This is a genomic window from Delftia tsuruhatensis, assembly GCF_903815225.1.
Lineage (GTDB): Bacteria > Pseudomonadota > Gammaproteobacteria > Burkholderiales > Burkholderiaceae_C > Comamonas > Comamonas tsuruhatensis_A.
The window spans coordinates 3381863-3437255 of the sequence record NZ_LR813084.1 but is presented as its reverse complement, the minus strand read 5'-3'; the positions used below and the strand labels follow the sequence as shown (position 1 = coordinate 3437255).

The 55393-nt window shown below is 64.5% G+C and carries 55 protein-coding genes and 1 tRNA gene (2 of these 56 cut by a window edge); 30 read left to right on the top strand and 26 right to left on the bottom strand.

The features are described 5' to 3' along the window. The 5 genes in view from L1Z78_RS15540 to L1Z78_RS15520 are tightly spaced (each overlapping or abutting the next) and all read left to right on the top strand, a layout consistent with a single transcriptional unit that may run on beyond the window. On the top strand, positions 1-37 hold the 3' portion of the coding sequence (locus tag L1Z78_RS15540; RefSeq protein WP_234637300.1) for a hypothetical protein. 326 nt of this gene lie to the left of the window's left edge; the window shows 37 of its 363 coding nt (coding positions 327-363); the start codon falls outside the window, past its left edge; the stop codon is at positions 35-37. After that, positions 37-342, top strand: coding sequence for a hypothetical protein (locus L1Z78_RS15535; protein ID WP_234637299.1), 306 nt, complete (start codon positions 37-39; stop codon positions 340-342). Before L1Z78_RS15540 ends, L1Z78_RS15535 begins: the two co-directional genes overlap by 1 nt. Then, complete coding sequence (locus L1Z78_RS15530; protein ID WP_234637298.1) at positions 332-853, top strand: glycoside hydrolase family 108 protein; 522 nt, start codon at positions 332-334, stop codon at positions 851-853. Before L1Z78_RS15535 ends, L1Z78_RS15530 begins: the two co-directional genes overlap by 11 nt. Continuing rightward, positions 853-1233: a hypothetical protein gene (locus L1Z78_RS15525; RefSeq protein ID WP_234637297.1), complete on the top strand. Its 381-nt coding sequence runs from the start codon at positions 853-855 to the stop codon at positions 1231-1233. The genes L1Z78_RS15530 and L1Z78_RS15525 overlap by 1 nt, the downstream gene beginning before the upstream one ends. Continuing rightward, the gene (locus tag L1Z78_RS15520; protein WP_234637296.1) at positions 1230-1505 is read left to right on the top strand and encodes a hypothetical protein; all 276 of its coding nucleotides are present in this window, start codon (positions 1230-1232) and stop codon (positions 1503-1505) included. Before L1Z78_RS15525 ends, L1Z78_RS15520 begins: the two co-directional genes overlap by 4 nt. A 29-nt stretch (positions 1506-1534) precedes the next feature. Here the strand turns inward: L1Z78_RS15520 and L1Z78_RS15515 are convergent, their stop codons facing one another. The 3 genes from L1Z78_RS15515 to L1Z78_RS15505 form a co-directional block, all read right to left on the bottom strand. After that, positions 1535-2104 (bottom strand): hypothetical protein, encoded by a 570-nt coding sequence (locus L1Z78_RS15515; RefSeq protein WP_234637295.1) that lies wholly within the window; start codon positions 2102-2104, stop codon positions 1535-1537. Between the two features lie 245 nt (positions 2105-2349). Further along, positions 2350-2541, bottom strand: a complete 192-nt coding sequence (locus L1Z78_RS15510; protein WP_234637294.1) for a hypothetical protein — start codon at positions 2539-2541, stop codon at positions 2350-2352. 209 nt (positions 2542-2750) lie between these two features. Next, positions 2751-2891, bottom strand: coding sequence for a hypothetical protein (locus tag L1Z78_RS15505; protein WP_234637293.1), 141 nt, complete (start codon positions 2889-2891; stop codon positions 2751-2753). 460 nt (positions 2892-3351) lie between these two features. Here L1Z78_RS15505 and L1Z78_RS15500 point away from each other — a divergent pair, with 460 nt between their 5' ends. The 5 genes from L1Z78_RS15500 to L1Z78_RS15480 all read left to right on the top strand — a co-directional run bounded on the left by L1Z78_RS15500 (position 3352) and on the right by L1Z78_RS15480 (position 5671). Beyond that, positions 3352-3960: a hypothetical protein gene (locus L1Z78_RS15500; RefSeq protein WP_234637292.1), complete on the top strand. Its 609-nt coding sequence runs from the start codon at positions 3352-3354 to the stop codon at positions 3958-3960. Further along, positions 3960-4553 (top strand): cysteine hydrolase family protein, encoded by a 594-nt coding sequence (locus L1Z78_RS15495; protein ID WP_234637291.1) that lies wholly within the window; start codon positions 3960-3962, stop codon positions 4551-4553. The genes L1Z78_RS15500 and L1Z78_RS15495 overlap by 1 nt, the downstream gene beginning before the upstream one ends. 12 nt (positions 4554-4565) lie before the next feature. Next, positions 4566-5027, top strand: a complete 462-nt coding sequence (locus L1Z78_RS15490) for a DUF421 domain-containing protein (protein WP_234637290.1) — start codon at positions 4566-4568, stop codon at positions 5025-5027. Positions 5028-5126: 99 nt separating this feature from the next. Beyond that, positions 5127-5405 (top strand): hypothetical protein, encoded by a 279-nt coding sequence (locus L1Z78_RS15485; RefSeq protein ID WP_234637289.1) that lies wholly within the window; start codon positions 5127-5129, stop codon positions 5403-5405. Next, complete coding sequence (locus L1Z78_RS15480) at positions 5402-5671, top strand: hypothetical protein (RefSeq protein WP_234637288.1); 270 nt, start codon at positions 5402-5404, stop codon at positions 5669-5671. The genes L1Z78_RS15485 and L1Z78_RS15480 overlap by 4 nt, the downstream gene beginning before the upstream one ends. Here the strand turns inward: L1Z78_RS15480 and L1Z78_RS28085 are convergent. Further along, complete coding sequence (locus tag L1Z78_RS28085) at positions 5643-6416, bottom strand: GNAT family N-acetyltransferase (protein WP_326491946.1); 774 nt, start codon at positions 6414-6416, stop codon at positions 5643-5645. The two genes, L1Z78_RS15480 and L1Z78_RS28085, sit on opposite strands and share 29 nt — an antisense overlap. Before the next feature lie 253 nt (positions 6417-6669). Continuing rightward, complete coding sequence (locus L1Z78_RS15465) at positions 6670-7071, bottom strand: BLUF domain-containing protein (RefSeq protein ID WP_234637287.1); 402 nt, start codon at positions 7069-7071, stop codon at positions 6670-6672. A gap of 211 nt (positions 7072-7282) precedes the next feature. On the opposite strand from L1Z78_RS15465, the gene L1Z78_RS15460 reads away from it, so the two are divergent. After that, a complete protein-coding gene (locus tag L1Z78_RS15460) occupies positions 7283-7603 on the top strand; it encodes a hypothetical protein (RefSeq protein ID WP_234637286.1) in 321 nt (106 codons plus the stop codon). A gap of 56 nt (positions 7604-7659) precedes the next feature. Continuing rightward, positions 7660-7875 carry an integrase core domain-containing protein gene (locus tag L1Z78_RS15455; protein WP_418921627.1) on the top strand — a complete coding sequence of 72 codons (216 nt, stop codon included), beginning with the start codon at positions 7660-7662 and terminating at the stop codon, positions 7873-7875. Positions 7876-8278: 403 nt separating this feature from the next. Here the strand turns inward: L1Z78_RS15455 and L1Z78_RS15450 are convergent, their stop codons facing one another. After that, positions 8279-8485 carry a hypothetical protein gene (locus L1Z78_RS15450; RefSeq protein WP_234637285.1) on the bottom strand — a complete coding sequence of 69 codons (207 nt, stop codon included), beginning with the start codon at positions 8483-8485 and terminating at the stop codon, positions 8279-8281. 323 nt (positions 8486-8808) lie between these two features. Here L1Z78_RS15450 and L1Z78_RS15445 point away from each other — a divergent pair, with 323 nt between their 5' ends. Continuing rightward, entirely contained in the window at positions 8809-9111 is a 303-nt protein-coding gene (locus L1Z78_RS15445) for a cytochrome c (protein ID WP_234642186.1), read from the top strand. Positions 9112-9381: 270 nt separating this feature from the next. Further along, positions 9382-9666 (top strand): H-NS family nucleoid-associated regulatory protein, encoded by a 285-nt coding sequence (locus tag L1Z78_RS15440; protein ID WP_234637284.1) that lies wholly within the window; start codon positions 9382-9384, stop codon positions 9664-9666. Positions 9667-9856: 190 nt separating this feature from the next. Here L1Z78_RS15440 and L1Z78_RS15435 read toward each other — a convergent pair whose 3' ends face one another. From L1Z78_RS15435 to L1Z78_RS15420, 4 genes are all read right to left on the bottom strand, one after another. Further along, entirely contained in the window at positions 9857-10174 is a 318-nt protein-coding gene (locus L1Z78_RS15435; RefSeq protein WP_234637283.1) for a hypothetical protein, read from the bottom strand. A gap of 1282 nt (positions 10175-11456) precedes the next feature. After that, positions 11457-11639: a hypothetical protein gene (locus L1Z78_RS15430; RefSeq protein ID WP_234637282.1), complete on the bottom strand. Its 183-nt coding sequence runs from the start codon at positions 11637-11639 to the stop codon at positions 11457-11459. A gap of 156 nt (positions 11640-11795) precedes the next feature. After that, the gene (locus tag L1Z78_RS15425) at positions 11796-12830 is read right to left on the bottom strand and encodes a linear amide C-N hydrolase (RefSeq protein WP_234642185.1); all 1035 of its coding nucleotides are present in this window, start codon (positions 12828-12830) and stop codon (positions 11796-11798) included. Between the two features lie 282 nt (positions 12831-13112). Then, positions 13113-13298, bottom strand: coding sequence for a hypothetical protein (locus L1Z78_RS15420; protein WP_234637281.1), 186 nt, complete (start codon positions 13296-13298; stop codon positions 13113-13115). A 254-nt stretch (positions 13299-13552) separates the two neighbouring features. Between L1Z78_RS15420 and L1Z78_RS15415 the strand changes: the two genes are divergently transcribed. Next, the gene (locus L1Z78_RS15415) at positions 13553-14038 is read left to right on the top strand and encodes a GNAT family N-acetyltransferase (RefSeq protein WP_234637280.1); all 486 of its coding nucleotides are present in this window, start codon (positions 13553-13555) and stop codon (positions 14036-14038) included. A 120-nt stretch (positions 14039-14158) separates the two neighbouring features. Next, positions 14159-15460, top strand: a complete 1302-nt coding sequence (locus tag L1Z78_RS15410) for a UDP-N-acetylglucosamine 1-carboxyvinyltransferase (protein ID WP_234637279.1) — start codon at positions 14159-14161, stop codon at positions 15458-15460. A 261-nt stretch (positions 15461-15721) separates the two neighbouring features. Here L1Z78_RS15410 and L1Z78_RS15405 read toward each other — a convergent pair whose 3' ends face one another. After that, positions 15722-16903 carry a sensor domain-containing diguanylate cyclase gene (locus tag L1Z78_RS15405; RefSeq protein WP_234637278.1) on the bottom strand — a complete coding sequence of 394 codons (1182 nt, stop codon included), beginning with the start codon at positions 16901-16903 and terminating at the stop codon, positions 15722-15724. 344 nt (positions 16904-17247) lie between these two features. Here L1Z78_RS15405 and L1Z78_RS15400 point away from each other — a divergent pair, with 344 nt between their 5' ends. After that, complete coding sequence (locus tag L1Z78_RS15400) at positions 17248-18810, top strand: methyl-accepting chemotaxis protein (RefSeq protein WP_234637277.1); 1563 nt, start codon at positions 17248-17250, stop codon at positions 18808-18810. 562 nt (positions 18811-19372) lie between these two features. Here L1Z78_RS15400 and L1Z78_RS15395 read toward each other — a convergent pair. Together L1Z78_RS15395 and L1Z78_RS27965 are read right to left on the bottom strand one after the other, a co-directional pair. Further along, positions 19373-19663 (bottom strand): H-NS histone family protein, encoded by a 291-nt coding sequence (locus L1Z78_RS15395; RefSeq protein WP_234637276.1) that lies wholly within the window; start codon positions 19661-19663, stop codon positions 19373-19375. Between the two features lie 150 nt (positions 19664-19813). Continuing rightward, on the bottom strand, positions 19814-19942 hold the full coding sequence (locus L1Z78_RS27965; protein WP_267966976.1) for a hypothetical protein: 129 nt from the start codon (positions 19940-19942) through the stop codon (positions 19814-19816). 660 nt (positions 19943-20602) lie between these two features. Between L1Z78_RS27965 and L1Z78_RS15390 the strand changes: the two genes are divergently transcribed. Beyond that, a complete protein-coding gene (locus L1Z78_RS15390; RefSeq protein ID WP_234637275.1) occupies positions 20603-22423 on the top strand; it encodes a methyl-accepting chemotaxis protein in 1821 nt (606 codons plus the stop codon). Between the two features lie 14 nt (positions 22424-22437). Here L1Z78_RS15390 and L1Z78_RS15385 read toward each other — a convergent pair whose 3' ends face one another. After that, positions 22438-23778: a sensor domain-containing diguanylate cyclase gene (locus L1Z78_RS15385; RefSeq protein WP_234642184.1), complete on the bottom strand. Its 1341-nt coding sequence runs from the start codon at positions 23776-23778 to the stop codon at positions 22438-22440. 814 nt (positions 23779-24592) lie between these two features. Between L1Z78_RS15385 and L1Z78_RS15380 the strand changes: the two genes are divergently transcribed. Continuing rightward, positions 24593-25072: an Lrp/AsnC family transcriptional regulator gene (locus L1Z78_RS15380; protein ID WP_234637274.1), complete on the top strand. Its 480-nt coding sequence runs from the start codon at positions 24593-24595 to the stop codon at positions 25070-25072. Positions 25073-25221: 149 nt separating this feature from the next. After that, positions 25222-27669 carry a penicillin acylase family protein gene (locus L1Z78_RS15375; RefSeq protein ID WP_234637273.1) on the top strand — a complete coding sequence of 816 codons (2448 nt, stop codon included), beginning with the start codon at positions 25222-25224 and terminating at the stop codon, positions 27667-27669. Between the two features lie 107 nt (positions 27670-27776). Here the strand turns inward: L1Z78_RS15375 and selD are convergent, their stop codons facing one another. Further along, positions 27777-28835, bottom strand: coding sequence for a selenide, water dikinase SelD (gene selD / locus L1Z78_RS15370; RefSeq protein ID WP_234637272.1), 1059 nt, complete (start codon positions 28833-28835; stop codon positions 27777-27779). A 416-nt stretch (positions 28836-29251) separates the two neighbouring features. Between selD and L1Z78_RS15365 the strand changes: the two genes are divergently transcribed. Genes L1Z78_RS15365 through L1Z78_RS15355 form a run of 3 tightly spaced genes read left to right on the top strand, consistent with a single transcriptional unit; the run spans position 29252 to position 31519 of the window. Then, positions 29252-29761, top strand: a complete 510-nt coding sequence (locus L1Z78_RS15365; RefSeq protein ID WP_234637271.1) for a YfiR family protein — start codon at positions 29252-29254, stop codon at positions 29759-29761. Continuing rightward, positions 29758-31011, top strand: a complete 1254-nt coding sequence (locus L1Z78_RS15360) for a sensor domain-containing diguanylate cyclase (protein ID WP_234637270.1) — start codon at positions 29758-29760, stop codon at positions 31009-31011. Before L1Z78_RS15365 ends, L1Z78_RS15360 begins: the two co-directional genes overlap by 4 nt. 1 nt (position 31012) lies before the next feature. Next, positions 31013-31519 (top strand): OmpA family protein, encoded by a 507-nt coding sequence (locus L1Z78_RS15355; RefSeq protein WP_234637269.1) that lies wholly within the window; start codon positions 31013-31015, stop codon positions 31517-31519. A 23-nt stretch (positions 31520-31542) separates the two neighbouring features. On the opposite strand, the gene L1Z78_RS15350 is transcribed toward L1Z78_RS15355, so the two are convergent. The 9 genes from L1Z78_RS15350 to L1Z78_RS15310 all read right to left on the bottom strand — a co-directional run bounded on the left by L1Z78_RS15350 (position 31543) and on the right by L1Z78_RS15310 (position 42567). Continuing rightward, positions 31543-31638, bottom strand: a tRNA-Sec gene (locus tag L1Z78_RS15350). 203 nt (positions 31639-31841) lie between these two features. Beyond that, entirely contained in the window at positions 31842-33785 is a 1944-nt protein-coding gene (selB, locus tag L1Z78_RS15345; RefSeq protein ID WP_234637268.1) for a selenocysteine-specific translation elongation factor, read from the bottom strand. Positions 33786-33795: 10 nt separating this feature from the next. Beyond that, a complete protein-coding gene (selA, locus tag L1Z78_RS15340; protein WP_234637267.1) occupies positions 33796-35229 on the bottom strand; it encodes an L-seryl-tRNA(Sec) selenium transferase in 1434 nt (477 codons plus the stop codon). A gap of 16 nt (positions 35230-35245) precedes the next feature. Then, positions 35246-36217, bottom strand: a complete 972-nt coding sequence (fdhE, locus tag L1Z78_RS15335; RefSeq protein WP_234637266.1) for a formate dehydrogenase accessory protein FdhE — start codon at positions 36215-36217, stop codon at positions 35246-35248. 216 nt (positions 36218-36433) lie between these two features. Then, on the bottom strand, positions 36434-37060 hold the full coding sequence (locus L1Z78_RS15330) for a formate dehydrogenase subunit gamma (RefSeq protein WP_234637265.1): 627 nt from the start codon (positions 37058-37060) through the stop codon (positions 36434-36436). Then, entirely contained in the window at positions 37057-37983 is a 927-nt protein-coding gene (fdxH, locus tag L1Z78_RS15325; protein WP_234637264.1) for a formate dehydrogenase subunit beta, read from the bottom strand. Before fdxH ends, L1Z78_RS15330 begins: the two co-directional genes overlap by 4 nt. Before the next feature lie 10 nt (positions 37984-37993). Further along, a complete protein-coding gene (fdnG, locus tag L1Z78_RS15320) occupies positions 37994-41059 on the bottom strand; it encodes a formate dehydrogenase-N subunit alpha (protein ID WP_234637263.1) in 3066 nt (1021 codons plus the stop codon). An 80-nt stretch (positions 41060-41139) separates the two neighbouring features. Beyond that, positions 41140-41349, bottom strand: coding sequence for a hypothetical protein (locus tag L1Z78_RS15315; protein ID WP_234637262.1), 210 nt, complete (start codon positions 41347-41349; stop codon positions 41140-41142). A gap of 72 nt (positions 41350-41421) precedes the next feature. After that, on the bottom strand, positions 41422-42567 hold the full coding sequence (locus L1Z78_RS15310) for an AI-2E family transporter (protein WP_234637261.1): 1146 nt from the start codon (positions 42565-42567) through the stop codon (positions 41422-41424). Positions 42568-42797: 230 nt separating this feature from the next. On the opposite strand from L1Z78_RS15310, the gene L1Z78_RS15305 reads away from it, so the two are divergent. The 5 genes from L1Z78_RS15305 to L1Z78_RS15285 all read left to right on the top strand — a co-directional run bounded on the left by L1Z78_RS15305 (position 42798) and on the right by L1Z78_RS15285 (position 50470). Continuing rightward, on the top strand, positions 42798-45677 hold the full coding sequence (locus L1Z78_RS15305; RefSeq protein WP_234637260.1) for a 2-oxoglutarate dehydrogenase E1 component: 2880 nt from the start codon (positions 42798-42800) through the stop codon (positions 45675-45677). 54 nt (positions 45678-45731) lie between these two features. After that, the gene (odhB, locus tag L1Z78_RS15300) at positions 45732-46991 is read left to right on the top strand and encodes a 2-oxoglutarate dehydrogenase complex dihydrolipoyllysine-residue succinyltransferase (protein ID WP_234637259.1); all 1260 of its coding nucleotides are present in this window, start codon (positions 45732-45734) and stop codon (positions 46989-46991) included. A gap of 91 nt (positions 46992-47082) precedes the next feature. Beyond that, on the top strand, positions 47083-48510 hold the full coding sequence (gene lpdA / locus L1Z78_RS15295; protein WP_234637258.1) for a dihydrolipoyl dehydrogenase: 1428 nt from the start codon (positions 47083-47085) through the stop codon (positions 48508-48510). A gap of 96 nt (positions 48511-48606) precedes the next feature. Continuing rightward, positions 48607-49710: a cell division protein ZapE gene (zapE, locus tag L1Z78_RS15290; RefSeq protein ID WP_234637257.1), complete on the top strand. Its 1104-nt coding sequence runs from the start codon at positions 48607-48609 to the stop codon at positions 49708-49710. 40 nt (positions 49711-49750) lie between these two features. Beyond that, the gene (locus L1Z78_RS15285) at positions 49751-50470 is read left to right on the top strand and encodes a hypothetical protein (protein WP_234637256.1); all 720 of its coding nucleotides are present in this window, start codon (positions 49751-49753) and stop codon (positions 50468-50470) included. A gap of 29 nt (positions 50471-50499) precedes the next feature. Here L1Z78_RS15285 and L1Z78_RS15280 read toward each other — a convergent pair whose 3' ends face one another. Further along, positions 50500-51273, bottom strand: coding sequence for a PP2C family protein-serine/threonine phosphatase (locus L1Z78_RS15280; RefSeq protein WP_234637255.1), 774 nt, complete (start codon positions 51271-51273; stop codon positions 50500-50502). Positions 51274-51409: 136 nt separating this feature from the next. Between L1Z78_RS15280 and L1Z78_RS15275 the strand changes: the two genes are divergently transcribed. Further along, on the top strand, positions 51410-53500 hold the full coding sequence (locus L1Z78_RS15275; protein ID WP_234637254.1) for an ATP-dependent DNA helicase: 2091 nt from the start codon (positions 51410-51412) through the stop codon (positions 53498-53500). Here L1Z78_RS15275 and L1Z78_RS15270 read toward each other — a convergent pair. Continuing rightward, positions 53463-54257 (bottom strand): outer membrane protein assembly factor BamD, encoded by a 795-nt coding sequence (locus tag L1Z78_RS15270; protein WP_234637253.1) that lies wholly within the window; start codon positions 54255-54257, stop codon positions 53463-53465. The two genes, L1Z78_RS15275 and L1Z78_RS15270, sit on opposite strands and share 38 nt — an antisense overlap. A gap of 216 nt (positions 54258-54473) precedes the next feature. On the opposite strand from L1Z78_RS15270, the gene dnaE reads away from it, so the two are divergent. Further along, on the top strand, positions 54474-55393 hold the start of the coding sequence (gene dnaE, locus L1Z78_RS15265) for a DNA polymerase III subunit alpha (protein ID WP_234637252.1). 2614 nt of this gene lie beyond the right edge of the window; 920 of the gene's 3534 nt are visible here — the first part of the coding sequence; its start codon is at positions 54474-54476; its stop codon lies beyond the right edge, outside the window.

The following is a 55393-nucleotide window of genomic DNA, read 5'->3' as shown; positions in this document are numbered from 1 at the left end:
GGAGCGCAAGGCCGGTGGCGGTGAGGGAGGTGCGTGATGACGTGGCAATCCCATCAGCTGCTCGCGATGCTCAACCTGGGCATTTGCTTGGCCATCGGCTGGGCCTGCATCTGCCGCCTCAACTCCCACGTTGCCCGCGTGCACAAGCTGGCTCGCGCTCGGTACGCGCTGCTGCTGGCCGGCGCTCTGGCCTCTGGCATGCAGCCGGCCCTGTGGGGCACCTGGACCACCGTGGGCGACACCATTTTCAGCGCCTGCGTGCTCGCGGGCCTGCTCATCAACGTGGCGCGCTGGCACGGCGCTGCCCATCCCATGCGACGGAGTGACGACCATGAACTTTGACCAGGCATTCGACAGGCTGATCGGGCATGAGGGCAAGTTCACTGCCAACCCCGCCGATGACGGCAACTGGACCGGAGGCCGGCAAGGCCGTGGCGAGCTCAAGGGCACCAAGTACGGCATATCGGCCGCCGCGTACCCACATCTCGACATCAAGGGCCTGACGCTGGAGCAGGCCAAGGCGATCTATCTGGAGGACTTCTGGGACGTGATTGGCCGCGCGCATCCGGCGATCAAGTTCCAGGTGTTCGACGCCGCGGTTAACCACGGGCGCGGCAATGCGATCAGGATCCTGCAACGCGCCGCGATGGTGGCTGATGACGGCATCTGGGGGCCGCGCTCGCAGGCCGCGCTGGACAGCATGCAGGAGCTGCGTGGGCACAACGATGTGCTGCTGCGCTTCCTGGGCTTCCGGCTGAAGTTCTGGGCCAGCCTGGCCAAGTTCGACCAGTTTGGCCGTGGCTGGACCAACCGGGGCGCCGAGAACCTGCTCTTTGCCGCGGAGGACAACTGATGATCAGCGAAAAGCTTCTGCCGGCCCTGGCGGCCGCCTTGTTGGTCAGTGTGGCGGGCAATGCGCTGCTGGGCTGGGCCTGGCTGTCTGCCCGAGACGATGCGACCACGGCCCGCACTGAGCTGGTGAGCATGCAGCAGCAGCGCGACGGCGCGCGCCAGGCGGCGCAGGCCTGCAGCGATGCGACGGAGGCCCTGGGCACCGCGGCCGCGCAGCGTGCTGCCGAGGCGGCGCCGGCCCGTGCTGCTGCCGCTGGCCAGGCCGCGGCGCTCAACGCCCGAGCCGACTACACGCTGTCCCGTCAGCCCGGTGCCGGCGACAACTGCGCCGCGCTCCAGGCCCTGGGCGCCGACTGGCTGAAGGGGAGGGCCAAGCCATGATGCCCGCTGCCATACTGCTGGCCGCGCTGACCCTGGCCGGCTGCGGCACCACGCCGCGCGTCGAGGTCCAGACCGTCAAGGTGCCCGTGCCCGTGGAGTGCCGCGAGCCTGTGCCGGACCGGCCTGCCATGCCCACGGAGACGCTTGCCGACGAAGCCAGCCCCTTCGAGTTGCTGCGCGCCGCCCTGGCAGAGATCGACCGCCGCGAGGGCTACGAGGTGCGGCTGTTGGCCGCGCTGCTCATCTGTACGGCGCCGCTGACGCCGCGCTGACCGGCCGGCCTGCATGTATCGCCAGGGTGCTAGTTCATCCGCCCGTGTAGATGTTTGCCCGACCCGCCCTGTAGCTCGCTGCGGTTGATAAGCTTGCCTTGGAACTGGAAGTCCTGATCAATGCGGACGATCAGCAACTGCTCAAAGGCGCCCTGACTCTTCACCAGTACACGGTCACTGTTCTTCTCAGGTGAGATGGTCTTCACCTCAACGAGCCTTCCATTGATCGTGCCATCCGAGCCTGGCGCATGTGTCGCGTGGCGGCGAAGCCCGAACTTGATCTCTGCGTAGATTTCCCCGAGTTCGCCCCATACCTGTAGATAGCGCCCCGTGTTCTGGAAGTGGCGTGCCGCGCAATCAACCAGATCTTCGAAGATTTCCGTCTGCCTCAGGATGCTGAACGGGAAGCCCGCTCGGCTCTGAATGGGCTGGACTGAGGAAGCGCCCTCTGCTGGCTCATTCTCAAGCTGAACTTCTGCCCATTGTCGGTCAATGTACTCCCACTCCCAGGGCGCGGCGCCACTACCAGCCGCGTCAGCGATGTCGTCCGCGCTGTACCCGCGATCACGCATCTCATGCAAAAAGTCCCAATCACTCATGCTTCCCTCCGCTTCTTACCACCACATTGTGCCTGCAGGTCAAATGGCACAGAAAGCCGAAAGGCACGAACCTGCCGAAGCCGCGGCAGAAACCACCCCGACCGAAGGCACTTGATGCCTGGGGTGAGTGCTGTGCAGACCTCGCGCGAGCGGCTGATGGCCACGCCGCTGACGCAGCGCTGATGCGGGATGCGTGGCCCAAGCTATCTGATTGACGAGCAACTGTAGAGGGCGGCGATTGCCGCTCATCGCTGACCACGCTCATGATCTTTCAGCATTTCTTTGAGCACCTCGATTCGGCCCTCAATGCGGCGCAGATCCAGTGAGAGCTCCCGGTCTTCTACCTCGGAAGCCTGTAACTGGGCCTCTGCAAATGCCTTCTTCGCTCGAAGATGGTCCAGCATGTCTTCCAACGCTCTGATGTCTGGGGCGCTCATAGGTAGAACCTCCTGGCGGCAATGTACCAGTAGGCTGTCTGTATGAGGGGCGAGACATACCAGGGCGCAGGGAAATCAGTCGGCGGGGACAAGAAGGACGATTTGAGCGACATGCTTCCTAGTAGCGCTGTCGTGAAACTATTGACCGAGGTTCTTAAGAGCGCGAGATAGTCAACAGCCCGCCCCGGGCGGGCTTCGTCGTTTCTGGGCTACCCGCGCACCAGCAGCGTCAGCACACCCAACACCACAGAAAGCAACAGCAGCGCCAGGGCAGCCAAGCCCACGGTGACATTGGCGCTGCTCGCCTCTCCGTCCTCAACCTTCTCTCCGTCCAGTTTCCTATCTTCCATTGCGCCACTCCATGTGCAGGCAACTGGGGAATGCTATGCACCAGTTTTGGGCTTATGCATTGGGGTCATCACTGTGCTCGCTGCTGGCCGCGCCGTTGGTGCTACTCGGCTTGCCTCATCGCCGCTGACCGCGCTGCCTCGGCAGCCTCTCGGGCCTCTTTCTCGGCCTGGATTACCCGTTGCTGCGGCGTCATTGATGTGCCGTCGTAGCCGCCTGTGGCGCGCTCACCGATCTGTATGTGGGAAATCCGAGACGCTCCGTAGAACAGCGCTGCAGCGATGATCAGTAGCACGATGAATCTCATGCAGCCATTGTGCCGTCCGCCCGCCATTTTTTGACGGTCTTGGACGTACACGTAACTTTCGAGAAGCACTACATACCCTTCAGTTGCTGCTTACGCGCCAAGCGCCAAGGTTGGCCGACCATCGCCGGACCGCAACTGTAAACCGGAGTAGGCAAATGGCTAAACCACGATATGACGATTCTCAGCTCAAAGATCTGTTGCTGCAGATGATGGAAACGGAACTCGGAGGTGAGCAGGTGTATAGAACTGCTCTGATCTGTGCCCTGAACGATGACCTTAAAAAGGAATGGGAAGAGTATCTCGAAGAGACGCTCAGCCACCAGAACGTGGTGCGCACTACATGTGAGCTGTTAGGGGTCAACCCGGACGAAGCTTCGCCTTCCCGTGATGTCGTGAAGCACATTGGATCATCGCTGGTGAAGGCGATGGAGCTGGCTCTCAGGGGTGGTAATGCGGCCGCTGCGCAACTCGTGGCGTGCGAGTGCGTGGTCCACGCTGAGACCAAGGACCACGCCAACTGGGAGCTTCTGGGCAAGGTCGCGGAGGTGGCTACAGGTGAAACGGGCAAGGCCCTCAAGGAGGCCCACGCTCGAGTGGAAAAGGACGAAGACCATCACCTGTATCACACCAAGGGGTGGTGCCGCGAGCTGTGGATACAGAGCTTGGGTATGCCAGCAGTCCTGCCTCCCCCTGAAGAGGTCAAGCAGGTTGAAACTGCCATCGGCGCATCTCGAGCGGAGCAGCAACGCGAATCCATGCTGTGATGCCTAGGCCGAGGTGGTTAGAACCCACGCAAGTGCCTCACAGCGCGGAGGTGCTGTTGCTGGTGGATGTCATCAACCCGCTTCAGTTTCCCAATGCCGGGCCTTTGCTGCAGGAAGCGGTACGGGCTGCCCGGCGCATTGTGCGGCTCAAGGCCAGGCTTCGTGAAAAGGGCGTGGCTACGATCTATGCCAACGACAACTACGGCACCTGGCACAGCGAGTTCAGCGACATTCTTGCCGCCTGCCAGGGTTTGGCTGACGAGCGCGGTGAGATCGCTCGGCTGCTTGCGCCCGATGCGGAGGATCTGGTGATTCTCAAGCCCCAGCATTCGGCATTTCATTCCACGCCGCTGCTGCATCTGCTGGGCAGAATGCACGCGCGCAGGCTGGTCATCGTAGGGTTTGCTGCGGACATGTGCGTCATGCTCACGGCTACGGATGCACGCATGTCGGGCTACGAGGTCTGGGTGCCCAGCGATTGCACGGCGGCCGAGACGCCTGCGCGGCGGCAGCAGGCATTGCGGCAGTTGAGGCAGGCCTTCAAGTGTTCAGTGCGCGCTTCGGCGCGTAGCCCCTGGGCAGGGCGGAATTGAAGGAGCGTTGGTATGTGGAATCTGGACATCCATCCGTTTGAATTGGCCGTACGCGCCCTCGCGGTATATGCCTTGCTGCTGCTGATGATGCGCTTGACGGGGCGGCGTACAGTTGGCCAGTTCACGCCCTTCGATCTGCTGGTAGTGATGCTTGTGAGTGAGGCGGCAGGGCCTTCCATGACGGGTTCGGACCAGTCCCTGCCCGGTGGACTACTAGTGTGCGTGGTCCTCATCGGGCTGAATACGGCCGTAGGTTTCGTGACGGCGCGCTGGCGTGGTGCGGAAAGGCTGCTGGAGGGCGAGGCTGTGCTGCTGGGGCGCGACGGAAGGATCTTCGAGGGCGCGCGCAAGAGCCACCGGGTGTCGCGCAACGACATCGAGAAGGCGCTGCGCGAGGTGGACTGCGAGGAATCCGAGATCCGCTGCATGTTCCTGGAGGCCGATGGGTCCCTGACAGTTCAGAAAAAGCAGTAACCAGAAATGTCAGTCATCTGAGCAACGCGCCCTCGTGCGCTAGATAGTGCTGGGGCCACTCATAGTTTGCACACGTTCCGTCTCACGTACTATGCAGCCATGAGCTTTGATCAGATCGCAATTGCCCTGCTGGGCGCCCTGGCGGCCTGGCTCTCCCAGGCCCGGGGAGAGGGCTCGCGCAAGTGGGCACCTGTGTTCGGCATGGTCGGTCAGCCCTTCTGGTTTTATGCCAGCTGGCAGGCCGAGCAGTGGGGCATCTTCGTCGTGTCGATCATCTATGCCTGCGCGTGGGCACGGGGGCTGTGGGTCTACTGGATCTCGCCGCGGCGCGAGCGTGGCACGGGATCAATTCAACTGGTGCCAGGCCGCAAGCCATGATCTATACGCTCCACATCGACAAGGAGGAGCCTGGCTTGTACGCAGCACGCGTGCTTGATGGACGGGCCGAGGTCGCAGAGTTTCAGGCGGCCACCATCTCGGGCGCCATCCGCGAATGCGCTGTCGGCACGCTGCCAGGCCTTGATGGCTACAACATCTGGTACGGCCATGTTTGCATCGGCACCACGTCGCTCTGTGCCATGCGTCACGACGCCGAAACGCTGGCTCAGCGGCTAGTCAGTTTGCATTCTCAGTTCGATGATTAGGAATACTCCTTTTCGACCCGCCCCAAGGGTTGTGGGTGCGGGAATAAGCCCCTGCGGGGCGCATCTGTGCTTGCGCTAGTTTTAGTGAATATTCCCGAAAATTCACGTAACCTATTGATTTATATGAATTGTGAGCCTGACTTTTAATCCGTTGGTCGCGAGTTCGAATCTCGCAGGACCCACCAAAGATCACAAGGCCCCGTAGCAATACGGGGTCTTTTTCTTTGCTATCGAAAATGTAGCGGAAACGGCGTTCAGGCCGCTTTTTTCTTGCCCGTTGTGCGGTTTTTTTCCCCACCAACGCAACCGCGCTTTTCAGCGTCTTCGTCGCCAGGTGGCTGTACTGCTTCGTGCTCACTGCCGACTTGTGGCCCAGCACGCCGCCCACGGTGTGCAGGTCCACGCCGGCGTTGATCATCTCGCTGGCGGTGCTGTGCCGCAGGTCATGCAGCCGGGCATGGCTGTAGCCGGCTGCTCGAGCCCCAGCCTTGAACGCCTTGCTCACTGTCCACTTCGTAGGCCGCACCGGCCACAGGGCAGGGTTGCGCACGATGTGGGCGAAGTGGAGGATGACGGGAAGGCCGGCCTGCATCATCCCCTTCCCCCAGTGTTCCGGCATCAGCCAGTAGCCCATATCCACACGGCGATCAGTGTGGGACCAATCATTGAAGCCACAGGCCTCGATCAGCTCGTCCCTTTTTGGCAGGGCGATGCCCCACCAGATGCCTTGGCGCTCTTCCAGCACTGCGTCGTATCAGCGCATCTGCTCGCCCGTTGCCTCGATGCTGTCGCTGTCGTAACGCACGCCATAGTGCGCCACCACCTGGGGGTGGGAAAGCCCGGCGAAAATCGCATCAACATCACGGGGACGGATCCGGCGCAGCGTGCAGCGGGGCAGAAGGAATTCGGGGAGACGTCAAATGGGCAAAGCGCCCGGCATGCGCATTGCCCATGTCTTGAAGTGGGTGCGAGAAAATCTGCCCGCAACCGGGGCAGGGTCAACCTGCATCAAGCTGCGGGATGAGCTCCTGCAGCAGATCCAGCGCGGGGCCGCCGGGTAGTGTGGCCAAGTCGCTGAGAACCTCTACGTCATCGACCACCGCATAGGCCATGGTCCACCTGTCGAAGCGGCGGCGTGTTTCTCGCTCGCGGTGCAGCATGGGGGTGAACTGGACGTGCCTTGGATCCCGCCCCAGAGAGGTGATCAAGGCCTGGATCGGATGGCTTGGTCCTTCGATGTACTGGCAAAAGCACTCGCCGTCGAAAACCAGGACACCGGTGATCTGTGCCGAATTGTTGAAGATCCGGGCTGCTTTGACGATCTGCGCAACACAGGTGACATCGACGCCGGGGGCGAGCTTGCTCTGGTAGAGAAAGCATTCGAGCAGGTTGTTGCTCAAGCTTCCCTCTCTTTCGTAAAGTGGAAAGAGATGGTAGCGTGAAGTGCCCCGTTTGTTGTTGCGAAGTTACATATCTGCTGTTGTGATTTTCCTATCGGAAAAGCCTGCGGTGCTTGTCTGACCTGCAATCCGCCAGCCGTGCCAAGGCAATGGGGAATCCGCGCAACCGAGGGGAAGCGCGATGCGCAAGGGCAGGTGCACGGACGAGCAGATGAAGAGCCAGTGCATCGGCGCACTGGCCCATGAACGTACGGACGCATCGGCGACCTGCTGCGTGCTGCGGGCAACAAGACCAACGACAAGCGCGCGTACCGGATCCTCGGGCTTGCCTGACCTGTCGTTGCGTAAGCGGCGCCTGAAGCTCGAGCGCGTGCTGTTGCACGAGTGCCGGACCATCAATGTGGTCTTGAACATGGACTTCGTCAGCGACAGCCTGGCCAGCGGGCGGCACATCAAGTGCCTGCCCGTAATGGACGACTTCAGCCACGAGTGCGTGGACATCGCTGTTGACCAAGGCATCGGCGGCCAGTAAGTCGTGCACGCGCTCGACCAGGTTGCGAGGCTGGTCGCAGGCAGCGAGAACCGACCATGGGCCAGAGTTCACGAGCCAGGGCCTGCATGGCCTGGGCCCAGGCCAAGGGCGTGCGCCACATCCTTAGCCAGCCCGGCAAGCCCACGCAGAACGCCTATATCGAGAGCTTCAACGGTAAGTTCCGTGACGAGTGCCTGACGAGCACTGGTTCCAAAGCCGGATGTGGGCGCGCTTTGAGATTGCGGGCTCGCAGATCGACTACAACGAGGTAAGGCCGCACAGCAACTGCGGAAGGATGCCGTCAGCGAAGTTCGCGGCGCAGCATCGACAGACAATCGGCGGCGCCGTTGTAAACCCAGCAGTGATCTCCTTCAACCCAGCGGATTCCTCACTCTGATCGTCGCTCAACGAGCGGATGCCGGCCACATACTCCAGGTCCTTTTGCGCTGAAGCGCAATCGAGTGCAAATACCGGAGGTGCCGCAAAGGACCGAACGGTGAGGGCGGTGATAGACCGCATGAAATCCGGCAATGATGATTTTATGGGGGAAATGGTACATGAGCCACCTCCGGCGCGCTCCGTGATCAGGAGCGATGCCCCTGTCCTGAATTTTTCATTGGGGGAGTGCGGCAGAAGGTTGGATCCGATGAGAAAGATGCCTGCAAGAGAAGGCCTTCATTGTTCGGCCGCGCGAATGCTGGCCTTGGTAGCTGCCTCCGCTGCCTCTCTGGCCAGTTGCTCGGCCCGCAAGACATCTTCCGGGGTTGCCGTTGATTTTCCGTCGTAGCCGCCAGTGGCGCGCTCACCCAGACGGATGGTGGAAACATGGGCCGCACCGTAAGCCAGGGTTGCGGCAATGACCAGTAGCAGAATCAGTCTCATGCGTTGCATTGTGCCGTGAGCCGTATCCGAGCGCTCATCGGCCCCAACAGGCGCATCGCTGCCATAGCAGCTTGATGCCCGCTTTGAGTGCGGTCCAAAAGCCGAAGTTGGCAAGGCTTGTGGGTCCAGCCTGGAACGTCTTGTGGTGCATGGAAAGAAGCTGGTAGATGGCTGAACTCCTCAAATGCTTTGAGTTCTAATTCATGATTTTCCTTTAAATTTCAGGAGGTGTTGTGAAATTCAAAAAATAGCCTGGTGTTTGTGTCTTGATTTTATATCGATGCCACTGATGCTATTTGTGATGAACGGTTTCGGGAGATGACATCAACGGCAAGAGGATTTTTATTGCAAGATGTGCGATGTGTCACGGGGAGGCTATGAAAGCCGCCAAGTGCCTGGCGAATAAGAGCATCCCGCCAACCCCTGATCTCATAACTGCCTCATTCAAGCGCAGGTTGGATGATTATCCAGGTGTGATCGTCTCTTCGATCATGCTCTGCCCCAACGGAGATCTCATGCCGAAAACCTTGAGGGAGAATGCCATCAAATTGCCACCGCATGCCTGGACTTACAAGGATTTTCGAGACATCAAAGAATATATGAGTGCCGTGATCTTGAAAAATTGATGCTGCCTGCGTTTTTTTTGCCTGGCTGCATCGACTTTGTGGTCTTGCGGTGTGCGGCACGACAGGCTCCGCCGGCAGTGACTTCTGCGCATGTCGATGTTGTCTGGACGGACTCCGGCCATGCGCTGCAAGTGCATGACCCTGCTTGCGGTAGGGCGTTGAACCGGCCTGGACTTGCCTCCTGCCCCTCCATCGTCATGGTTCATATCCGACAGACGTCATTTTCTGCATAGAATGTCATATCGCTAGCATACAACCCATGAGAAAGCCATGACAGTTGATTACAAGACGCTCCTCCAGCAGAGAGCCGAGATCGAAGCCAAGATTGCTGAGGTCCTGAAAGTCGAAAAAGGAACCGCGATTGCCCAGGTGCGAGAGTTGGTCAGGCAGTACGAACTGACGCAGGAGGACCTGTTCGGCGCCGGCAAACGCAAGGCCTCTGGCAGCGTGGGCGTTGCGAAGTACCGCGACCCTGCCACGGGCGCTACCTGGACCGGCCGCGGCAAGCCGCCGAACTGGATCAACGGCAAGGACCGGACTGCGTTCGAGATCTGAAAGAAGGCCCGCAGTTGCGGGCTTTTTCTTTGTGGGTCAGCAGGTTGGAGGTGCTGCTCGTTGATGGAGTTGGCGTGTCGGCCGGGATACATTTCCCGCAGCTGAGACCATCCACGAAGCCCCTCCCTGCGTCCTGGCGGGTCGCGTTGAGCGGATACGTCCTGTGTCTTGGCGGCAGGCTGGCAGCGGCCTATCTGCTGGCAAGAAGCGTTTCACTGCTTGAAACCGTTCTAAGCGGCGGTGCCCATTGCTGCTCTTTCTGTACCCCGGCCATCGAGCCTTGCTGTGGATGTGGCCGGCCAACGGCGAGAAAGGCGTGTCTGCTGTACAGCTGCTCCCGCGGCTGCTCTTTCCAAGTCTTGAGCAGCATGGTCATCGCTGCCGCGCTAGTCAACAGCAATACGACAACCGCACAGATTGGGCCCATGTCCAGCGAAGGCACATCAACGCCCTTGAGCGATAGCCAGCTCTGTGAGCGCAGTTCACGGGGTTCATCGGGATCTGCCATGACATCTCCACACCGTTTCAGGTGGTTGAATGCTATGTCTTGGTGTGCATGCCAACAATATGGAGTCTTTGACAGGCTGTGAGGGTGTACAGCGATTCTCGACGACCTTTGCGAATGGGGGCTCAAGGATGAGGCTCTGATCCAGGCTGGCAGCATTTGTGCATTCCTGCCAGTTGGTTGCAGCGTCTGGGTCAAGCCGAAGAAGGAGCTACCAGGTGCTGCAGATGGATGAGCGGTCAAGGCCGCCCTTGCCCGTCAAGGGGGTGAGCGGCCTGTGCGCATGAATCCATTTTTTCGAAGGACACGATGACCCGGTCATTGTGCTCGTTGTCATCGGCGGTCCTCCTAGGGGGCAACGGCCATGCCGAACCAGCGAGGTGCCAATGGCGTGGCCGTGCCATGCCGGATCCGCGAGAAGCGCATCCACGTGGCCCTGGTCAAAGGGCATGAAGGACGAGGGGTCATTCGCATCCACGGCGATCCACAGGGGCATGGGGCAGCAAGTCATGCACCATCATTCCCAGCGCCTGGCGGTCGCTTGCTACTTGCCACTGTCCATCGCGACACGTGCGGTGAAGCTCTGAAATGATGCCTGCCTCTGTGGGCGTCGAGCCGGCAGTGGGCCGCCGGGCAGCGGCAGTCGTCAATGTACTGGCAGCGTCATCGAAGCAGGGGCCGACGGAAGCTCTGCCAGTTTCTGCGAGCAGTCGCGGCACACATGCCATGAGTGGAAACGGCGGGCACCTGCGGCGGGCTTTTCCTGCTCGCACTGGATGCAGACGATGGCAGGGGCAAGGTCCGAGAGCCTGATCGGCTCGCGGCCTTTCTTGGGACTGCGCATGATGTTCCTTTGCGTTGCTGTTCCTGATGGCATTGGGCCGGGCGGCCGTGCAGGCGTGGGTCAGCCGGAGCCTCGCTGAGGTGTCGCACGAGGTCTGCTTCGCCAGTGCGTCGGTGCCGTGTCCAGGAGCAAAGGTGGCGTATCTGTGAGGATGGGGGAAGTCGGCTGTGGCTGAGCGCACAGTGCTGACGACCTGGTTCCGTTGCTATGCCGCCCACAGCAATTGCGCTGCAACCGCGAGCGAGGTGGCCAGCAGCGTGATCAATATGACGGTCGCGGCAATGGTGACTGCTGCATGCCATTTCGTGCGAGCGCGCGAGTGCTGGCGGATGCACGGTGCTTCCACGGAGTCCAGCGCTGCAATTCTTGTCAGCCAGTCCGCGGAGCCTGGCTGCGGCTGGTTGGAGGACGGGGCCTGGGCGGCAGAGGAATTGCGCCCATTCATTGCGCAAGCTCCCGGCGCATCTCCTCGAGAACCTGTATGGCTCCCTGGATCATGGCCCGGCGATGCTCAAGCTGTTCCCTGCGTGCGAGCACTTCCCGCAGTTGCTCCGTCGCCAGCGCCTCATCGGCCCGCAGCTTCCTCAGCCGCTCATCTATGGCCTCGATTTCGGGGGCGCTCATCTACCGATCCTCCAGCAACATGGGGCGGCCATCAAGGCGCCCCTGCTCACATTTCACACGAATGCTGGAATTATCGGCCTACCTTAGCCTTGGGCTATGGATGAATTGACATAGATTGTCATCGACTTGGCCGAGGCCGGGCTGGTGGTCATGTGCTCATCCAATCCCGAGGAACCTGAAGGGCGCGGAGGGCTGGAACTGGCGCGTGGCATCTCCCGAGAAGGTGTGGTTCTGGTCCGGGCCAAGGTCCAGCTTGAGCACCTTGCCTGATTCCTTGCTGAAGTCCAGGACCTTGAGATCAACCCAGAAGGTATTGGGGGTCAGGGCTGATTCGAAGAAGTACAGCTTGCGCTGGTGGTCGAACACGGTTCTCCAGCGTGTCGATGAAATGTTGGGCTCTTGCGGTGTGTTGAGCCCGTAGGGAACCGAAGCGTTGCGGATCACGCTGAAGACGCTGGCCAGAGCCTTGTTCGGATCCTGGCTCTTGGGGATGGCGTCGACATAGAAAGAGGCCCTGGCGAACCGGTCTGCGGCACGGTTGGTGCCGGGCAGCATCGTGGTGCCGCCCACCTGCTTCCAGTAGGCGTTGAGTGCCAGTTGCTGCTCGAATACCGGAGAGTTGGTCATGACCTGGTACTCACGACTGTGGTGTATCACCTGCCGACCGTTGATGTATTCGATGATGGCACTGTCGCCGCTGGCATCCGACATCGACAGGTGCAAAGTCGTGAGGCGATTTTCTCCGGGAACGTTGTCGGAGACGATGGTGAAAGGCTCCTTTTCCAGGGTCGAAACGGCCTCTTGCACCGTGGCAAAGTTGTCGAGCACGTATTGGGCCCAGGCCGCGATGGTCAGCCCTGGCTTGCTGTCGGCACCGAACGCCGGATATTCGGACTCTACCAGCCATAGCAGGTTGGCATTCAAGCCCGCCTCGTTGACGCCGTCCGTGGTGGAGACGTCGTAGCCGGAGGTGACCACGCTGCCGTACTTGGAGATCCAGCGCAGCGAGTTGGGGCCGGCCTGCCCTGTGCGCTCCATGCCGCGGGGCAGTACCCAGAGATTGCTGACGATATCGCTTTTCCAGTCCATGGACCGGGCCGTCACCACTTGGCCATTGGCTCCGAGAAACACGAGGCGCGTGCATGCCAAAGCACCGGACAATGCGGCCGTGCCGGCAAGGCCCAGCAACATGGCGCCCGCGAGGGGGCGGATTCGCAATCTGCTTTTTTTCAAGAGTGACTCCCTGAAAGTGCAATGAAGCGGCGCCAGTCTAAGCGACGATGAATGGCAGTCAAGTCAGAAAAATCCGTTCTTCGGAAAATCCGGTCTCAGCGATGGTGTCATCGGGCACGTGCTCATCAGATTCCACCCTGGAAAATCGGGCTGGCCAGCAGGGCTATGGCAAACGAGAGGGCGGACATCGCGGACCAGAGAAAGACGAGGAATATGTGATGCATTGCGTGCTCCCTGACCTCAATCGCCCCGGCGGCCCTGAAACATCTGTCCGATGGCGCTCAGGCATCGCCGCCAGGATCGGGGTCGCGACTGCAACAGCAGCAGCTGCGAGCTCCCGCGAACGGGAAAGGCCTCCAGCAGGCTGCGGTGGTAGCGCGCATCCGGGTCGGGGTTGAAAGTCTCGGCAGGAACGATTCGACGCATCTTGTATCTCCGAAGAGGTTCGGCACAAGCGCTTGCCCGCAAGCGCCACTTTGATGCCAGTGATTTCAATTCGTTGCACGGTGTTGCGGTGCGGGTCAGGTTTGAGGTTGCATGTAGGCCAATTCGATACGGTGTGTCTGTGTCTGGCGCGGATGTTGTCGGCGATGAGGCAAAGCAAACCGCCTGACACAGGGGCTGCTGCTTCCTTAGAATTTCCTGATCAGACGATCAACCCGCATCCAGCCAGGAGTTACATGCCTTCCGCCATCGCCCCTCTTCAGATCCGTTGCGTTACCCAGGCAGACAAGCCTGGCTGGCTTCCTCTTTGGCAGGGCTACAACGCCTTTTACGGTCGAAGCGGGGAGACGGCTCTGCCCGACCAGATCACCCAGGCGACGTGGCAGCGCTTCCTCAACCCCCTGGAGCCGGTTTTCGCACTGGTGGCCGAAAGCGAGGGCGAGCTGGTAGGGCTGGCCCATTACCTGTTCCATCGCAGCACCACGCGGCTGGAGCCGGTGTGCTACCTCCAGGACCTGTATGCCGACACGCGCCGGCGCAAACAGGGCATAGGCAGATCGCTCATACAGGCCGTCTATGCGCAGGCGGCACAAGCCGGTGCGCGCCGGGTCTATTGGCAGACACAGGCGTCCAATGAGGCTGGGCGTGCCCTGTATGACCGCGTTGCCGAGCATCGTGGCTTCATCGTCTATGCCCGGGAAGGCCTTGAAGTCACGAGCTGAGGCTGTCCTCAAAGGCAACCTGTTGAAACAGCGCCTTCCCGGGGCCTGAGTCGGGGTCGGGGCAGGGTCCGGCAACCCTAGAATCGGGTGTTGTCCCACCGCTGCCTTTGCTGCATCCCCATGTCCAACCTCATCGTCCACGGCGGCACGCCTCTGCGCGGCCGCGTCGTCCCCTCCGCCAACAAGAATGCCGTGTTGCCCATACTGTGCGCGACGCTGCTGACCGATCAGCCGCTGCTGCTGCACGGGGTGCCGGACATCACGGATGTGCGCAAGATCCTCGACATCTTCCGCACGCTGGGCAGCGAGGTGCGGCTGGACGAAGACACGCGCACGCTGCGCCTGCACCACCGCGACACGCATTTCGATGCGTCCTCGCACCGCCTGCCCGAGGAGATGCGCTCCTCCATCATGCTGGTTCCTCCGCTACTGGCGCGCTTCGGCGTTGCCCGCCTGGAGGACAACGTCAAGGGGTGCACGCTGGGTGTGCGCGAGATCGACCCGCACGTGGACATCTTCCGCTCCTTCGGCGGAGAGGTGGAGCGGACCAGCGGCTCGCTGCTGATCCGCCGGTCCGCTGCGCTCATGCCCGTACGCCACTGGCTGGACTATGCATCCGTCACCGCCACGGAGAACTTCGTGCTGTGCGCTGTCGCGGCGCAGGGAGAGTCCGTTCTGACCAACGCCGCCTGCGAGCCTCATGTACAGGAGTTTTGCCGTTTCATGGTCATGATGGGCGCCGATATCGACGGCATCGGCACCTCGCGGCTCACGGTGCGCGGTGGCACTGCGCTGGGCGGGGGCGAGTTCACGTTCGAGGAGGATTTCCATGAGATCACCACCTTCCTCGCTCTTGGTGCCATCACGGGTGGTGATGTGCAGGTCCGCAACAGCACGCCAGGCAACTTTCCCCTGATCGATCGGACCTTCGCCAAGTTCGGTGTCCAGGTCGAGCATCGGGACGGCTGGTCGCGCGCACTGCGCAACGGGCCGCTGAAGGTACAGACGCCGTTCACCAGCAATGTGCTCACCAAGGTCGAGGCGGCGCCCTGGCCCTATTTCCCGGTGGATCTGCTGCCTATCTTCATCGCCTTGGGCGTGCATGCCCAGGGCAATGCGCTGTTCTGGAACAAGATCTATGACGGAGCGCTGGGCTGGACGGGAGAGCTGTCCAAGTTCGGCGCCCATGTGTTTTCCTCCGATCCGCACCGTGTGGTCACCTTCGGGGGCAACCCGCTGACGCCGGCTGTGGTGGAGAGCCCCTACATCATCCGCGTGGCCATTGCGTTGTTCATGGTGGCCAGCAGCATCGAAGGCCGCTCTGAAATCCGCAACGCCACGCCCATCCGCCGCGCGCATCCGCATTTTGTCGAGAACCTGCGCAGCCTGGGTGCGCGCGTGGAATGGACCAACGAGGATTGAGCATGGGGCCTATGCGCCAGGCGTCGGGAGGCTGTGCGTGACCCGTCCCAGGCATGGGCGGATCGGCGAAGCTTCACCACCGGGAAATCCACGCGCATGTCGAAGGCAACTTTGGCATGGCTGGTGAACAGGTCTTTGCATGTGCATCGACAGTTTCCAAGGCATTCGGGCAGCGCCTGAGGCTGCCGCCGCGCGGATGGCTGGCGCAACGCCGCCAGCAGCGGTGCTCCCAGGAGGGCGCCGGGCCGGTGCCACGGCGGGTCATGCCGTCAGCGATACCTGCTGCCTGGTTTCAGGATCCACATGGATGCGGTCCCGGCCGGCCTGCTTGGCGGCATAGAGCAGGTTGTCTGCCCGTGTCAGTGCTTCGGTAAAGGCGGTGTTGGTGCCCACGGGGGCAATGCCGAAGCTGATGGTCACTCGCTGGCCGGCGGCCAGCACATAGCCATCCGCGCTCAGCTGCGCCCGGATGCGCTGGGCAACGCGTTCTGCCTCGTCGGTGGTGGTGCGCATCAACAGCAGCACGAACTCCTCGCCGCCGAAGCGGGATACCAGATCGTCGCTGCGCACATGCTGTGTCAGAGTCCTGGCCACGGCCTGCAGCACGCGGTCACCGCAGTCATGGCCCCAGGTGTCATTGATATGCTTGAAGTGGTCGATGTCGCCGATCAGCACCGAGACAGGTGCCATCTGGGGACTGGCCAGGCGCAGTTCGGCGGCCTCCTGGAAGGCCCGACGGTTGAGCAGGTTGGTCAGCGAGTCCCGGTTGCGCTCTTCGCGCAGCGCGGTGAACACATCGCGCACGGTGCATGCCAGCAGCATGAGCGTGAACAGCAGGGCAAACGCCAGCGTGCTGCCCAATGTCACCAGCCAGTAGATGGAGCGCGTGATCTCGTCGAGGTCCTCGCTGCCCAGCGCCAGCACCAGCAGCGGCCGCGCGACCGTGTAGGCGGCAAAGACCACGTAGGACCAGTAGAGCATGCTCTCCAGCCAGTCACGCGGTGGTTTGCGCCGCAAGATACCCGGTGCCGGCAGCATTTGAAGCAGGCCCAGGCCCGCGTTCAGCCAGTGCACGCGCACCCACAGGTCGACCTGAACGCGGCTGTAGTAGAACAGTGCGACGAGGACGACACCGCCAATGAGAAAGCCCAGCATGGGATAGGCCGACACGCCATAGCGGCCCGCCATGCAGCGCGCAAAACACCAGGTGCCCAGCAGATACATGGCGCCCGTGGCCACGGCCCAGCGATGCAGTTCTTCCCGTGGAACCAGGCTTTGCCAGGCCAGGGCCAGTGCAACCAGGGCGTAGCCTCCGGCGATCCACAGCAGATAACGCTGGCGTCGCTGGACCAGCCAGCACGCGGCCAGCGTGCCGCCGAGCAGCAGGATGCTCAATGGGGCGATCAGGACATAGAGGCGGTCGGTATCTAGGGACACATTCACAGCGTGTGATGCACTTTTTGCGTGCCGTTGGCGACGGTTCCCGGAGGAGGCCCTGAAACAGGGTGGGCCTGATTCAAAACATGCAGGCAGACCATTGTGCATCCGGTGCAGCGGGCATTGGCGTATCTGCCCGGTGATATTGCGTCCTTGGGGCCTCAAGGCGATATCGGACCTACCCCCGGATGAGCTAAAGTGCCGGGCTTTTTTGACGAAAGAACACATCATCTTTTCCGGATCGCTTCCATGCCTGGCATGGGGCGTCTTTCGAGACAACAGCCTCGGGCTTGCCTGGGGGCTGCTTGTTCCTCCACCTTCTGTTCTGTTTTCCGACGAGAGTTCTACGAATGAAATTTGATCAATGGAGCGTGTCCGCCAAGCTTTGGGGAACGCTGGGCGGTTTGCTGGCCATGATGCTTGCAGTCTCGCTGTGGGCGCAGTTCGCCGCAGCCCGCGCCATGGACCAGGGCATGCGCACATTGTCCGAATATGAAAATCGCATCAGCCTGGCCATCCAGTGGAAGGGCGCGACCGAGACCACGGGCGAGCGGGTATTGGCCAGCAATGCGTCCACCGACGAGGAGTTGACCAGGCTGCTCGATGGCCGTGTCAAGGATGGTTCCGGCCTGATCACTCAATTGCAGGCTGAAGTGGTCAAGGGGGCAAGCGAGGCCGACAAGGCAGCGCTCGAGCGCATCGCCGCCATACGGACAGAGGTGCTGGCGCTGAACAAGCAGGCGCGTGAGATCAAGCTCACCGGTGACACAGCTGCCTTCAGGGATTTTGTCCAGCAGCGCTACCTGGGCGCGATTGCGCGCTATGTGGATTCGCTGGAGGTCTTCGTTCAGTTGCAGCGCAGCCAGAGAGACGTGGCGCGCGACCAGGCGCAGGCGACACGCCAGCAGGCCGCCGTGCTGGCCTGGACCGTGCAGGGCGTCGTCCTGCTGGTCGGGCTGTTGCTGGCGTTCGTGCTGACGCGCGCCATCACCCGTCCTCTGGAGCGGGCGGTGCAGCTCACCGATGCCATCGCACAGGGTGATCTCACGGTCTCTGCCGAAGACAGCCGAAAGGACGAATTCGGACACTTGCTGCGCTCCGTTTCCGGCATGGCCGCGCGACTGCGTGGCCTGGTGACGGAGGTGCGTGACAGCGTGCACTCCATTTCATCGGCATCCACTGAAATTGCAGCGGGCAATCACAACCTTTCTTCGCGCACCGAGCAGACCGCATCCAATCTGGAGGAGACGGCAGCCAGCATGGAACAGCTCACCGCGACCGTAGGTCAGGCGGCCGACACGGCCCGGCAGGCCAACCACCTCGCGGGCAGTGCGGCCCAGGCCGCGGAGCGTGGCGGTGCCGTGGTCGGCCATGTGGTGGCCAGCATGGACCGCATCAGCGACAGTGCGCGGCGGATCTCGGACATCATCGGAGTGATCGATTCCATTGCCTTCCAGACCAATATCCTTGCGCTCAATGCTGCCGTCGAGGCTGCCCGAGCGGGTGAGCAAGGCCGTGGCTTCGCCGTCGTGGCCGGAGAGGTAAGGGCCCTGGCGCACCGCAGTGCGGAAGCGGCCAAGGAGATCAAGGGCCTGATCAGTACGTCGGTGGATGCCGCGCAGGAAGGCTCTGCCCAGGTGGCCCAGGCCGGCCAGGTGATGGATGACATCGTGACCAGCGTGCGCAAGGTCTCGGACATGATTGGCGAGATCACGGCATCCTCCACCGAACAGCGCGACGGCATCGGCCAAGTCAATCAGGCCGTGAGCCATCTGGACCAGATGACCCAGCAGAACGCGGCCCTGGTGGAGGAGTCCGCCGCCGCTGCGGCCGCCCTCAGCGAACAGGCCCAGCGCCTGTCGGGCATGGTGGCCGTTTTCAAGGTCGGCGCGGCCGTGCCTGCGCTGCGCTGACCCGATGCTGCACTGTCGGTGGGGGCGCCGTCGAGGGCCTCAAGAGCCTGTGGTCGACCAGCCATTGACAGCAAGGGCGCCCGCTGCGAAGACGGAGCGACCTGGGGACGCGTCCGTGAAGAGAAGAGCCGGTGCCCTTGCGGGCGTGCCAGGGTAAGTCAGTGAGAGGGAGGGAGGAGATAGTCTCCCTGGCCCGGCTTGAAAACAGTTCGTGGCGATGTGATGGCCTGCACCGCATAGCGAAGCAGGCCGTTGTCTGTTCTGGATGCACCAGCAAGGCCGATGATGTCGTGGCGCATCCAATGTGTCTTTGGAGGATCCGGATGTAGGACAGTTCCCCGGGGATACCTGCTGTTGCCCTTGTCATGAACCCTTGAGCTCCGAAACATGCCGGCCTCAATGGTTTGCACATCGACAGCTACATTGAAGAATTTGTAACTTCCGAGCAATAGGGTTAACCCGAGTTTCTGGAGCAGCCAGAAGAGTGGCGAGGACAGCAAAAAGCCCGCGCTTGGCGGGCTTGGTCGCAGCCGGGCTGCTGCAGGTGCGGGGGCTAACCCCTTCATATGATGAAAGGGGTACGGTCCTTGCCTTCAATCCAGCGAGGCTGCTTGCCGCGACCGGTCCAGGTGGCACCGGAGGCGGGATCGCGGTACTTGGGAATGCCGACGACGCGGGTGCCCGCCTTGGAGGCGCGGGCCGAGGGGAAGACATCGGCCTCGGTCAAGGCGTACTGTTGAATGATGGCCCGTGCCTGGGCAACGGCACCGGACTTCTCGGTTTTGAGCACTTCGGCGATCTGCGCTTCGAGCTCGGCTTTTTGCTGCAGCAGGGTCTTGTAGTCGTGTGTCATGAATATCGATGAATGTTGATCTGCCAATATAAAGGAATCCGCAAGGACTTCTGGCAAAGTGAGCCTACACTGCCGCGCAACACTTGGATGACGGCATGCGTATTGTTTGAACCTCAGGAGCCGCACAGGTTCCGAAAGGCTGGCTTCACTTCAGGCAATGCGCACACTGATCTTGGTGGCGCCTGGAAAGCGCGCCATAGCATCGGCAACTGCGGCGCAGGTGCTGGGAAACAAGGCTGTGTAGCAGGCGCCGGCCACTTTGATGATGCATCGCTTCATGTCTCTCTCCCCTTGAATGACAGACTGTCCTTGTTATCGGCAGCCTTGTATCAAGATGAAACATTTTTGCGAGTGCCTGCTGCAATCAGGCGTGCCCTTCTCCACAGGCATGGCAGGAAGGGAAAAAAAAGCCGCGTGGTGCACCCCAAAAATATGAGGGAGGGAAAACACAGGGTGCGCGGCACAAACGGCAGAACCCTGCAGGCAAGGTTCTGGCGTTTGTGGCGGATGTTCACAGGCCGCAGACGAGAGTACAGGCGTGTTACAAATTGACACTATAGCATGCCTGCGCAGCGGCTGTGCGCCGTTCTTGCAAAACCCTGACGGCATATTTCTTGGCTGCCGTACCCGTTTCCATGAGGTTTTCGAGGAGGCCCTTGTCGAATGCGCGTCAGGGTTCGCACGCCGGTTCCCGGGCTGCGCCGCTGATCTGGCGCGGTGCGTTCCCACGGCTTTGCCGGTACCTGGGGTGGCGCCAGGCCGTGCAGCTCGACGCCTGGAGGGACGAGATCATGGAGCACCGCGCGGCTGTGTGAGGCAGGCCCGGCAAGTGTCTAACTGCAAGGGCAAGTACGCACTCTTTCTGCTCTAGCGGCGTGCACAAGTCGGATAGGCTCGGTGGGCATTCATAGTCACCGTTCTTGCCTCCATCGACGCATCATGCTCCAAACATTACGTGCACGCCTGATCCTTATCTGCGTAGCGATCACCGTGGTCGCGCTGTTCGCGCTGTCCATGGCCACTTTCTGGACGGCGCGCAACAGCACGCTGGCCAATATCGACGACAACATCGGGCAGCTTACGCAGGCCCATGCGTCATCCCTGGCCGACTGGGTCCAGGACAAGCAGCGCATCACCGGTTCGCTGAAGAAGGCCGTGGACCAGGCTGATCCCATACCCTTCCTGCTGGCGGCACAGCAGGCAGGCGGATTCGACGATGCCTATTTCGTGCACGCCGACAAGCGGGCCGTGTTTTCCCATCCCATGCCCGAGAACTACGACGGTACCCAGCGCGACTGGTACAAGCAGGGCGCACGCGAAGGCCGGCCAGGCGTGACGCCTGCCTACGTCGACGCCAGCACGGGCGAGCTGACCATCAGCTTCGTGGAGCCCGTCGGGGCTGCGGGCGCGCCTAGCGCCGTGGTCGGTACCGATGTCCGACTGGCTGCCATGTCCCGCAAGGTGGCAGCCATCCGGCCCCAGGAAAAGAGCTTCGCCTTCCTGATCGATGGCGAAGGTCGGTTGCTGGCCTATGCCAAGCCGGAACTTGCGCTCAAGCCCGCGTCGGCGATTGCGCCTGAACTCGATGCCGCCATGGTCAGGCGGCTGGCGGAGCAGGGAGGCCGTGCCGATCTGACCCTCGACGGCGTACCGCAGATGGCCTATGCAGCCAAGGTCGAGGGTACGCCCTGGATCCTTGCCGTGGTGATCGATCGCGCGCAGGCCACGCAGTCCGTGCAGGCACTGCTGAATGTGGCGGCTGTCATCACCGTGCTGTCCGTGCTGGGTGCGGCCGTGTTGTTGACGGTAGCCTTGCGACGCATGCTGAACCGCCTGTCGGTGGCGCGTGATGCGCTCCAGGACATCGCGTCGGGAGAGGGCGATCTGACACGACGCCTGACATCTCAGGGTCAGGACGAGTTGGCGCAGATCGGCCAGGCCTTCAACCATTTCGTGGACAAGATTGCCTCGGTGCTGCTGCGCATACGTGAATCCTCGGAGTCGGTGCGCATGGCGTCGGCGGAGATCGCCGGAGGCAACCAGGATCTGTCGTCCCGTACGGAACAGCAGGCCAGCTCGCTGGAACAGACGGCAGCCGCCATGGAGCAGATCACCGCGACGGTCCAGCAGAATGCAGCCAATGCACGCCAGGCCAGCGAGCTGGCAAGCAGTGCCTCGCAGATCGCGACGCAGGGCGGAGAAGCGGTGGGACAGGTCGTGCAGACCATGGGGGGCATCGAGGCTTCGGCGCGCAAGATCGAAAGCATCATCGGAGTGATCGACTCGATCGCATTCCAGACCAACATCCTGGCCCTGAACGCGGCGGTGGAGGCCGCACGGGCCGGTGAGCAGGGGCGGGGGTTTGCCGTGGTGGCCAGTGAGGTGCGCACACTTGCGCAGCGCAGCGCCACGGCAGCCCGCGAGATCAAGGCGCTGATCGATGATTCGGTCAACCAGATAGATACCGGCAGCCGGCTGGTGCGCGATGCCGGGGCGACCATCGACCAGGCTGTGGATGGCGTGCGCAAGCTCAGCTCGCTGGTAGCCGAGATCAGCAATGCCAGCCAGGAGCAGAGCCGGGGCATTGCCGAGGTGGGCAGTGCCATCGGTCAGATGGACCAGGTCACGCAGCAGAACGCCGCGCTGGTGGAAGAGGTCACGGCTGCCGCGCAGTCGTTGCAGCAGCAGGCCGTGCAACTGGCGCAGGCTGTGGCGGGTTTCAAGCTCGACGATGCGCGTGCGCTCCAGCGGCTGCGATAGCCGTTGAAAGCGGCTCAGGCGGCCTTCGGATGCTCGGCTGCAAGCAGCAAGGGCTCCTGCGGCCTGTCGCCGGCCACGCAATAGCGGTCGCGACCGGTGGCCTTGGCCTGGTACAACGCCGTATCCGCCTGGCGCAACAGGGTGCTCAGGCACGGTGCGGACGGAATCATGTGCGTGAAGCCGATGCCGATGCTCAGTGTGGGCCGGATGGGGCATTCCTGCCCCATGTCGATGCGAATGGCGCGGGCGGCCTCGCACAACCGTTGTGCCACGGCGCAGGCCGTGGCACGGTCGGCACCAGGCAGCAGCACGGCAAACTCTTCTCCCCCCAGGCGGCCTATCAGTTCATGGGGGCGCAGTGCCTGCGCCAGCCTGCAGGAAATTTCCTGCAGGACACGGTCTCCCGCAGCATGGCCGTAGTGGTCGTTGATGCACTTGAAGTGGTCCAGGTCCAGCATCAGCATGGCCCCGGGCTGGTGCTCTCGGTGCAGACGCTCCAGGGTGCGTTGTGCCCGGTCCATGAAGCTGGCGCGTGCCAGCAATCCGGTCAGCGCATCATGGTTGACGGCATGGCGCAGCTTGTTGAGCATGTCCTTGAATGCCTTGAGGGTGCAGGCCACTGCCAGTGGACCGATGGACAGCATCGCCAGTCCCAGGCGAAAGGAAAACGTGGTCTCCAGGCTGATGCCAGGCGTGCCGAGAAGCGTATCGGAGAACGCCGCCAGCTTGATGGCGCAACTGGCGAGATTGAGCAGCGCCACCACGAACAGCCGGTAGCGCATGGCGCACAGCAGCATGGCCGGCATGGTCAGGGACAGGGCTCCCGGCCCGCCCAGGTAGATGGCAATGGCTTCCGAGGCGGCAAGCGCCACCAAGGGAAGCAGGGCCTGAAGCGTGTGCCTTAAAGGCTGGCCGCGCCAGGACATCAGCTCCGGGCCGGCCGGAAAGCTCAGCAGCACGGGCAGCAGGAGGGTCATGTGCATGAGTTCGCTGCTGAACCACAGGGCCATCACGGGCTGCCACGGCCAGTTCTGCAAGTGGTGCATGCCCAGTGCGCCGAGCACGGCTCCGACGATGCTGGCTGTCAGGCTGCACATCACCAGGTGCAGTACGGAGGAGGGTGAGCGCATCTGCTGCACCCGCAACGGCAGGCGTCGCATCATCAGCCAGCCACAGGCAACGGCCGACAGATCCACGAAGGTCAGCCACAGGGCCTGGCCGAAGGTGCTGCCTGACAGCCATTCGGCCAGCGTCAGTGCCATGGCCGCCGTGATCCAGCAATGGCGCTGGCTGTATGCGGGGTTGCGCAGCATCCAGCCCAGCAGCAATGCGTTGGTCAACCACAACGATGACATCTGGCCCGGGGATCTCAGGGCCAAGGCCATGGCAGAGGCCAGGAAGGCCATTCCCCCCAACACGAAACTGTCCCGCCAGGGCGTTGGCGAAAGCGGGGCGTTCCAAGAATTTCCAGATACGGCGCGACGTGTCATATGTCTCCCCTGTGGAGACCGAATGGAGGCGCAGAGCATCGCCGGTGTTCGTCGGACAGGCCTGGCATGTCCTTGGCATGGGGAACGGGCGGCTCGGCGGGCAGTGGGGACTTGGATACTCCTCGTTGGCTGGGTCTGGCGTGCGGTTCTCGCGGCGTAACCTGAGTTCACAAAATTTACGCCTGCCGGGCCAATCTAGCCGAAGTGCATGTATTTGCAAGTACGGATGCATCTTGCATGCGGCCCTGGCCAGAGGCCGCATGCGCAGCCGCCGTGTTTGTCGCCTGTCCGCTGCCCGACATTGCGCAACGCCCCTTGAGACACCTGTCAGAGGGCCAATGGGGTGCATGCTAAGTATTCGTTGCGGCCGTACACGGCCCCGGCATGGAGCCGACCTGAGGCGCTGTCGTCGGAATTTTTAACAATCGGTATCGGTTGTTTCTGTGCTTGACTACTCCGTGCAGGTGAGGCCGTCCTTGCCGTCGCGCTGTCTGGCGGCGGTGGTTCGGCGCTGTGGGTCAGCATTTGGTGCTTTTTGGCGCAGAGGTGCACGACGGAACGGGAATTTGACGATATCAAGGGCTTAAAATCGTCGAAAAGAAGCATTGCTTTGACGAAATGTCGAGAATGCATTTAATCGGCGCCGGCAGGTGCCTGATGCTGAAATCCAAGGAGCAGCATGGATTACCGTCTCGATGAAACAGATCGCCAGCTGCTGCGTCTTTTGCAGACCAATGCCCGCGCTTCCACGGCCCACCTTGCCCGGCAGATGAATCTGGCGCGCACCACGGTGGTGGCGCGTATTGCCCGGCTGGAGCAGGAGGGCGTGATCGCCGGCTATGGCGTACGCCTGGGGGCGCGTGTGGAGCAATCGGCCGTGCGCGCCTATTGCGGCATCAGGGTGCAACCCAAGACGGCCACCTCGGTCATGCAGGCACTCAATCGCTTCACCGAGGTCGAGGAGGTCTCTGCCGTGAGCGGCCAGTATGACTACATGGTGTTCGTGCGCTGCGAGAGCAACGAGAAGCTCGACGCATTGCTGGACCGCATCGGCCTGATCGACGGCATCCAGCAGACCTACACCTCGGTGGTGCTCAGCCGCAAGATCGACCGTCGCACCACGGCGGCCCTGAGCCAGCTGGCGCAGGGGGCGGCCTGAAAGGCCGGTATGTCCGCTGGATGTCTGGTGGTTGACATTTCCTAGTGAAATTGCCGGGTAGGCAATGCCTTGACCCACTCCTATGCTGACGCGGGCCCTGCTGCATGGCAGGGCTTTCGCATGGCATGACAACACAAAGGAGACAAAGCATGCACCCAGCGGTTCGCAATGGATGGAGGCCCTTGTCCTTGATCGCCCTCGCCGCAATGGCGGCCTGCGGCGGGTCGGGGGATGGCTCTGCCTACAAGTACAGTGCGGAGATCCGGCGCACGGAAATGGGCATCCCGCACATCAAGGCCAGGGATTGGCCGGGCCTGGGCTATGGCGCGGGCTACGCACAGGCACAGGACAACCTGTGCACCATGGCGGACTCCTTCCTGACCTACCGTGGGGAGCGATCGCGGTATTTCGGAGGCGACGCCCAGGCCGTCTACGACAGCACCATCGACCGGCCGCGCAACATCGATTCGGATTTCTTTTTCCGCCATGTGGTGTCCGACGATGCCATCTCCGCCATGGTTCAGGCCCAGCCCGACAAGCTCAGGCAGTTGGTCGAAGGCTTCGTGGCCGGCTACAACCGCGTGGTGCGCGAGACCCCGGCGGGCTCCAAGGCCAACGCGGCCTGTGCGGGCCAGCCCTGGGTGCAGGCCATCACGGCACAGGATGTATGGCGGCGCATGTACACGGCCAACCTCGCGGGAGGCTACAGCAATTTCGTGGCCCAGATCGCCAATGCCGTGCCACCGGCTGCGGCCACGGTGGCCAGGGCCTCTTCCAGGTCTGGCCAGGGCAGGTCGGTGCAGATGGCCGCGCTCAAGCCGCGGAACATGGTTGCGCCTTCCTTCCAGGTCGGCGGCACGACAGGCATCGGCAGCAACATGTACGGCTTTGGCCAGCAGGCCACGGGTGGCGGCTCCAGCGTGCTGTTCGGCAACCCGCACTGGTACTGGAAGGGCCCGGACCGCTTCTACCAGTCGCAGCTGACGATTCCGGGCGAAATCGATGTCAGCGGGGCGAGCTTCCTGGGCATTCCGATGGTGCTGATCGGCTTCAACAACGATGTGGCCTGGAGCCATACCGTGTCCACGGCGCGGCGTTTCGGCCTGTTCATGTACCAGCTGGCACCAGGCAATCCGACCAGCTATGTGCGCGATGGCAAGACCGAGGCGATGCAGGCCAGCAAGATCACCATCAGCGTGCGCAACGCCTCGGGCGGACAGGACCAGGTCACGCGTACCTTGTACAAGACCGTCCACGGACCGGTGGTCAATCTGGGCGCCATGAATCCGGCGCTGGGCTGGACCACGCAAAGCGTGTTCGCCATCCGCGACATCAACGCCTTCAACTACCGCACCTTCCGCAACTGGCTGCGCTGGAACCAGGCCAGGTCGCTGGACGAGTTCATCCGTATCCAGAAGGAGGAGTCGGCCATTCCATGGGTCAACACCGTGGCGGCGGGGCGTGGCAACGGGCAGGTCTGGTATGCGGACATCGGCGCCGTGCCCAATGTGCCGCCTGCGCAATTGCAGGCCTGTGCCACGCCGGCTTCGGCCGCCATCAACGCGGCGTTGCCGCAGGTACCGGTGCTGGCAGGGGGCAGCAGCCAGTGCGACTGGAGTTCGGACGCAGACTCGGTCCAGCCCGGCGCCATCGGCCCTGCGCGCATGCCCAGTCTGCTGCGCGGCGACTACGTGGGCAACATGAACGACAGCTACTGGCTGTCCAACGCCTCGGCACCGCTGACCGGCTACCCGGCCATCTTCGGTTCCACCTCGTCGGCACAGAGCCTGCGCACGCGCATGGGACATACCATGGCGCTGCAGCGTCTGGCGGGCACCGACGGCTATCCAGGCAAGCTGGCCACCAGCGACATCGTGCGCCAGATGGTGCTGGACAGCCGCATCTACAGCGCACGCTTCAAGGAGGAAGTGCTGGCCCAGGTCTGTGGCGGGCCGGTACTCTCGACAGGTGGCGAGACCGTGGATGTGTCCGCCGCCTGCACGGCCCTGCAGGCCTGGGATGGCAAGGGCACGGCCGCCTCCAGGGGCTCCCATGTCTGGGATGAGTTCTGGAAGCGCGTGGCCAGCCAGATCAAGCCTGCCGACCTGTATGCCGTGCCCTTTGATGCGGCCGATCCCGTGAACACGCCTCGAGGCATCAAGCCCGCGGCGCAGGCAGCACTGCAAAAGGCCTTTGCCGAAGGCGTGAAGGCCGTGCAGGCCAGCGGCTTCGCCATGGATGCGGCACGCGGCACCGTGCTGTTCTCACAACGCGGCGGCGAGAAGACCTCCCTGTACGGGGGCTGCGGCGAAGTGGGCTACTTCACCATCACCTGTTCGGAGAACCCGATAGGGCAGGGCGGCTACACCATGGATGGTCAACCCCACGGCAACAGCTACATGCAGGTGGTGAGCTTCCCCTCGGGCGGCGTGGAGGCCCATACCTTCCTGACCTTCTCGCTGTCGGACGATCCGGCTTCCGCCCACTACGCGGACTACACCAAGGCCTATGGTGCGCGCCAGTGGCTCAAGCTGCCGTTCACCGACAGCGCCATCCAGGCCAGCCCGGCCTACAAGACGCAGACCGTCAGCGAGTGAAGCAACCTGTGACCCGGTGACGGGCCGTCGGTTCGCTGGCGGTTCACCGGGAGTGCCAAAAGCAACGGGGGCCTTGGCCCCCCGTTGCTTTTGGAATGCGCCTGTCGTCAGTCCACGATGACGCGCGGCTCGCCCGCCTCCATGCGGCCGACGATAGCGGCACTGCCAAAGCCCTGTTCGGCAAACAGTGCAAGCACCTGATCGGCAACATCCGGCGCGCAGGACACGAGCAGGCCGCCCGAGGTCTGCGGATCGGTCAGCAGCGCGCGCTGTGCATCGGTGATGCCGGCACCCAGCACAACCTGTGCGCCATACGAGGCCCAATTGCGGCCCGAGGCACCCGTGATGACGCCCTGCTCGGCAAAGCCCTGCACCTTGGGCAGCACGGGCAGGCTGCGACTGTCGATGCGTGCCGTGAGGCCCGCGCCGCGTGCCAGCTCCAGGCCGTGGCCCAGCAGGCCGAATCCGGTGACATCGGTCAACGCATGCACGCCCTCGATCCTTGCCAGGGCGGTTCCGGGGCGGTTGAGCAGTGTGGTTGCTTCCACCATCGCGCGGTAGCCGGCCTCGTCCAGCAGGTTCTTCTTGAGCGCGGCCGACAGGATGCCCACGCCCAGCGGCTTGCCCAGGATCAGCACGTCGCCGGCCCTGGCGTCGGCATTGCGCTTCATCTGTCGGGGGTTGACGATGCCGATGCCCACCAGGCCGTAGATGGGTTCGACCGAATCGATGGAGTGGCCCCCGGCCAGCGGAATGCCGGCATCGCGGCAGACCGACTCGCCGCCCTCCAGGATCTTGGCAATGGTGTCGTGCGGCAGCACATTGATGGGCATGCCCACGATGGCCAGCGCCATCAGCGGCTGGCCACCCATGGCGTAGATGTCCGACAGCGCATTGGTTGCGGCGATGCGGCCGAAGTCGTACGGGTCGTCCACGATGGGCATGAAGAAGTCGGTGGTCGCCACGATGGCCTGCTCATCGTTGATTCGGTACACGGCGGCATCGTCGGCGGTCTCCGTGCCCACCAGCAGGTCGGGGAAGAACTGCCTGGGCAGCGCGCTCTTTCCGATCAGCTCCGCCAGCAGGCCCGGAGCGATCTTGCAGCCGCAGCCGCCCCCATGGGAAAGAGAGGTGAGTCGGGTGGCGTGGGAGGTTTCAGTGGTCATGGGCAATGGGGTGGCTGGGCGATCAGAGGCGCGGGCGATCGCGGTCATGTGAAACGGGTCTGCCGCCAGGGGCGACGGCGCGCCCTATTATGGTCGGGCGATACGGGTCCGCATGGTACAAGCGGACATGTCCAAGTCTTTCACCTTCGGCGGTGCACCTGTGCGATGCTGAAACCCTGCTGGAGGACGGGTGGCGCGGCTTCGATGTCCGGCCTGCCTGGCGCAGGGTGCTGTGCGGCGGGCCAGCGTGGCCGATATGTGAAAAAATGCTTCGATGCGCCGTCACGGCGCCATGCATGGATTTTCCGTTCAAGGAGCCTTGGTTGGCATATCGCGCAGTTTGCAATGAAGGCATGGGGGGCCGCATCGGATATGGGTCCGTCAGGAGCTGGCCTGCCCGGTCAGCTGGGGCATGGTTGGCCGCCACCCTGATGATGCTGCAGGTGGGGCTGGCGCAGGCCCAGCCGTCTGCCGATGAGCATGAGCAGGCGGTGACACGCACCGTTCTAGGCATCCTTGGGTATACGCGCTGGCCCATGGAGACCCCGGTGCTGCGGCTGTGCGTGCTGGGAACGACCGAGTATGCCGACGACCTGCTCGGCGTTGCCAGCCAGGCCGTGGGCAACCAGCGCCTGGAAGTGCGGCGCGTGGCGCCCGCCGATGCGCGGGCCCTGGCGGACTGCGAGGGCATCTATGCAGGTCAGCTCGATGAGTCCGCGTGGCGCAGGCTGATGGAGCAACTGGCAGGGCGCCCGCTGCTGACCATCAGCGAGCGCGGCGAACTGTGCCGCATCGGTGCCATGTTCTGTCTGCGCCGCCGTGGCGAAGGGACGGGCTTCGAGGTCAGTCTCGATTCCGTGGCCCGCAGCGGATTGCGCGTCAATCCCAAGGTACTGCAGCTCGCACGCCACCGTCCCGCGCCATGAAGCCAACCCAGCCCGGCAATGCCTCCCTGCAGGACGTGATCCACCGTGCCCACAGGCGCATGGCGGCGGTGGCGATCGCCCTTGCCGGCGTGCTGCTGCTCATCGTGGGCGTGGTCACGCTGCGCCTCTATCTGGAAAACAATCTGCACCTGCTGGCCCGTTCGCTGGCCTACACGGCGGAGGCCTCCCTGGTCTTCGGCGATCGCGACGAGGCCGCTCGTGTGATGGAGCAACTGCTGCGCGGTGAGGGCGTGGCCCATGCCCGGATCCAGGATGCCCATGGCAGGCCCTTTGCGCAGTGGTCGGCCCACGCACCCGTGGTCACCGGCCTGGGCGAGGTGCTGGCGGCCGGTATAGGCCTGCCCCAGGGCGAGGCCGAGGTGCGCCAGGACGGCCGGCTCGTCGGGCGTGTGGTGCTGGCCAGCGATGGCGTGGGCCTTGTGCGCTTTCTGGGCGCTGGCCTGGTGGTACTGGCGCTTTGCGTGGGCATCAGCGGCTATGTGGGGTTGAGACAGTCGCGTCGCATGCTGGGAGATATTGCGGAGCCTTTGCAGCAGCTGGCCCGCGTCGCGCGTGCCGTACGCTATGAACGCTCCATGGAGCAGCGCGTGCCGCCTGCCCGCATTGCCGAACTGCGCGAGCTGGGCGATGACTTCAATGCCCTGCTGGCCGAGCTGCAGGTACGCCATGAACGGCTGGAGCAGCAAAACTCCGTGCTGGAGCGGCAGGCCTCGCGTGACAGCCTCACGGGCCTGGCCAACCGCCTGCATTTCGAGCAGCGCCTGCAGCAGGCGTTGGACAGTGCCGGCGAGGCTGGGCAGCAACTGGCCGTGCTGTTCCTGGACAATGACCGTTTCAAGCAAGTCAACGACAGGTATGGTCATGCGGTGGGCGATGTCCTGCTCAGGGCCGTGGGCGATCGCCTGCGGCGACAGGTGCGCGAGACCGATCTGGTGGCGCGCCTGGGCGGTGATGAATTCGCCATCCTTCTGTCTCCGGTGGGTGGCGCGGGCGATGCCTTGCATGTCATGGACAAGATCCAGACAGCGATGTGCGAGCCCCTTCCCGTGGCCGATGGCGTCGTTCTGCAGCCTTCGGTCAGTGCGGGTCTGGCCGTGTTCCCTCGCCATGGTCAGAGCATGCAGGCCTTGATGCACCATGCGGACCAGGCCATGTACGAGGCCAAGGCCGCCCGGGCACGCAGAGGCGGGCAAGGCCAACAGCAGTCCGAACAAGTCACAGGAGGATGAAATGCGACAACGAAGCAATGGCTCGGAACTCCGGGGCTGGTGTATGGCGGCCATGCTGGCCCTGGCGCTGGCGGGCTGCCAGACGCCACCGGCTCCCGAGGCCGTGCCCCAGGGGCTGACGCCACAGCAGCAGCAGGTGCTGCGGGATCAGGGATTTGCGCCGGCGGACCAGGGCTGGGAGCTGCAGATGTCGGGCAAGCTGCTGTTCGGGTTCGACTCGGCCGATGTGGGCCCCGAGGCGCGCGCCAAGGTACTTGCGCTGGCCAAGGCGCTGACGGACGTGGGCATCGAGCGGCTGCGCGTGGAAGGCCATACCGATGACCGCGGCAGCGATACGTACAACCTTCGGCTGTCGCTGCGACGAGCCCAGGCCGTGGCCGACGTGCTGGTCGATGCGGGCATGGCCCGCCAGAACATCGAGGTCAAGGGCCTGGGACGTGCAGTGCCCGTGGTGCCCAGCGATGCGGCGGAGAACCGCCGTGTGGCCATCGTCGTGCCTCTGTCCTGAAGGCCTGTCACGCGCGCAGGCAATGGCGGAAAGCAGCAGGAGTCGAACCTACCCAGGAGCGGCTGACGCCCCTGACCGGGTTTGAAGCCCGGGCGCACCACCGGGTGCGTATGCTTTCCTGGAAGCTCCCCCTGAGCCGCTGCGCGGCTTCCCCCTCTCTACCCGCTGCGCTGGGGAGGGGGACGACGCCATCGGCTAGGCGCCCCGCCGCGAGGCGGCTCTTGCTCGGCGTCCCTGGGTTGGGCCGCGCCAGTTTCATGCGCCCTGCCCGAAGCGCGCTATTGTAATAGCAGCAGCGAATCGAGAGCGCTTCCCAAGCAGTTCAAGCTTCTTGCGATGGGTCTGCGCGGTGAGAGGATGTCCACTGCACATCGGGTCGCAGCAGGTGGGCGTCGCGCAAGCGGCGGGTGTAGCCGATGCGGTCGAAGCATTCGAGGATCTGGATGGCGCGCTTGCGGCCCAGGCCGGTGGCATCGCGGAAGGCGTGGGCCTGGACTTCGCCGTCTGGTGCCTGTGAGGCCAGTTCGCGTACCAGGTCCGCGAGTTCGTCCATGCGGCTGGCCGCGTAGAACAGGTCCTTGACCACCTGGAACAACTGGCCCTGGCGAGCCAGCTTGCGCAGGAGTTGGCGCACGGCCTCTTCCGTGGAGCCATGATCGCGCGCGAGGTCACGCACCCAGGGCGGGTCGTAGCGGCCGGCCTCGATGGCGGGCAGCAGCTTCTGTGCAAGCGTGGTTTCCCCGGCCGACAGTTGCACGCTGTGGCCCGGAAGGTGCAGCCATGCGCCGCTGGCCGCCAGGCCGCCGTCCTGGAGCAGGGCGTCGAGCAGCCCTTTCCACAGCGCGTCATGCGTGGCGTGCACCAGGCCCGACAGCGCAATGCGGCGCAGCCGCGCCGCGTTGACGCCAGGTTCGTCCGGATGCCTGTCGTGAAAGCGGGCGAGGCTGTCCAGCACCTGGGCGCGCAGCTGTTGCCAGCGCCCTTCGTCCAGCAGTAGCCGGTCGCCATGTGCCAGGGGCAGTTCGCGCGCAAGCAGCGGGCCGGGCGATGCGGCATGGCCGCTCAGCCGGGCGAGCTGCGACACGGCAATGCCATGGGCTGCGTTGGCGATCAGGGCCGTGGCATCGCCCGTGGCCACCAGTGACTCCAGTGCCTGCAGCCAGACTTGGCGTTCAGGGCTGCGCCGTTTGCGTGCGGGGGCGAAGGGGTCGACGACGCTGCCGCCCGCGATGGTGCGGCTGGCCTGCGCATTGCGCAGGATCAGCCGGTCGCCGGGAAGGGTGTGCACGGGGGCATCGAGCACCAGCTGGACGATGGCCTGCTCGCCCGGCTCCAGGGGCTGGTCCTGGAGCAAGGCCACATGGGCCGTGCAGCGGGCCGTGCCGATGTGCACGTGCACGGGCGTCCACTGGGCCAGCGGCGGCGCATCGGCCAGCAGGTGCAGCCGTACGTCGATGCGGTCGCTGGCCTGCAGCAGGCGGGCATCGGCGATCCAGTCTCCACGCGTGATCTCGTCCTTGGCGATGCCGGAAAGGTTGAGTGCACAGCGCTGCCCGGCCTGCCCCTGCTCGCTGGCCTGGTTCTGGGCATGCAGGCTGCGCACCCGCACCTCGGTGCCCGAGGCGGAGTGCACCAGCGCATCGCCCACGCGCACGCGGCCACCGAAGACCGTGCCGGTCACCACGGTGCCCTGGCCGGGCAGCGTGAAGCTGCGGTCCACGGCCAGGCGGAACAGCCCATCGCTGGCGCGTGCGGGCCGGGACTGGGCGCGCGCGACCAGGTGTTCGCGCAGCCGGGCCACGCCCGCATCGCCAGGCCGGGCCGCGGCCGTGGGAAAGACAGGGGCTCCCGCCAGCGGCGTGGGCGCCAGCAGTTCGGCGATGTCGGCGGTGACCTGCTGCAGGCGCTCGGGGGGCGCGCGGTCGGCCTTGGTCAGCGCCACGGTGGCCTCGCGCACGCCCAGCAGGCGCAGGATATCCAGGTGCTCGCGCGTCTGGGGCATCACGCCGTCGTCGGCGGCCACCACCAGCAGGGCGTGGTCTATGCCCACGGCGCCCGCGGCCATGGTGTGCACGAATTTCTCATGGCCGGGCACGTCGATGATGCCCAGCACCTCGCCGTCGGGCAGCGGCGTGTAGGCGTAGCCCAGCTCGATGGAGATGCCGCGCGCCTTCTCTTCCTTGAGCCGGTCGGTGTCCACGCCCGTGAGGGCGCGCACCAGCGTGGTCTTGCCGTGGTCGATGTGGCCGGCGGTACCGATGATCATGGAAGTGTCCTCAGGCGATGCGCAATGCGGACAACTGGTCGACGAAGGCGGCTTCGTCGTGTGCTTCCAGGCAGCGCAGGTCCAGCCACAGCGCATCGTCGTGCAGGCGGCCGATCACGGGGCGCGGCAGGGCACGCAGGCCGGCCTCGAGCCGCGTGAGCTGGCGCCCGGCCTGGCGGCCGTCGGCGGGGTGCATGCGCAGGCCCCAGCTGGGCAGGCTCTCCACGGGCAGGGCGCCGCTGCCGATCTGGCTGTTCATGGCGGCGGTCTCGACCACGTAGCGGGGGGCCAGCGCCTGCTGCACCAGCGGCAGCAGGGCCTGGGCACGGTCCTGCATGTCGGCCTGAGGGCGCGTGAACAGGCGCAGCGTGGTCAGGCGCTCGGCCAGCTTTTCCGGGTGCAGGTACAGGCGCAGCGTGGGCTCCAGTGCGGCCAGCGTGAGCTTGCTCACGCGCAGCGCACGCTTGAGCGGGTGCTTCTTGATGCGCGCGATCAGGTCCTTGCGGCCCACGATGATGCCGGCCTGCGGGCCACCCAGCAGCTTGTCGCCGCTGAAGGTGACGAGGTCGGCGCCCGACTCGATGGTCTCGCGCACGGTGACCTCGTAGGGCAGGCCCCATTCGCGCAGGTCCACCAGGGTGCCGCTGCCCAGGTCCACGGCCATGGGCAGGCCATGGGCATGGGCGATGGAGGCCACCTCGGCGTCGCTCACGGCCTTGGTGAAGCCGGTGACCGCGTAGTTGCTGCAGTGGACCTTCATCAGCAGGGCCGTGCGCTCGCCCACGGCAGCTTCGTAGTCGCGCGCATGGGTGCGGTTGGTGGTGCCGACCTCGACCAGGGTGGCGCCCGCGCGCGCCATCACGTCGGGAATGCGGAAGGCGCCGCCGATCTCCACCAGCTCGCCGCGCGAGACGATGACCTCGCGTTCGGCGGCCAGCGTGGCCAGGGTCAGCAGCACGGCGGCGGCGTTGTTGTTGACCACGGTGCAGGCCTCGGCGCCCGTGAGTTCGCAGACCAGGCCGGCGACCAGGTCGTCGCGGTCGCCGCGGCCTCCGTCGTCCAGGTCGTATTCCAGGTTGGCGGGCGCCGTCATCGCGGCGACCACGGCATCCACGGCCTCCTGGGGCAGCAGGGCGCGGCCCAGGTTGGTGTGCAGCACGGTGCCCGTGAGGTTGAACACCGTGCGCAGCCTGGGCGCGAATCGGCGCGCCAGCCGGATCCGGGCCGCCTGGGCGACCTCGGCGATGTCCGGCGCCCGAGAACCTTCGCCGCCTTGCGGTGCGGACATCCGTTCGGCACGCATCTGCGCCAGCGTCTCGCGCACGGCCTGGGTGCAGGCATCGAGGCCATAGCGCTCGCGCAGCGCGTGCATGTCGGTGCCGAGCAGTACCTTGTCCACGGCGGGCAGGCGCAGTGTGTGGGAGGCAGCGGAGGTTTCGGTCATGGTGTCGGAGAAAACGTCAGTCGGCGGGCGTGGCGGGGTCGATCAGCGCGTCGGCCTCCCCGTCCTGCTCTTCGGCGAAGGCCACATAGAGCAGGGGATTGGCGCTGGCGCGCTGGAACTTCGTCTCGCCCATCAGCAGGTCCAGCATCAGCGAGGCCAGATCGTCGGCCAGGGGCTCGGCCATGGGGTGCTTTTCCTGGTTGACGACCTTGCGGTAGCTGCCGCACTCGTCGCAGGTCTCGGCCAGCACGACGTCGCCCGCGCCGTCGATGCCCTGGTAGTGGATGCCCTTGGTCGATTCGCAGTGCGAGCACTTGACGCGCACCATATGCCATTCCGTGCAGCAGGTGCCGCAGTGCAGGTAGCGGTGGCCGGCGGCCTTGCCGCCGATGCGCAGCACGCTGGCCACGGGCTCGCTGGCGCAGACGGGGCAGATGGATGCCGGATCGGTGTACGGCACGTCGCGCGCATCCAGGCCGCTGGCGCGCTTGGCGAACACCACCTGCAGCGCCGCCATCACGAAGGGCGCCATGCCCACATGGCGGGCCGCCACGTCCTTTTGCAGCAGGCGCGAGGCGATCTCGTCACGCCCGGCCGCATCCAGCGCGCGCAGCTCCTGCAGCAGCGGCTGCAAAGGCGCGGGCAGGCCGTCGCTGCCCGAGAGCGTGTCCAGCATGGCGTCGAGCACGCCATGCCAGGCGGGGTCGATGTGCTCCAGGGCCGGCAGCAGCGGCATGGAATGCTGCTGCGCGCGCGCGATCAGCGCGGCATCGGGCTCGGCCAGCGCCAGCTGCCCGGCCGCCTTGTGCTGCGCGTCCACGATCTGCGCGACGAAGCGCAGGTAGTCGGCGATCGGATTGCCCTCGGCCAACTGCCGCAGCCGCGCCGCGCGCTCGCCGAACAGCCCCGGCACCTGAGGCAGCAGCACGCGCGGAAAACTGGTGTGGTCCAGCGACTCGATATCGCCAGGTTGAAGAATGCGTTGCATTGGAATGTTCCAAAAAGACAACCGCCCAGCGTCCAGGGACGCCAGGCGGCTGGTGGCTTCAGGCAAAAGGCTAACACGAGGTTTCGTGTGGCCCATTGCCCATAAAACCGGCGTGGCCTGAAGCGAGGGGCACCGAGCAAGGGCCGCCCCGCGGCGAGGGTGCCGTCCCCCCCCCCGCGAAGCGAGAGGGGGAAGCGGCGCAGCCGCTCAGGGGGCTTAGTCGTTGTCCCCGGTCATCTTGCGATACCAGCCCCGATGGTGCTGCTTGGCCCAGGCCCGCGTCACCGTGCCGTAGAGCATGGCGCGGATGGTGCCCCGGGTCCAGATGGCCGCGTACACGTGCATGATGATCAGGCCGATCATCCACACGGCCGCGATGGCATGCACCACCGACGCGACGCGGATCACGAGGATGGGCGGCGTCCACCAGGCGCGCCACATCAGCACGCCCGTGACCGTGATGGCCAGCATGCCGACGACCAGGCCCCAGAACAGCACTTTCTGGCCGCCGTTGTACTTGCCCTGCTCGGGCATGTCGTGGTCGTCGCCGTCGATCATCTTGTCGACGTTCTTGAGCCACTCGATGTCGCGGCGCTCGATCACGTTCAGGCGCCAGAAACGCAGCGCCATGACGACGAAGAACAGCGCCATGACCACCCCGATGTAGGGGTGCAGGATGCGCGTCCAGGGTCCGCCGCCGAACAGCTGCGTGAGCGGGAAGAAGGCCGGATGGAAGAAGGCCAGGCCCGACAGCGCCAGCAGGATGAAGCAGATGCCCACCACCCAGTGGTTGGCACGCTCCGAGGCGTTGTAGCGCACGAGGTCGCGTGGGTTGCGTTTCATCGGCGGGCCTCCTGTTCAGCAGCCTGGTCCTTGCGGTCCATTTCGTCTTCGAGCTCCTTGGACACGTCGTTCGGGCCCTTGGTGATGTAGTGGAACAGGCTGCCGACGGCAGCGGCGCCCAGCGCGGCCATGGCCAGCGGCTTGGCCACGCCCTTCCACAGAGACACCATGGGGCTGATCTTCGGGTCGTCGGGCAGGCCCTTGTACAGCGAGGGCTTGTCCGCGTGGTGCAGCACATACATCACGTGGGTGCCGCCCACGCCGGCGGGGTCGTACAGGCCGGCCTGGGCATAGCCTCGGCGCTTGAGGTCGCCTATGCGGTGCTCGGCCTGGTCCTTCATCGCCTCCTTGGTGCCGAACATGATGGCACCCGTGGGGCAGGTCTTGACGCAGGCCGGCTCGCGGCCGACGGCCACGCGGTCCGAGCACAGCGTGCACTTGTAGGCCTTGTGGTCCTTCTTGGAGATGCGCGGGATGTTGAACGGGCAGCCCGTGACGCAGTAGCCGCAGCCCACGCACTGGTCCTGCTGGAAGTCCACGATGCCGTTGCTGTACTGCACGATGGCGCCCGGCGAGGGGCAGGCCTTCAGGCAGCCCGGGTCCTCGCAGTGCATGCAGCCGTCCTTGCGGATCAGCCACTCCAGGTTGCCGGTCGCTTCGTTCTCGTACTCGGCAAAGCGCATGACGGTCCACGACTGGTCGGTCAGATCGGTCGGGTTGTCATAGACGCCGGCCGCGCAGGTGCCGATCTCGTCGCGCAGGTCGTTCCACTCCATGCAGGCGGTCTGGCAGGCCTTGCACCCGATGCACTTGGAGACATCGATGAGCTTGGCCACCTCGCCGCTGTGCGTCTCGCGCGCACTGGGAGCAGGCGTCGTCGTGGCCGAGCGACGCTTGATATCGAGAGACATGGTTGATGACATCAGCTGCTCCTTAAACCTTTTCCACCTTCACGAGGAAGGTCTTGGATTCCGGGGTAAGGCTGTTGCCATCGCCCACCGATGCCGTCAGGTTGTTGGCCATGTAGCCCTTGCGGCCCGTCGACGAAAAGCCCCAGTGGATGGGCACGCCCACGTGGTGGATGGTCTTGCCATCGATCTTCATCGGCTTGATGCGCTTGGTCACCACGGCTGCCGCCTTGACGAAGCCGCGCTTGGAACTGACCTTGACGTGCTGTCCGGTCTCGATGCCCAGCTCCTTGGCCAGCGCCTCGCCGATTTCCACGAACTGCTCGGGCTGGACGATGTTGTTCAGCTGCACGTGCTTGGTCCAGTAGTGGAAATGCTCGGTCAGGCGGTAGGTCGTGCCCACGTGCGGGTACTCGCTGGGCGAGCCCGCCGAATCCTTGACGGAGTCGAAGATGCGCGCGGCCGGGTTGATGACAGCCAGCTTGTTTTCGGGATACATGGGGTTGTATCCCAGCGGGTTGTCGAAGGCCTCGTAGTGGGTGGGCAAGGGCCCTTCGTTCATGCCCTTGCGGGCGAAGAAGCGCGCCACGCCCTCGGGGTTCATGATGAACGGGTCCGTGGTCTCGGGCGGCATGGTCGGGCCCATGTCGGGCACGTCGGCACCGCCCCAGCTCTTGCCGTTCCAGCGGATCAGCGCGCGGTGCGGGTTGAACGGCTGGCCGTTGCGGTCGCAGGATGCTCGGTTGTACAGCACTCGGCGGTTGGCTGGCCAGGCCCAGGCCCAGTTCAGCGTGTTGCCGATGCCCGTGGGGTCGCTGTTGTCGCGCCGGGCCATCTGGTTGCCGGACGAGGTCCAGCAGCCGGCCCAGATCCAGCAGCCGCTGATGGTCGTGCCGTCGTCGCGCAGCTCGCCGAAGCCCCCCAACTGCTCGCCGGCCTTGCGGATGAGCTTGGTCGGGTCCTTGGGGTCGTACAGGTCCACCAGGGCGCGGCCGTTGTACTCCTTGGCGATCTCTTCAGAGGTCGGATGGTCGGCATGGGCGTAGGGCCACCACAGCTTGGTGATGGGCTCGTGGAACTTGCCGCCTTCCTTCTCGTAGGCCTGCTTCAGGCGCAGGTGCAGGGCCGACATGATGGCGATGTCGGTCTTGGCCTCGCCCGGGGGCTCGGCCGCCTTCCAGTGCCACTGCAGCACGCGCGAGGAGCTGACGACGGCGCCGTCTTCCTCGGCAAAGCAGGTCGTGGGCAGGCGGAACACCTCGGTCTGGATGGAGGCCGAGTCCACGTCGTTGAACTCGCCATGGTTCTTCCAGAACTCGGAGGTCTCGGTGACCAGCGGGTCCATGATGACCAGGAACTTGAGTTTCTTCAGGCCTTCGCGGACGTTGTTGCTGTTCGCCAGCGCCGCCAGCGGGTTGAAGCCCTGGGCGATGTAGCCGTTGATCTTGCCCTGGGCCATGAGGTCGAACACCTGCAGCATGTCGTACTGCCTGTCCAGCTTTGGCAGGTAGTCGAAGGCCCAGTTGTTCTCCGCCGTGGCCGCAGGTCCCCACCAGGCCTTCATCAGGCTCACATGGAACTTGGGCGTGTTCGACCAGTAGTTCATCTGGCCCGGGCGCATGGCCTTGGGCGTGCGCGCGGCGATGTACTTCTGGTAGTCCTGCTCACCCTCGTTGGGCAGGGTCAGGTAGCCGGGTAGCGATGCGGACAGGATGCCCAGGTCCGTCAGGCCCTGGATGTTGGAGTGTCCGCGCAGTGCGTTCATGCCGCCACCGGCGATACCGATGTTGCCCAGCAGCAGCTGCACCATGGCGCCCGTGCGCAGGATCTGCGCGCCCGTGGTGTGCTGTGTCCAGCCCAGGGCATACAGGATGGTCGCGGCGCGCCCTGCCTCTGCCGTCGAGGCCAGCTTCTCGCACACGTGCAGGAACTTGTCCTTGGGCGTGCCGCAGACGCTTTCTACCTTCTCGGGCGTGTAGCTGGCGTAGTGGCGCTTGAGCCACTGGTAGACGCAGCGCGGGTGTTGCAGCGTGGCATCGACCTTGACGTAGCCATCGGCATCGAGTTCGTAGTCCCAGCTGGACTTGTCGTACTTGCGGGTCTGCGGGTCGTAGCCCGAGAAGATGCCTTCGTCGAACGCGAACTCCTCCTTCACGATGTAGGTGAAGTCGGTGTAGTTCCTCACGTACTCGTGATGGATCCTGTCGTTCGTCAGCAGATAGTTGATCACGCCCCCCAGGAACACGATGTCCGAGCCCGACCGGATGGGGGCGTAGAAATCGGCCACGGAGGCGGAGCGGTTGAAGCGCGGATCGACCACCATGAAGTAGGCACCGTTGTGCTCCTTCGCTTCGGTCACCCACTTGAAACCGCAGGGGTGTGCTTCAGCGGCATTGCCGCCCATGATCAGGATAACGTCCGCGTTCTTGATGTCGACCCAATGGTTCGTCATCGCTCCACGGCCAAACGTCGGGGCAAGACCTGCCACCGTCGGGCCGTGTCAGACACGTGCTTGGTTATCGAGTGCGAGCAGGCCCCAGGAACGGGCCACCTTGTGCGTGACGTAGCCGGCCTCGTTGCTGGAGGCGGATGCGGCCAGCATGCCGGTGGTCAGCCAGCGGTTCACCGTCTGGCCCTTGTCGTCCTTCTCGACGAAGTTGGCGTCGCGGTCTTCCTTGAGCAGCCTGGTGATGCGCGTCAGCGCCTCGTCCCAGGACATGCGCTTCCATTCGGAGGAGCCGGGCGCACGGTACTCGGGATACTTGAGGCGGTGCGGGCTGTGGACGAAGTCCAGCAGCGAGGCGCCCTTGGGGCACAGCGTGCCGCGGTTCACGGGATGGTCTGGATCGCCTTCGACGTGGATCACCGACAGCTTGGCGTTCTTGGCGCCGTCGCTCAGCGAGTACATCAGGATGCCGCAACCCACCGAGCAGTAGGTGCAGGTCTGACGGGTGACCGTGGTGGCGGCCAGCTTGAACTGGCGCACTTCAGCCAGGGCAGCCGTGGGCGAGAAGCCCATCAACGCCAGGCTGGATCCGGCCAGAGTCGAACCAGTCACTTTCATGAACTGGCGTCTGGAGAATTGGACCATGTGGGGTACCTTCTAATAGAAATGGACGCTTGTAAGCAAATTCTACGAGTGCACCCCGGCAGCAATCCGGGAAATAACCCTTAATCCTGAGTCCGCCTGTGCGGCATTCGCAGCCGTGCCCCGCTCATGGGGGCGGCGCTCGGGGCTGGCGGACGGAAGGCGAGGGACGGCTCCTGGTTGGAAAGATTATCTTCTTCTGATTCTTCAGGATTTTGTTTCATATCAATCCGCCATTCATTGGACGGGTCAATGGGGATAATTGAGAAAGCTTTTTCCTGGATGAGAACCATTCGGATTTCCGGACGTCCCCGACCGGCGGTCAGGGAGGCCTGCCAGAGGGGGAAGGTCCGTGTGTCCGTGCGTCAGCGGCCTTTTGAGTCCTCCGATGGCTCATTGTCCGATAGCTGACGTTCAGTAGGCGCGGTGCCCATGTCCACCAGTTGGCGGCGCCTTGCTTCGTCCTGCTGTTGCATGCGTGTGAACATATCCCAGATGGCCATGAACAGCGCCGCGATCACGGGGCCTATCACAAATCCGGTCAGCCCGAAGAGAGCCATGCCGCCCAGCGTCGAGATCAGCACGATGTAGTCGGGCATCTTGGTGTCCTTGCCCACCAGCAGCGGACGCAGCACGTTGTCCACCAGGCCGATCACCAGTACACCGTAGGCGATCAGGATCACGCCCTTGCCCACGGCGCCCGTGGCCAGGAAGTAGATGGCCACGGGCGCCCAGATCAGCCCGGCCCCCACGGCGGGAAGCAGCGACAGGAAGGCCATGACCACGCCCCAGAGCACGGGACCCTGGATCCCGAGTATCCAGAAGATCAGACCGCCCAGTGCTCCCTGCGCGGCGGCCACCGCCAGGTTGCCCTTGACAGTGGCGCGGATCACGGTGGTGAACTTGCTCGACAGCTCGGCCTTGTGGTCCGCCTGCAAGGGGATGGCCATGCGGATGCGCTGGGCCAGGTCCCGGCCGTCGCGCAGCAGGAAGAACAGCAGGTAGAGCATCACGCAGAAGCCCACCAGGAAGCCGAAGGTGTTCTGTCCTATGCCCAGCGCTTTGGTGGCGGCAAGCTTGGAGGCCTGCATGGCGATGCTGGACAGCTTGTCCTGCAGCTCGGCCAGCGAGCCCAGGTGCAGGCGCTCCAGCCAGGGCGTGACCCAGGAGGGCAGGGCATCCATGATCTGCTGCAGGTAGGTGCCGGCATCGAGGTTGCCGCTGTTGACGCGCTCATAGATCACGGAAGCCTCGCGCACCAGCGAGGCGCCGATCAGCGCCAGCGGCAGAATGGCGACCACCAGGCACAGCACCAGCGTGGACAGGGCCGCCAGGTTGGTGCGCCGCGGCATGCGCGCCAGCAGGCGTCGGTGCAGCGGCGAGAACAGGATGGCCAGCGCAATGCCCCAGAAGATGGCCCCCATGAACTCCCAGAGCACGGCGGCGAAGCCTATGGTCGCCGCGATCAGCAGCAGCATGAAAGTGCGTTTGTGTAGAGGCAGCAGGTTCATCTGTCGGTCCGTTCGGAAGATGTGCCAATGTACGCGACCTGGGGAACTCCCGGGGGGTGGGCGTAATCGCTTGGTAACTGCCCTGCCGCGATCATTGATCGGTGGCACAATGGCGGTCGCAACAGGCCCTTCCCCAGCCACAGTCGCATCCGCCAATCGGTACAGCCGTGTCGCGGAAGGTTCCACAAACCAGCTAATGCCTCCCTCAGGGAGGCGGAGGTCAGCGCAATATGAGCGATCAGACGTCGGTCTACCAAGCCTACCAAGGCAATACCTATCTCTTCGGCGGCAACGCCCCCTACGTCGAGGAGATGTACGAGAACTACCTGGCCAACCCCGGCAGCGTGCCGGATTCCTGGCGCGAGTACTTTGACGCACTGCAACACGTGCCCGCTGTCGATGGCAGCGATGCCAAGGACGTGCCGCACCAGCCCGTCATCAACGCTTTCGCCGAGCGCGCCAAGCAAGGCGGCACCAAGGTGGTCGTGGCCTCCGGCGCCGACTCCGAGCTGGGCCGCAAGCGCACCGCCGTCCAGCAGCTGATCGCCGCCTACCGCAACGTCGGCGCACGCTGGGCCGACCTCGATCCCCTCAAGCGCACCGAGCGCCCCGAGATTCCCGAACTGGAGCCGTCGTTCTACGGCTTCACCGATGCCGACCAGGAAACGGTGTTCAACACGAGCAACACCTTCTTCGGCAAGGAAAGCATGTCCCTGCGCGAGCTGATGAACGCGCTGCGCGAGACCTACTGCGGCACCATCGGCTCCGAGTACATGTATGCCACCGACCAGGTGCAAAAGCGCTGGTGGCAGCAGAAGCTGGAGACCATCCGCGCCAAGGCCAACTTCGATGCGGACAAGAAAAAGCGCATTCTGGACCGCCTGACCGCGGCCGAGGGTCTGGAACGCTACCTGCACACCAAGTACGTCGGCCAGAAGCGCTTCTCGCTGGAAGGCGGCGAGAGCTTCATCGTCGCGATGGACGAGCTGATCAACGCCGCGGGCCAGAAGGGCGTGCAGGAAGTGGTGATCGGCATGGCCCACCGTGGCCGCCTGAACGTGCTGGTCAACACCCTGGGCAAGATGCCCAAGGACCTGTTCGCCGAGTTCGACCACACCGCCCCCGAAGACCTGCCCGCAGGCGACGTGAAGTACCACCAGGGCTTCAGCTCCGACGTGTCCACCGCGGGCGGCCCGGTCCACCTGTCGCTGGCCTTCAACCCATCGCACCTGGAAATCGTCAACCCCGTGGTCGAAGGCTCGGTGCGTTCGCGCATGGATCGCCGCGACGACCCGCACGGCAAGCAGGTGCTGCCCGTGCTGGTGCACGGCGACGCCGCCTTTGCCGGCCAGGGCGTGAACCAGGAAACCCTGGCGCTGGCCCAGACCCGTGGCTACACCACGGGCGGCACGGTGCACATCATCATCAACAACCAGATCGGTTTCACCACCTCCGATCCGCGCGACACCCGTTCGACGCTGTACTGCACCGACATCGTCAAGATGATCGAGTCGCCTGTGCTGCACGTCAACGGCGATGATCCGGAAGCCGTGGCACTGGCGGTGCAGCTGGCCCTGGAGTTCCGCATGGAATTCTCCAAGGATGTGGTCGTGGACATCGTCTGCTTCCGCAAGCTGGGCCACAACGAGCAGGACACGCCCGCGCTGACCCAGCCGCTGATGTACAAGAAGATCGGCACCCACCCCGGCACCCGCAAGCTGTACGCCGACAAGCTGGCCACGCAGGGCCTGGGCGAGACACTGGGCGACGACATGGCCAAGGCCTACCGTGCTGCCATGGACGAAGGCCGCCACACCGTCGATCCGGTGCTGACCAACTTCAAGAGCAAGTACGCCGTGGACTGGAGCCCGTTCCTGGGCAAGACCTGGACCGACGCCGGCGACACGGCGATTCCGCTGACGGAGTGGAAGCGCCTGGCCGAGCGCATCACCACCATCCCCGAGACCGTGACCCCGCACGCGCTGGTCAAGAAGGTCTACGACGACCGCGCCGCCATGGGCCGCGGCGAAGTCAACGTGGACTGGGGCATGGGCGAGCACATGGCCTTCGCATCGCTGGTCGCTTCGGGCTACCCCGTGCGCCTGTCGGGCGAGGACTGCGGCCGCGGCACCTTCACGCACCGCCATTCCGTCATCCATGACCAGAAGCGCGAGAAGTGGAGCGAAGGCACCTACATCCCGCTGCAGAACGTGGCCGACAGCCAGGCGCCGTTCACCGTCATCGACTCCATCCTGTCCGAAGAGGCCGTGCTGGGCTTCGAGTACGGCTATGCGTCGAACGACCCCAACACCCTGGTGATCTGGGAAGCACAGTTCGGCGACTTCGCCAACGGCGCCCAGGTGGTGATCGACCAGTTCATCGCCTCCGGCGAAGTCAAGTGGGGCCGCATCAACGGCATCACGCTGATGCTGCCGCACGGCTACGAAGGCCAGGGCCCCGAGCACAGCTCGGCCCGCCTGGAGCGCTTCATGCAGCTGGCCGCCGACACCAACATGCAGATCGTGCAGCCGACCACGGCCAGCCAGATCTTCCACGTGCTGCGCCGCCAGATGGTGCGCCCGCTGCGCAAGCCGCTGGTCATCATGACCCCCAAGTCTCTGCTGCGCAACAAGGATGCGACCTCGCCGCTGTCCGAGTTCACCAGCGGCGGCTTCCAGACCGTGATCCCCGAGCAGGACGAGGCCATCGTGAAGAACGCGGCCAAGGTCAAGCGCGTGATCGCATGCTCGGGCAAGGTCTACTACGACCTGGTCAAGAAGCGCGCCGAGAAGGACAGCAAGGACGTGGCCATCATCCGCGTCGAGCAGCTGTACCCCTTCCCGCACAAGGCCTTCGCCGCCGAACTCAAGAAGTTCGGCAACGCTACCGAGATCGTCTGGTGCCAGGACGAGCCGCAGAACCAGGGCGCCTGGTTCTTCGTGCAGCACTACATCCACGAGAACATGCTCGACGGCCAGAAGCTCGGCTACGCCGGCCGCGCCGCCTCGGCATCGCCTGCCGTGGGCTACGCACACCTGCATCAGGAGCAGCAAAAGGCGCTGGTGGAAGCCGCGTTCTCCAAGCTCAAGGGTTTTGTCCTGAACAAGTAAGGCAGCCCCCACCCGCTACGCATCAGTACAGAACACTTTTGGAAAGAATCACAAATGGCTATCGTTGAAGTCAAAGTTCCCCAGCTGTCCGAGTCCATCGCTGAGGCCACCATGCTCACCTGGAAGAAGAAGGCAGGTGAAGCCGTCGCGATCGATGAGATCCTGATCGAGATCGAGACCGACAAGGTCGTGCTCGAAGTGCCCGCGCCCGCCGCTGGCGTACTGTCCGAGATCGTGCAAGGCGACGGCGCTACCGTCGTGGCCGAACAACTGATCGCCAAGATCGACACCGAAGGCGTGGCCGGCGTCGCCGCTGCCGCTCCCGCAGCAGCTCCCGCCGCCGCGGCGCCTGCTGCCGCCCCGGCAGCCGCAGCCGCCACCGGTGGCAACAAGGGCGACGTGGCCATGCCCGCAGCCGCCAAGCTGCTGGCCGAGAACAACCTGTCGGCCGCCAACGTGGCGGGCTCCGGCAAGGATGGCCGCGTGACCAAGGGCGATGCCCTGGCCGCCATCAAGGGCGGTGTGCAGTCCACGGCTGCTGTCATCCCCACGGGCGTGCCTACCAAGGCGCTGCCCCAGGTAGCCGCTCCCGCCGGCAAGGAAGACCTCAGCGGCCGTCCCGAGCAGCGCGTGCCCATGAGCCGCCTGCGTGCCCGCGTGGCCGAGCGCCTGCTGCAGTCGCAGTCCACCAACGCGATCCTGACCACTTTCAACGAAGTGAACATGGCCCCCGTGATGGAACTGCGCAAGAAGTTCCAGGACGCCTTCACCAAGGAACACGGCACCAAGCTGGGCTTCATGTCCTTCTTCGTCAAGGCGGCAGTGCACGCCCTGAAGAAGTACCCCGTTCTCAATGCTTCCGTGGACGGCAACGACATCGTCTACCACGGCTACTTCGACATCGGTATCGCCGTGGGCTCGCCCCGCGGCCTGGTGGTGCCCATCCTGCGCAACGCCGACCAGATGAGCTTCGCCGACATCGAAAAGAAGATCGCCGAATTCGGCAAGAAGGCTGCCGAAGGCAAGCTGGGCATTGAAGAAATGACCGGCGGCACCTTCTCCATCTCCAATGGCGGCACCTTCGGCTCGATGATGTCCACTCCCATCATCAACCCGCCCCAGTCGGCCATCCTGGGCGTGCACGCCACCAAGGATCGCGCCATGGTCGAGAACGGCCAGGTCGTGGTGCGCCCGATGAACTATCTGGCCATGTCCTATGACCACCGCATCATCGACGGCCGTGAAGCCGTGCTGGGCCTGGTCGCCATGAAGGATGCGCTGGAAGATCCTTCGCGCCTGCTGTTCGACCTGTAATCGCCACAGGGTTCGACACGACGAAAACCCACCCTCGGCCGCGTGCCCAGCGGTGGGTTTTTTCACGTAATACAGACAAGAGATTCCTGAAATGAGCAAGCAATTCGACGTCATCGTCATCGGCGCGGGCCCTGGCGGCTACATCGCCGCCATCCGTGCCGCCCAACTGGGCTTCAACGTGGCCTGCATCGACGAGTGGAAGAACGCCGCCGGCGGCGCCGCTCCGGGTGGCACCTGCACCAACGTGGGCTGCATTCCCTCCAAGGCCCTGCTTCAGTCGTCCGAGCACTTCGAGCACGCCAACCTGCACTTCGCCGACCATGGCATCTCCACCGGAAAGGTCGAGATGGACGTGGCCAAGATGATCGCCCGCAAGGATGCGATCGTGAAGCAGAACAACGACGGCATCCTGTACCTGTTCAAGAAGAACAAGGTCACCTTCTTCCACGGCCGCGGCTCCTTCGTCAAGGCTGCCGAGGGCGGCTACGAGATCAAGGTCGCCGGCAAGGACGAGGAAGTCATCACCGGCAAGCAGATCGTGATCGCCACCGGCTCCAACGCCCGCGCGCTGCCTGGCGTGCCCTTCGATGAAGAGAACATCCTGTCCAACGACGGCGCGCTGCGCCTGGGCAAGACCCCCAAGAAGCTGGCCCTGATCGGCGCCGGCGTGATCGGCCTGGAAATGGGCTCGGTCTGGCGCCGACTGGGCGCGGAAGTGACCGTGCTGGAGGGCATGGACAAGTTCCTGCCGGCCGTGGACGAGCAGATCGCCAAGGAAGCCAAGAAGGCCTTCGACAAGCAGGGCCTGAAGATCGAGCTGGGCGTGAAGATCGGCGAAGTCAAGAGCAGCAAGAAGGGCGTGTCCATCGCCTACACCAATGCCAAGGGCGAAGCCCAGCAACTCGAAGCGGACAAGCTCATCATCTCCATCGGCCGCGTGGCCAACACCGTCGGCCTGAACCCCGAAGCCGTGGGCCTGGCGCTGGACGAGCGCGGTGCCATCGTCGTCGATGAGGACTGCAAGACCAACCTGCCGGGCGTCTGGGCTGTGGGCGACGTGGTGCGCGGTCCCATGCTGGCGCACAAGGCCGAGGAAGAGGCCGTGGCCGTGGCCGAGCGCATCGCCGGCCAGCATGGCCATGTGAACTTCGGCACCATCCCCTGGGTGATCTACACCAGCCCTGAAATTGCCTGGGTGGGCCGCACCGAGCAGCAACTGAAGGAGCAGGGCGTGAAGTACAAGGCCGGCAGCTTCCCCTTCCTGGCCAACGGCCGCGCGCGCGCGCTGGGCGACACCACCGGCATGGTCAAGTTCCTGGCCGATGCCGAGACCGATGAAATCCTGGGCGTGCACATGGTCGGCCCCATGGTCTCCGAGCTGATCTCCGAAGCCGTGGTCGCCATGGAGTTCAAGGCATCGAGCGAAGACATCGCGCGCATCTGCCATGCCCACCCCTCGCTGTCCGAGTCCACCAAGGAAGCCGCTCTGGCGGTCGACAAGCGCACTCTGAACTTCTGAGTGCCAGGCTAGCCATCTAGCCCAGCCAAAGACCTGAAAGCGCTTGCCCTGCAAGCGCTTTCAGCTTCTGAATACATAGCAAATGGTGGATGCGGCATGAGCGTTTCCGTGAAAGAGGCCTATGAGGCCGAGCTGGTGGCCAAGGGCTTTCACAGCGATCCGGCGCAATTGCGCGCCGTCGAGGCGCTGCAGCGCTGCGCCGATGACTGGGCGGCCTACCGCCAGCGCCGCTCCAACGCCTTCAAGAAGCTCATCAACCGGCCAGAGATTCCCCGTGGTGTCTACATGTACGGCGGTGTGGGGCGCGGCAAGAGCTTTCTCATGGACTGCTTCTTCAACGCCGTGCCGATCCGCCGCAAGGTGCGCCTGCACTTCCATGAATTCATGCGGGAGGTCCATCGTGAGCTGGCCGTGCTGCAGGGCACGCAAAATCCGCTCGATGTGCTGGGTGCGCGCATCTCCAAGAAGTACAAGCTGATCTGCTTTGACGAATTTCACGTGGCCGACATCACGGACGCGATGATCCTGCACCGGCTGCTGGTATCGCTGTTCGCCAATGGCGTGGGCTTCGTCACCACCTCCAACTTCAAGCCTGACGAACTGTATCCGGGTGGCCTGCACCGTGACCGTATCCTGCCGGCCATAGCCCTGCTCAACGAGCGCATGGAGGTGGTCAACGTGGACAACGGCACCGACTACCGCCGGCGCACGCTGGAAAACGCCAAGCTCTACCATACGCCCCTGGGCGCCGAAGCCGACGCGGCCATGACGGAGACCTTCGACAAGCTGGCCGAGGTCAAGGACGAGGACCCCGTGCTCCACATCGAGGCACGCGAGATCCGCGCGCGCCGCCGCGCCGGCGGCGTGGTCTGGTTCGACTTCCGCGAACTGTGCGGTGGCCCGCGCTCGCAGAACGACTACCTGGAGATCGCGAGCCAGTTCCACACCGTGCTGCTGTCCGACGTGCCGTACATGCCGGTCAACATGGCCTCGCCCGCGCGGCGCTTCACCTGGCTGGTGGACGTGCTGTACGACCGCAGGGTCAAGCTGGTCATCTCGGCCGCCGTACCACCCGAGCAGCTTTACACTGAGGGTCCGCTGGCCCATGAATTCCCGCGCACGGTCTCGCGATTGAACGAGATGCAGTCCAGGGAGTTCCTGGCGCTGGAGCGCCGTGTGGTGGACACCCGCCTGACCTGAGGCCGGTGACAACCGCTGGTGTCGTCTGTCGGACCCGTACATGTTGAAACTGCCCACCTTCGCCATTGCCTTCCTGAAGAATCTGCCCGCTTCCCTGGGCGCCGTACTGGCCTGTCTCGCCCTGTCTGGCCCGGCCACGGCTGCGGACACCCGGCAGGGGCAGGACCAGCCCACGCAACAGGCCGCCTCGCAGGCTGCGAAAGAAGTCCAGGCGCAACGCGATGCCGCGCGCGCGGAGATCGCGGCTCAGCGTGCCGTGATCGAGCGGCGGCGCGCGGCTGTCGAGTCCGAGTGCTACCAGCGCTTTGCCGTGGAAGACTGCCTCAAGCAGGCGCGCGAGCAGGCCCGCGAGCAGGACAAGCCGTTGCGCGAACGTGAGCTGAAGATCAGCGACGAGGAGCGCAAGGAGCGCGCCGCGCGACGCCTGGAGGACATCGAGGCCAAGAAGTCGCAGAAGGCGGCTTCGGCCATGGAGGCGAGGGAGCGGCCTGCTGCCGAGCCGCGCGACACCCAGGCCGTGCGCTCGCAGCGCACCAGGGATGCCCAGCAACGCGCCGCGCAGCAGGCCAGCCGCGAGCGAGAGCATCAGACACAGGTCGAGCAGCGCCAGTCCGCCCAGGAGCAGGAGCGTCGCAGCACCGCGCGTGCCCGGTTCGAGGCCAAGCAGCAAGAGGCTGCCGAACGCAAGGCGAAGGCGGCGCAGGCGGCACGCGAGCGCGGCCCCCAGGCGGCGCCGCTGCCTGCTCCACCAGCCCCCTGAGGGGCGGGGGCATCGGAACGCCTTTCCTCTCAGGCCGTGGCCGGTTGCTCGATCGCCTCCAGCTTGACGATCACCAGCGACAGATTGTCGCCGCCCCCCTGGGCACGTGCACGCGCCTTGTCGATCAGGAATTCCGTGGCCTCGCGCGGGGTCAGTGCATTGAGCACGGTGCCCAGCTCCTGTGCCGTGTAGTAGTGCCAGATGCCGTCGCTGCAGGCCATGAGCGTGGCGCCCGGGTGCAGGCGCTCGATCACATGGTGGCTCATCGGTGGCTCGGCTTCGGTGCCCAGGCATCCCAGCAGGATGTTGGACTTGGGGTGCACATGGGCCTCGAACTCCGTGAGTTCGCCCCGGTCCACCAGGGCCTGGACATAGGAGTGGTCCTTGGTCCGCTGGACCATGGTCGCGCCCTGGTAATGGTAGATGCGTGAATCTCCGGAATGCACCCAGTGGCAGCGCCCCTGGGGCAGGAGGATGAAGGCGGCGATCGTGCTGTGCGGCTCCTGCTCGGCCGAGATGGCCGTCAACCGGATCATCGTATGCGACTCGTGGACGATGCTCTCCAGCAGTGCCGTGCAGTCCTCGGTGTGGGGCTCGAAGCGCTCGAACAGCTGGCGTGCCGTGAGCATCACCTGGTCGGATGCCTTGCGCCCGCCGCTGCGTCCGCCCATGCCGTCGGCCAGCACGCCCAGCAGGCAGCCATGGACATAGGGATGGGCCATCAGCATCACCTGGTCTTGCTGGTATTGCCTGTCACCACGGTGGATGCCGGTGGAGGCTTGGAGTCGGTACGCTGGCTGCATGGTCTCTGGTCTGGTGGGCTCTTGAGGCGGCGGATGGGCACACCAAGGTCATGGCGCATATTATCGGAGCGGCACCCGTGGCGCAGGCTTGCCATGCCCTTGTCGCGCTCTCTTTTTCAAGAATAGGACCCGTCCTGTGCCATCCCTGACAGCCGCCGTGCAAGCGGCATTCGCTCCGCAAGGCCTGTTGTCGCGCGCCGAGGCGCAGTTTCGGCCCCGCGAAGGCCAGACCCGCATGGCGCTGGCCGTGGCCCAGGCCATCGGGCAGGGCCGGACCCTGGTCGTCGAGGCTGGCACGGGCGTGGGAAAAACCTATGCCTATCTGGTGCCGGCCCTGCTCAGCGGTCAGCGCCTGCTGGTGTCCACTGCCACGCGTGCGCTGCAGGACCAGCTGTTTGCGCGCGACCTGCCGCGCCTCGTCGCGGCCCTGGGGTTGCCCCTGCGCATGGCACGTCTGAAGGGCCGCAGCGCCTATCTGTGCACGGAGCGTCTGGAGCGCGTGCGCCAGGGACGCACCGCACCGCAGGACCCCCAGGTGCTGCGCGGCGTGGCCCTGGTCGAGCACTGGGCGCGCACCACCCGCACGGGGGACATGAGTGAATTGCCGGTGCTGGACGAGCGCTCGCCGGTCCTGCCCCTCGTCACCTCCACGCGCGACAACTGCCTGGGCTCCGGCTGTCCCCACTGGCAGGCCTGCCATGTCAATGTGGCGCGCCGCCAGGCGCTGGAGGCTGATGTGGTGGTCATCAATCACCATCTGATGTTTGCCGACCTCGATGTGCGGGAGTCGGGCGTGGCCCAGCTGTTGCCCAGCGTGGGCGTGGTAGTGGTGGATGAGGCCCACCAGCTCAATGATACCGGCGTGCAGTTCGCGGGCCAGAGCCTGTCGGGCCAGCAACTGACCGGCTATGTCCGCGACGTGCTGCGTGCCGGCCAGGCCCAGGCGCGGGGCATGGCCGACTGGCTTGTGCTGTCGGCCGCCGTGGAACATGCCCTGCGCGAGCTGCGCCTGCAGGCCGGACCCGTGCCGGCTGGCGCACGCCTGCCATGGCAGGGTGTGACGCCGCAGGGGCTGGATGCACCACGCTGGCGTGCGGCAATGGTGGCCCTGGGGCGCAGCCTGCGGGCGTTGATCGCACCGCTGGCGCAGTTGCAGGTCAGCGATCCGGAGTTGCGCCGCCTGTTCGAGCGCGGCAGCGAGCTGCTCCAGCGCCTGGCGGGCTTTGCCGCCGCTGCCGCAGATGACAGCGTGCGCTGGCTGGAGCTGGGCAGCCAGCATCTGCGCATGCTGGAGTCGCCCCTGACCATTGCGCAGACCATGCGCACGCGCTTGCTGGGAGCGATGCCGCAGGAAAGCCCGGACTTGGTGCAGGAACCGCAGGGCGAGGTCGCCGTGGTGCCATCCTCCGCAGGACCCACCTGGATCTTCACTTCGGCCACCCTGGGCGATGACGAACGCCTGAGCTGGTTCACCGAACCGTGCGGACTGCGTGGAGCGCAGGTGCTGCGCGTGGACAGCCCTTTCGACTACGCGCGCCAGGCAGCACTCTATGTGCCCCAGCCCTTCGCGGCGGCCGGCAGTGCCTCGCACAGTGCCGAGGTGGCGCGGCTGGCGCTGGATGCCGCCCAGCGCATTGGCGGGCGCACGCTGGTGCTCACCACGACGCTGAGGGCCCTGCACGCCATCGGCGATGTGCTGCGCCAGTCCCTGGGACTGTTCGGCGAACTGGACGTGCTGGTCCAGGGACAGGGGCCCAAGCTCGCCTTGATAGAGCGCTTTGTCGCCGCAGGGCAGAAGGGGCGGGGCTGCATTCTCGTGGCCTCGGCCACCTTCTGGGAAGGCGTGGATCTGCCAGGCGACGCCCTGCAGCTGGTGGTCATCGACAAGCTGCCGTTTCCGCCGCCCGACGATCCGCTGGTCGAGGCGCGCTCCCGCAGCCTGGAGGCCGTGGGCCGCCAAGCCTTCGCGGATTACATGCTGCCCGAGGCGGCCATGGCGCTCAAGCAGGGGGCAGGGCGCCTGATCCGCCGCGAGACGGATCGCGGCGTGCTGGTCGTCTGTGATTCCAGGCTGGCCACGATGGGCTATGGCCGGCGGCTGCGCGCGGCCCTGCCACCCATGCGGGACCTGTCCGGCGAGGCGGCCTTCATGGAGGCGCTGCAGGCGCTGGCGCAGCCTGCGCGAGAGGTCACCACAGCTTCCACCACGATGACTTCTTCGCCGTGAGCGCCTCTTGCTCGGCGCCCTGGCCGTAGGAGGCAGTCAGCACGCGCTGCGCATCGTCGCGCAACTGCTCCATGCCCAGCGCGTCGTAGGATTTCACGAGGATCTGCATGGCCTCGCGCACGGCAGGCACGCCCTGGTAGTCCTTGACGGCGGTTTGCGCGCGCGCGATCGCGGCCACGTAGGCACCGCGGTTGTAGTAGTAGCGGGCCACATGGACTTCGTACTGCGCCAGCGAATTGACGATGTACTGCATCCGCAGGCGCGAATCCTCGGCATAGCGCGATTGCGGGAATCGCGTGACCAGTTCGCGGAAGGACTCGAAGGAGTCCTTGGCGGCTTTCTGGTCGCGTTCGGACAGGTCCTGGCGCGACAGCCAGGAGAACATGCCCAGGTTGTCGTTGAAGTTCACCAGGCCCTTGAGGTAGAGGGCGTAGTCGGTGGCGGGGCTGGCCGGGTGCAGCTTGAGGAAGCGGTCCAGAGTGGCCGTGGCCTGGACTTTCTCGCCCCCCTTGTACTGGGCGTAGGCCTTGTCGAGCTGGGCCTGCTGGGCCAGGGGCGTGCCGGCAGCCCGGCCCTCGAGCTTTTCGAACAGGGGCACGGCCTTGTCGAAGGCGCCCGAGGAGGCTTCATCGCGTGCCTCGGTGTAGAGGCGGTCCGGAGTCCACTTGGCCGTAGGGTCTTGTTGCGTACTGGAGCAGGCCGTCAGGGCGCCTGCGATCAGCACGGCGGGAACGATGGACAGGGGAATACGCTGCATGGTGGACGTTTCTCGGGCAATCAATGGCAGTGAGAGGGCTGGCGGGGCAGGCGTCGTAACGGGCCGTGCCGACCCGCGCAAATCCTGGATTTTCCCGCAACCGGGGCCGAAGCATTGTAACGGCCTGCGATAGGCGCCCTGCGTGGCAGGGACTCGGCCGCGGGCAGGGCCGCGGACGGGGCGCCGCCGCCTGGAGCTTCCTACAATGGCGGCCATATGTTTGTCCATTTGCGCCTGCACACCGAATTTTCCGTCGTGGACGGAACCAACCGCATCAATGCCGTCGTCAAGGCCGCCGCCGAGGACGGTCAGGTCGCGATGGCCATCACGGACTTCAACAACCTGTTCGGCGGCGTCAAGTTCTACCGGGAAGGCCGGGCCAAGGGCGTCAAGCCGGTGCTGGGCGCCGAGATCCTGATCGAGGGGGAGAACGGCGCACCCAACTCGCGCATCATCGTGCTGGTGCAAAGTCCGCTGGGCTACCACAACCTCAGCGAACTGCTGGCGCGTGGCTGGACCCGCAACGTGGTCAAGGGGCAGGCCGTGCACACCTGGGCCTGGCTGCAGGAACTGGGTGAAGGCCTGATCGTGCTGGCGGGCGCCCAGGCCGGCCCCGTGGGCCAGGCCCTGATGCGTGGTGACGAGGCCGGTGCCGCGGCCGTGGCCCAGCGGCTGGCCAGCATGTTCCCGCACCGCTTCTTCATCGAACTGCAGCGCGCAGGCCGTGCCGATGACGAACCGCATGTGGTGGCGGCCGTGCAACTGGCCGAGCGCCTGAATCTTCCCGTGGTGGCCACGCACCCCATCCAGTTCTTCGGTCCGGGCGACTACGAATCCCACGAGGCGCGCGTGTGCATCGCCGAAGGCGAGATCCTGGCCAACCCCAAGCGGATACGCCGCTTCACACGTGACCAGCATTTCAAGACGGCCGAGCAGATGAAGGCCCTGTTCGCTGACATCCCCAGCGCCATCGCCAACACCGTGGAGATCGCGCGCCGCTGCAGCCTGACCCTGGTGCTGGGCAAGCCCCAACTGCCCAATTTCCCAGTGCCCGAAGGCATGACCGAGGACGAGTTCTTCCGCCGCGAGTCCTTCGCGGGCCTGGAGGAGCGGCTGGTCCATCTGTACCCTGATCC

Bases quoted from the DNA above. Each gene is read 5' to 3' on its own strand.
- L1Z78_RS15535 (WP_234637299.1), top strand. From the start codon at position 37: ATGACGTGGCAATCCCATCAGCTGCTCGCGATGCTCAACCTGGGCATT.
- L1Z78_RS15530 (WP_234637298.1), top strand. From the start codon at position 332: ATGAACTTTGACCAGGCATTCGACAGGCTGATCGGGCATGAGGGCAAG.
- L1Z78_RS15525 (WP_234637297.1), top strand. From the start codon at position 853: ATGATCAGCGAAAAGCTTCTGCCGGCCCTGGCGGCCGCCTTGTTGGTC.
- L1Z78_RS15520 (WP_234637296.1), top strand. From the start codon at position 1,230: ATGATGCCCGCTGCCATACTGCTGGCCGCGCTGACCCTGGCCGGCTGC.
- L1Z78_RS15515 (WP_234637295.1), bottom strand. From the start codon at position 2,104: ATGAGTGATTGGGACTTTTTGCATGAGATGCGTGATCGCGGGTACAGC.
- L1Z78_RS15510 (WP_234637294.1), bottom strand. From the start codon at position 2,541: ATGAGCGCCCCAGACATCAGAGCGTTGGAAGACATGCTGGACCATCTT.
- L1Z78_RS15505 (WP_234637293.1), bottom strand. From the start codon at position 2,891: ATGGAAGATAGGAAACTGGACGGAGAGAAGGTTGAGGACGGAGAGGCG.
- L1Z78_RS15500 (WP_234637292.1), top strand. From the start codon at position 3,352: ATGGCTAAACCACGATATGACGATTCTCAGCTCAAAGATCTGTTGCTG.
- L1Z78_RS15495 (WP_234637291.1), top strand. From the start codon at position 3,960: ATGCCTAGGCCGAGGTGGTTAGAACCCACGCAAGTGCCTCACAGCGCG.
- L1Z78_RS15490 (WP_234637290.1), top strand. From the start codon at position 4,566: ATGTGGAATCTGGACATCCATCCGTTTGAATTGGCCGTACGCGCCCTC.
- L1Z78_RS15485 (WP_234637289.1), top strand. From the start codon at position 5,127: ATGAGCTTTGATCAGATCGCAATTGCCCTGCTGGGCGCCCTGGCGGCC.
- L1Z78_RS15480 (WP_234637288.1), top strand. From the start codon at position 5,402: ATGATCTATACGCTCCACATCGACAAGGAGGAGCCTGGCTTGTACGCA.
- L1Z78_RS15460 (WP_234637286.1), top strand. From the start codon at position 7,283: ATGAAGAGCCAGTGCATCGGCGCACTGGCCCATGAACGTACGGACGCA.
- L1Z78_RS15455 (WP_418921627.1), top strand. From the start codon at position 7,660: ATGGGCCAGAGTTCACGAGCCAGGGCCTGCATGGCCTGGGCCCAGGCC.
- L1Z78_RS15450 (WP_234637285.1), bottom strand. From the start codon at position 8,485: ATGAGACTGATTCTGCTACTGGTCATTGCCGCAACCCTGGCTTACGGT.
- L1Z78_RS15440 (WP_234637284.1), top strand. From the start codon at position 9,382: ATGACAGTTGATTACAAGACGCTCCTCCAGCAGAGAGCCGAGATCGAA.
- L1Z78_RS15435 (WP_234637283.1), bottom strand. From the start codon at position 10,174: ATGGCAGATCCCGATGAACCCCGTGAACTGCGCTCACAGAGCTGGCTA.
- L1Z78_RS15430 (WP_234637282.1), bottom strand. From the start codon at position 11,639: ATGAGCGCCCCCGAAATCGAGGCCATAGATGAGCGGCTGAGGAAGCTG.
- L1Z78_RS15425 (WP_234642185.1), bottom strand. From the start codon at position 12,830: ATGTTGCTGGGCCTTGCCGGCACGGCCGCATTGTCCGGTGCTTTGGCA.
- L1Z78_RS15420 (WP_234637281.1), bottom strand. From the start codon at position 13,298: ATGCGTCGAATCGTTCCTGCCGAGACTTTCAACCCCGACCCGGATGCG.
- L1Z78_RS15415 (WP_234637280.1), top strand. From the start codon at position 13,553: ATGCCTTCCGCCATCGCCCCTCTTCAGATCCGTTGCGTTACCCAGGCA.
- L1Z78_RS15410 (WP_234637279.1), top strand. From the start codon at position 14,159: ATGTCCAACCTCATCGTCCACGGCGGCACGCCTCTGCGCGGCCGCGTC.
- L1Z78_RS15400 (WP_234637277.1), top strand. From the start codon at position 17,248: ATGAAATTTGATCAATGGAGCGTGTCCGCCAAGCTTTGGGGAACGCTG.
- L1Z78_RS15395 (WP_234637276.1), bottom strand. From the start codon at position 19,663: ATGACACACGACTACAAGACCCTGCTGCAGCAAAAAGCCGAGCTCGAA.
- L1Z78_RS27965 (WP_267966976.1), bottom strand. From the start codon at position 19,942: ATGAAGCGATGCATCATCAAAGTGGCCGGCGCCTGCTACACAGCCTTG.
- L1Z78_RS15390 (WP_234637275.1), top strand. From the start codon at position 20,603: ATGCTCCAAACATTACGTGCACGCCTGATCCTTATCTGCGTAGCGATC.
- L1Z78_RS15385 (WP_234642184.1), bottom strand. From the start codon at position 23,778: ATGTCATCGTTGTGGTTGACCAACGCATTGCTGCTGGGCTGGATGCTG.
- L1Z78_RS15380 (WP_234637274.1), top strand. From the start codon at position 24,593: ATGGATTACCGTCTCGATGAAACAGATCGCCAGCTGCTGCGTCTTTTG.
- L1Z78_RS15375 (WP_234637273.1), top strand. From the start codon at position 25,222: ATGCACCCAGCGGTTCGCAATGGATGGAGGCCCTTGTCCTTGATCGCC.
- selD (WP_234637272.1), bottom strand. From the start codon at position 28,835: ATGACCACTGAAACCTCCCACGCCACCCGACTCACCTCTCTTTCCCAT.
- L1Z78_RS15360 (WP_234637270.1), top strand. From the start codon at position 29,758: ATGAAGCCAACCCAGCCCGGCAATGCCTCCCTGCAGGACGTGATCCAC.
- L1Z78_RS15355 (WP_234637269.1), top strand. From the start codon at position 31,013: ATGCGACAACGAAGCAATGGCTCGGAACTCCGGGGCTGGTGTATGGCG.
- selB (WP_234637268.1), bottom strand. From the start codon at position 33,785: ATGATCATCGGTACCGCCGGCCACATCGACCACGGCAAGACCACGCTG.
- selA (WP_234637267.1), bottom strand. From the start codon at position 35,229: ATGACCGAAACCTCCGCTGCCTCCCACACACTGCGCCTGCCCGCCGTG.
- fdhE (WP_234637266.1), bottom strand. From the start codon at position 36,217: ATGCAACGCATTCTTCAACCTGGCGATATCGAGTCGCTGGACCACACC.
- L1Z78_RS15330 (WP_234637265.1), bottom strand. From the start codon at position 37,060: ATGAAACGCAACCCACGCGACCTCGTGCGCTACAACGCCTCGGAGCGT.
- fdxH (WP_234637264.1), bottom strand. From the start codon at position 37,983: ATGTCATCAACCATGTCTCTCGATATCAAGCGTCGCTCGGCCACGACG.
- L1Z78_RS15315 (WP_234637262.1), bottom strand. From the start codon at position 41,349: ATGGTTCTCATCCAGGAAAAAGCTTTCTCAATTATCCCCATTGACCCG.
- L1Z78_RS15310 (WP_234637261.1), bottom strand. From the start codon at position 42,567: ATGAACCTGCTGCCTCTACACAAACGCACTTTCATGCTGCTGCTGATC.
- L1Z78_RS15305 (WP_234637260.1), top strand. From the start codon at position 42,798: ATGAGCGATCAGACGTCGGTCTACCAAGCCTACCAAGGCAATACCTAT.
- odhB (WP_234637259.1), top strand. From the start codon at position 45,732: ATGGCTATCGTTGAAGTCAAAGTTCCCCAGCTGTCCGAGTCCATCGCT.
- lpdA (WP_234637258.1), top strand. From the start codon at position 47,083: ATGAGCAAGCAATTCGACGTCATCGTCATCGGCGCGGGCCCTGGCGGC.
- zapE (WP_234637257.1), top strand. From the start codon at position 48,607: ATGAGCGTTTCCGTGAAAGAGGCCTATGAGGCCGAGCTGGTGGCCAAG.
- L1Z78_RS15285 (WP_234637256.1), top strand. From the start codon at position 49,751: ATGTTGAAACTGCCCACCTTCGCCATTGCCTTCCTGAAGAATCTGCCC.
- L1Z78_RS15280 (WP_234637255.1), bottom strand. From the start codon at position 51,273: ATGCAGCCAGCGTACCGACTCCAAGCCTCCACCGGCATCCACCGTGGT.
- L1Z78_RS15270 (WP_234637253.1), bottom strand. From the start codon at position 54,257: ATGCAGCGTATTCCCCTGTCCATCGTTCCCGCCGTGCTGATCGCAGGC.